This window comes from Streptomyces sp. NPDC026377 (assembly GCF_055567715.1).
In genome coordinates this window covers 113,321-163,814 of sequence record NZ_JBVHPV010000017.1, presented here as the reverse complement: position 1 = coordinate 163,814, position 50,494 = coordinate 113,321, and the positions used below count along the sequence as shown (strand labels likewise).

General features: G+C 73.3%; 47 protein-coding genes (1 of these 47 only partly in view). 22 read left to right on the top strand and 25 right to left on the bottom strand.

The features are described 5' to 3' along the window. Window positions 1-138: 138 nt before the first annotated feature. Window positions 139-903 (bottom strand): MerR family transcriptional regulator, encoded by a 765-nt coding sequence (locus ACZ4MU_RS28895; RefSeq protein ID WP_467882107.1) that lies wholly within the window; start codon window positions 901-903, stop codon window positions 139-141. Between the two features lie 365 nt (window positions 904-1,268). Here ACZ4MU_RS28895 and ACZ4MU_RS28890 point away from each other — a divergent pair, with 365 nt between their 5' ends. Continuing rightward, window positions 1,269-2,630 (top strand): cytochrome P450, encoded by a 1,362-nt coding sequence (locus tag ACZ4MU_RS28890; RefSeq protein WP_467882105.1) that lies wholly within the window; start codon window positions 1,269-1,271, stop codon window positions 2,628-2,630. Here the strand turns inward: ACZ4MU_RS28890 and ACZ4MU_RS28885 are convergent. Further along, window positions 2,622-3,272 carry a TetR/AcrR family transcriptional regulator gene (locus tag ACZ4MU_RS28885; RefSeq protein WP_467882103.1) on the bottom strand — a complete coding sequence of 217 codons (651 nt, stop codon included), beginning with the start codon at window positions 3,270-3,272 and terminating at the stop codon, window positions 2,622-2,624. The two genes, ACZ4MU_RS28890 and ACZ4MU_RS28885, sit on opposite strands and share 9 nt — an antisense overlap. A gap of 135 nt (window positions 3,273-3,407) precedes the next feature. On the opposite strand from ACZ4MU_RS28885, the gene ACZ4MU_RS28880 reads away from it, so the two are divergent. From ACZ4MU_RS28880 to ACZ4MU_RS28870, 3 genes are all read left to right on the top strand, one after another. Then, a complete protein-coding gene (locus tag ACZ4MU_RS28880) occupies window positions 3,408-4,847 on the top strand; it encodes an amidase (RefSeq protein ID WP_467882119.1) in 1,440 nt (479 codons plus the stop codon). 239 nt (window positions 4,848-5,086) lie between these two features. Further along, a complete protein-coding gene (locus tag ACZ4MU_RS28875; protein WP_467882101.1) occupies window positions 5,087-5,629 on the top strand; it encodes a heme-binding beta-barrel domain-containing protein in 543 nt (180 codons plus the stop codon). Window positions 5,630-5,663: 34 nt separating this feature from the next. Next, entirely contained in the window at window positions 5,664-5,795 is a 132-nt protein-coding gene (locus ACZ4MU_RS28870; protein WP_467882099.1) for a hypothetical protein, read from the top strand. 40 nt (window positions 5,796-5,835) lie between these two features. On the opposite strand, the gene ACZ4MU_RS28865 is transcribed toward ACZ4MU_RS28870, so the two are convergent. Further along, window positions 5,836-6,006, bottom strand: coding sequence for a hypothetical protein (locus ACZ4MU_RS28865; RefSeq protein WP_467882097.1), 171 nt, complete (start codon window positions 6,004-6,006; stop codon window positions 5,836-5,838). A gap of 532 nt (window positions 6,007-6,538) precedes the next feature. Between ACZ4MU_RS28865 and ACZ4MU_RS28860 the strand changes: the two genes are divergently transcribed. Genes ACZ4MU_RS28860 through ACZ4MU_RS28850 form a run of 3 tightly spaced genes read left to right on the top strand, consistent with a single transcriptional unit; the run spans window position 6,539 to window position 10,327 of the window. Beyond that, entirely contained in the window at window positions 6,539-8,320 is a 1,782-nt protein-coding gene (locus ACZ4MU_RS28860; protein WP_467882095.1) for an AMP-binding protein, read from the top strand. Beyond that, on the top strand, window positions 8,301-8,741 hold the full coding sequence (locus ACZ4MU_RS28855; RefSeq protein WP_467882094.1) for an acyl-CoA thioesterase: 441 nt from the start codon (window positions 8,301-8,303) through the stop codon (window positions 8,739-8,741). The genes ACZ4MU_RS28860 and ACZ4MU_RS28855 overlap by 20 nt, the downstream gene beginning before the upstream one ends. Then, window positions 8,738-10,327 carry a class I adenylate-forming enzyme family protein gene (locus tag ACZ4MU_RS28850; RefSeq protein ID WP_467882092.1) on the top strand — a complete coding sequence of 530 codons (1,590 nt, stop codon included), beginning with the start codon at window positions 8,738-8,740 and terminating at the stop codon, window positions 10,325-10,327. Before ACZ4MU_RS28855 ends, ACZ4MU_RS28850 begins: the two co-directional genes overlap by 4 nt. Before the next feature lie 79 nt (window positions 10,328-10,406). On the opposite strand, the gene ACZ4MU_RS28845 is transcribed toward ACZ4MU_RS28850, so the two are convergent. Next, window positions 10,407-11,276 (bottom strand): carboxymuconolactone decarboxylase family protein, encoded by an 870-nt coding sequence (locus ACZ4MU_RS28845; protein WP_467882090.1) that lies wholly within the window; start codon window positions 11,274-11,276, stop codon window positions 10,407-10,409. A 126-nt stretch (window positions 11,277-11,402) separates the two neighbouring features. Here ACZ4MU_RS28845 and ACZ4MU_RS28840 point away from each other — a divergent pair, with 126 nt between their 5' ends. From ACZ4MU_RS28840 to ACZ4MU_RS28825, 4 genes are all read left to right on the top strand, one after another. Then, window positions 11,403-11,969 (top strand): thiol:disulfide interchange protein DsbA/DsbL, encoded by a 567-nt coding sequence (locus ACZ4MU_RS28840; protein WP_467882089.1) that lies wholly within the window; start codon window positions 11,403-11,405, stop codon window positions 11,967-11,969. A gap of 200 nt (window positions 11,970-12,169) precedes the next feature. After that, window positions 12,170-12,793, top strand: coding sequence for a DUF4956 domain-containing protein (locus tag ACZ4MU_RS28835; RefSeq protein ID WP_467882087.1), 624 nt, complete (start codon window positions 12,170-12,172; stop codon window positions 12,791-12,793). Continuing rightward, window positions 12,790-13,614 carry a polyphosphate polymerase domain-containing protein gene (locus ACZ4MU_RS28830; protein WP_467882086.1) on the top strand — a complete coding sequence of 275 codons (825 nt, stop codon included), beginning with the start codon at window positions 12,790-12,792 and terminating at the stop codon, window positions 13,612-13,614. Before ACZ4MU_RS28835 ends, ACZ4MU_RS28830 begins: the two co-directional genes overlap by 4 nt. Window positions 13,615-13,763: 149 nt before the next feature. Next, the gene (locus ACZ4MU_RS28825; protein WP_467882084.1) at window positions 13,764-14,987 is read left to right on the top strand and encodes an ATP-binding protein; all 1,224 of its coding nucleotides are present in this window, start codon (window positions 13,764-13,766) and stop codon (window positions 14,985-14,987) included. 96 nt (window positions 14,988-15,083) lie between these two features. Here ACZ4MU_RS28825 and ACZ4MU_RS28820 read toward each other — a convergent pair whose 3' ends face one another. Further along, entirely contained in the window at window positions 15,084-15,272 is a 189-nt protein-coding gene (locus ACZ4MU_RS28820; RefSeq protein WP_467882082.1) for a DUF6381 family protein, read from the bottom strand. Window positions 15,273-15,497: 225 nt separating this feature from the next. Here ACZ4MU_RS28820 and ACZ4MU_RS28815 point away from each other — a divergent pair, with 225 nt between their 5' ends. Further along, window positions 15,498-15,785 carry a hypothetical protein gene (locus tag ACZ4MU_RS28815; RefSeq protein WP_467882081.1) on the top strand — a complete coding sequence of 96 codons (288 nt, stop codon included), beginning with the start codon at window positions 15,498-15,500 and terminating at the stop codon, window positions 15,783-15,785. Between the two features lie 31 nt (window positions 15,786-15,816). Here ACZ4MU_RS28815 and ACZ4MU_RS28810 read toward each other — a convergent pair whose 3' ends face one another. The 4 genes from ACZ4MU_RS28810 to ACZ4MU_RS28795 form a co-directional block, all read right to left on the bottom strand. Further along, window positions 15,817-16,746 carry an ATP-grasp domain-containing protein gene (locus tag ACZ4MU_RS28810; RefSeq protein WP_467882079.1) on the bottom strand — a complete coding sequence of 310 codons (930 nt, stop codon included), beginning with the start codon at window positions 16,744-16,746 and terminating at the stop codon, window positions 15,817-15,819. Window positions 16,747-16,892: 146 nt separating this feature from the next. After that, the gene (locus tag ACZ4MU_RS28805; protein ID WP_467882078.1) at window positions 16,893-18,125 is read right to left on the bottom strand and encodes a 4-hydroxybenzoate 3-monooxygenase; all 1,233 of its coding nucleotides are present in this window, start codon (window positions 18,123-18,125) and stop codon (window positions 16,893-16,895) included. Window positions 18,126-18,226: 101 nt separating this feature from the next. Next, entirely contained in the window at window positions 18,227-18,778 is a 552-nt protein-coding gene (locus ACZ4MU_RS28800) for an AAA family ATPase (RefSeq protein ID WP_467882076.1), read from the bottom strand. Window positions 18,779-18,881: 103 nt separating this feature from the next. Next, a complete protein-coding gene (locus ACZ4MU_RS28795) occupies window positions 18,882-19,670 on the bottom strand; it encodes an MIP/aquaporin family protein (protein WP_467882074.1) in 789 nt (262 codons plus the stop codon). A 346-nt stretch (window positions 19,671-20,016) separates the two neighbouring features. On the opposite strand from ACZ4MU_RS28795, the gene ACZ4MU_RS28790 reads away from it, so the two are divergent. From ACZ4MU_RS28790 to ACZ4MU_RS28780, 3 genes are read left to right on the top strand one after another with little or no spacing between them, the layout of a single operon-like run. Beyond that, the gene (locus tag ACZ4MU_RS28790) at window positions 20,017-20,808 is read left to right on the top strand and encodes a polysaccharide lyase family 7 protein (protein ID WP_467882072.1); all 792 of its coding nucleotides are present in this window, start codon (window positions 20,017-20,019) and stop codon (window positions 20,806-20,808) included. A 36-nt stretch (window positions 20,809-20,844) separates the two neighbouring features. Then, on the top strand, window positions 20,845-21,768 hold the full coding sequence (locus tag ACZ4MU_RS28785) for a serine/threonine-protein kinase (protein ID WP_467882070.1): 924 nt from the start codon (window positions 20,845-20,847) through the stop codon (window positions 21,766-21,768). After that, window positions 21,687-23,189 (top strand): ABC transporter substrate-binding protein, encoded by a 1,503-nt coding sequence (locus ACZ4MU_RS28780; protein ID WP_467882069.1) that lies wholly within the window; start codon window positions 21,687-21,689, stop codon window positions 23,187-23,189. The genes ACZ4MU_RS28785 and ACZ4MU_RS28780 overlap by 82 nt, the downstream gene beginning before the upstream one ends. Window positions 23,190-23,191: 2 nt before the next feature. Here the strand turns inward: ACZ4MU_RS28780 and ACZ4MU_RS28775 are convergent, their stop codons facing one another. The 6 genes from ACZ4MU_RS28775 to ACZ4MU_RS28750 all read right to left on the bottom strand — a co-directional run bounded on the left by ACZ4MU_RS28775 (window position 23,192) and on the right by ACZ4MU_RS28750 (window position 32,346). Beyond that, window positions 23,192-24,181 carry a hypothetical protein gene (locus ACZ4MU_RS28775; RefSeq protein WP_467882068.1) on the bottom strand — a complete coding sequence of 330 codons (990 nt, stop codon included), beginning with the start codon at window positions 24,179-24,181 and terminating at the stop codon, window positions 23,192-23,194. Beyond that, window positions 24,178-25,413 (bottom strand): MFS transporter, encoded by a 1,236-nt coding sequence (locus ACZ4MU_RS28770; protein WP_467882066.1) that lies wholly within the window; start codon window positions 25,411-25,413, stop codon window positions 24,178-24,180. The genes ACZ4MU_RS28775 and ACZ4MU_RS28770 overlap by 4 nt, the downstream gene beginning before the upstream one ends. Continuing rightward, the gene (locus ACZ4MU_RS28765; RefSeq protein ID WP_467882064.1) at window positions 25,413-26,756 is read right to left on the bottom strand and encodes a discoidin domain-containing protein; all 1,344 of its coding nucleotides are present in this window, start codon (window positions 26,754-26,756) and stop codon (window positions 25,413-25,415) included. The genes ACZ4MU_RS28770 and ACZ4MU_RS28765 overlap by 1 nt, the downstream gene beginning before the upstream one ends. Window positions 26,757-27,010: 254 nt before the next feature. Next, window positions 27,011-28,897 carry an ABC transporter ATP-binding protein gene (locus tag ACZ4MU_RS28760; protein WP_467882062.1) on the bottom strand — a complete coding sequence of 629 codons (1,887 nt, stop codon included), beginning with the start codon at window positions 28,895-28,897 and terminating at the stop codon, window positions 27,011-27,013. A gap of 73 nt (window positions 28,898-28,970) precedes the next feature. Beyond that, on the bottom strand, window positions 28,971-31,436 hold the full coding sequence (locus ACZ4MU_RS28755) for an RICIN domain-containing protein (RefSeq protein ID WP_467882060.1): 2,466 nt from the start codon (window positions 31,434-31,436) through the stop codon (window positions 28,971-28,973). Between the two features lie 298 nt (window positions 31,437-31,734). Beyond that, window positions 31,735-32,346, bottom strand: a complete 612-nt coding sequence (locus ACZ4MU_RS28750; RefSeq protein ID WP_467882058.1) for a GNAT family N-acetyltransferase — start codon at window positions 32,344-32,346, stop codon at window positions 31,735-31,737. A gap of 165 nt (window positions 32,347-32,511) precedes the next feature. Between ACZ4MU_RS28750 and ACZ4MU_RS28745 the strand changes: the two genes are divergently transcribed. The 6 genes from ACZ4MU_RS28745 (at window position 32,512) to ACZ4MU_RS28720 (ending at window position 37,615) form a co-directional block, all read left to right on the top strand. Continuing rightward, entirely contained in the window at window positions 32,512-33,393 is an 882-nt protein-coding gene (locus ACZ4MU_RS28745) for a GNAT family N-acetyltransferase (protein ID WP_467882056.1), read from the top strand. A gap of 329 nt (window positions 33,394-33,722) precedes the next feature. Next, window positions 33,723-34,562: an alpha/beta fold hydrolase gene (locus ACZ4MU_RS28740; protein WP_467882054.1), complete on the top strand. Its 840-nt coding sequence runs from the start codon at window positions 33,723-33,725 to the stop codon at window positions 34,560-34,562. A 445-nt stretch (window positions 34,563-35,007) separates the two neighbouring features. After that, on the top strand, window positions 35,008-35,274 hold the full coding sequence (locus ACZ4MU_RS28735; RefSeq protein WP_467882052.1) for a hypothetical protein: 267 nt from the start codon (window positions 35,008-35,010) through the stop codon (window positions 35,272-35,274). A 180-nt stretch (window positions 35,275-35,454) separates the two neighbouring features. Then, complete coding sequence (locus ACZ4MU_RS28730; protein WP_467882051.1) at window positions 35,455-35,997, top strand: GNAT family N-acetyltransferase; 543 nt, start codon at window positions 35,455-35,457, stop codon at window positions 35,995-35,997. Between the two features lie 255 nt (window positions 35,998-36,252). After that, entirely contained in the window at window positions 36,253-37,446 is a 1,194-nt protein-coding gene (locus tag ACZ4MU_RS28725) for an alcohol dehydrogenase catalytic domain-containing protein (RefSeq protein WP_467882049.1), read from the top strand. A gap of 46 nt (window positions 37,447-37,492) precedes the next feature. Then, on the top strand, window positions 37,493-37,615 hold the full coding sequence (locus tag ACZ4MU_RS28720) for a hypothetical protein (protein ID WP_467882048.1): 123 nt from the start codon (window positions 37,493-37,495) through the stop codon (window positions 37,613-37,615). Window positions 37,616-37,771: 156 nt separating this feature from the next. Here the strand turns inward: ACZ4MU_RS28720 and ACZ4MU_RS28715 are convergent, their stop codons facing one another. From ACZ4MU_RS28715 to ACZ4MU_RS28695, 5 genes are all read right to left on the bottom strand, one after another. Then, entirely contained in the window at window positions 37,772-38,131 is a 360-nt protein-coding gene (locus ACZ4MU_RS28715; RefSeq protein WP_467882046.1) for a hypothetical protein, read from the bottom strand. Between the two features lie 123 nt (window positions 38,132-38,254). Further along, window positions 38,255-41,194: a TspO/MBR family protein gene (locus tag ACZ4MU_RS28710; RefSeq protein ID WP_467882045.1), complete on the bottom strand. Its 2,940-nt coding sequence runs from the start codon at window positions 41,192-41,194 to the stop codon at window positions 38,255-38,257. Between the two features lie 85 nt (window positions 41,195-41,279). Further along, complete coding sequence (locus ACZ4MU_RS28705) at window positions 41,280-41,513, bottom strand: hypothetical protein (RefSeq protein ID WP_467882043.1); 234 nt, start codon at window positions 41,511-41,513, stop codon at window positions 41,280-41,282. Next, a complete protein-coding gene (locus ACZ4MU_RS28700) occupies window positions 41,506-41,667 on the bottom strand; it encodes a hypothetical protein (protein ID WP_467882041.1) in 162 nt (53 codons plus the stop codon). Before ACZ4MU_RS28700 ends, ACZ4MU_RS28705 begins: the two co-directional genes overlap by 8 nt. Before the next feature lie 31 nt (window positions 41,668-41,698). Further along, complete coding sequence (locus ACZ4MU_RS28695) at window positions 41,699-43,330, bottom strand: amidohydrolase family protein (RefSeq protein ID WP_467882040.1); 1,632 nt, start codon at window positions 43,328-43,330, stop codon at window positions 41,699-41,701. 421 nt (window positions 43,331-43,751) lie between these two features. On the opposite strand from ACZ4MU_RS28695, the gene ACZ4MU_RS28690 reads away from it, so the two are divergent. Then, complete coding sequence (locus tag ACZ4MU_RS28690; RefSeq protein ID WP_467882038.1) at window positions 43,752-44,099, top strand: VOC family protein; 348 nt, start codon at window positions 43,752-43,754, stop codon at window positions 44,097-44,099. Window positions 44,100-44,150: 51 nt separating this feature from the next. Here ACZ4MU_RS28690 and ACZ4MU_RS28685 read toward each other — a convergent pair whose 3' ends face one another. The 5 genes in view from ACZ4MU_RS28685 to ACZ4MU_RS28665 are tightly spaced (each overlapping or abutting the next) and all read right to left on the bottom strand, a layout consistent with a single transcriptional unit that may run on beyond the window. Continuing rightward, window positions 44,151-46,700 (bottom strand): acyl-CoA reductase, encoded by a 2,550-nt coding sequence (locus tag ACZ4MU_RS28685; protein ID WP_467882036.1) that lies wholly within the window; start codon window positions 46,698-46,700, stop codon window positions 44,151-44,153. Continuing rightward, window positions 46,697-47,845: a LuxE/PaaK family acyltransferase gene (locus tag ACZ4MU_RS28680; protein ID WP_467882034.1), complete on the bottom strand. Its 1,149-nt coding sequence runs from the start codon at window positions 47,843-47,845 to the stop codon at window positions 46,697-46,699. The genes ACZ4MU_RS28685 and ACZ4MU_RS28680 overlap by 4 nt, the downstream gene beginning before the upstream one ends. After that, a complete protein-coding gene (locus ACZ4MU_RS28675; protein WP_467882032.1) occupies window positions 47,842-48,978 on the bottom strand; it encodes a GNAT family N-acetyltransferase in 1,137 nt (378 codons plus the stop codon). The genes ACZ4MU_RS28680 and ACZ4MU_RS28675 overlap by 4 nt, the downstream gene beginning before the upstream one ends. Next, complete coding sequence (locus ACZ4MU_RS28670; RefSeq protein ID WP_467882031.1) at window positions 48,975-50,273, bottom strand: MFS transporter; 1,299 nt, start codon at window positions 50,271-50,273, stop codon at window positions 48,975-48,977. The genes ACZ4MU_RS28675 and ACZ4MU_RS28670 overlap by 4 nt, the downstream gene beginning before the upstream one ends. Beyond that, on the bottom strand, window positions 50,270-50,494 hold the 3' end of the coding sequence (locus ACZ4MU_RS28665; RefSeq protein ID WP_467882029.1) for a phenylacetate--CoA ligase family protein. The gene runs 1,047 nt beyond the window's last position; 225 of the gene's 1,272 nt are visible here — the last part of the coding sequence; its start codon lies beyond the right edge, outside the window; its stop codon occupies window positions 50,270-50,272. Before ACZ4MU_RS28665 ends, ACZ4MU_RS28670 begins: the two co-directional genes overlap by 4 nt.

Genomic DNA, 50,494 nt, shown 5'->3' with positions numbered 1-50,494 from the left:
GCTCCCCGTCCCCCCCCCCCCCCCCCCCGCCGGGGGGGGGGCGGGGGGCTGGGGGGGGGGGGGGGGGGGGGGGGGGGGGGGGGGCCCCCCCCCCCCCCCCCCCCCCCCGCCGGGGGCGGCACCCCCGGCACCGGTCGGTCAGCCGAGCCGGGTGTCGGCGTAGACGGCCATCGCGTCGCGCTGGTAGAGCGCGAGCCCGTCCGCGATCCTGTCGAAGTTCTCCCGGAACCGGGGGTCCTCGACGTAGGTCTGGCCCAGCCCCTTGTACGCGGCGGCGTTCGGCGTCCAGAAGCGGCACACGCCCTCGTAGTGGCGGTGCGTCTCGGCCTGCACCGCGGGGTCGGTGACCGGCGTCCCGGCCGCCATGAACTCCGCGAAGCGGATCATCTGCGCCGTCACCTCGCGCTGCCAGCGCTCGGTGTCGTCGGGGGTCATGGTCTCGACGGCCCGCCGGGACTGCTCCCAGGCCTCCGGCCACTTCTCCCGCACCTCCGCCTCGGCCTCGGTGCCGGTGGGCTCGAAACCCTCGAACAGGTTCTCCGGGCGGTTGATCTTCACCATGGTGGTGTCCTCGTTCTCCTCCAGTTCGGCGATGGTGCGGCCGACCGTGCGGGCCAGCGTCTCCAGCCGGTCGCGCTCGGCTAGCAGGCGCCGGTGGTGCTCGCGGAGCACCGCCACCCGGTCGGCCTGGCTTTCCAGGACGGCCTGGATCTCGCGCAGCCCCAGGCCCAGCTCCCGCATGAGCAGGATCTGCTGGAGCCGCAGCAGGTCGGCCTCTTCGTAGTGGCGGTGCCCGTTGGCGCCGATGCACGCGGGCGGCAGCAGGCCGATCTCGTCGTAGTGCCGCAGCGTCCGGGACGTCACCCCGGACATCCGGGCCACGTCCGCGATCGACCAGGTCATGGCCGTGCCTCCCATCGCCGGGCCGGTCTTTCCGGCCCCGTCGAGGACACTAGAAGTTGACGTTACGGCAACCGCAAGCCGGAACGCGGACGCGAAAACCACCCGCCGCGCCGGGCGCCTCGGGGCGGACCGGCGACCACCGACCCGCGACGCCGCGACCCCGCGACCGCCGTTCGGTGTCCAGGAGGACGCCTCGCCCCCCTCCTCGTACGCCGCGTACGGGCAGGGGGGTGCTGTCCGTCCCCGCCGCGCCCTCGCGGGCTGCTTCGCGCCGGGTTCCCGTACGGGGGCGCGGGGAGGATAGTCGGAAGCCGACGGCCTGCCGCGCACTGGGCCCGGCATGTCTCCCCTGGAGGTGTCCCGCTGTGACCACCACCCCCTCACCGGCGCGCGCCGGTGTGGCTCCCGGCGGGCTGCCGCTGCTCGGCCACGCGTGGCAACTCCACGCCCGGCCGCTGGAGTTCCTTTCCTCGCTGCCGGCCCACGGGGACCTCGTACGGATCGGGATGGGGCCCTGGCCGGCCTATGTCGTCTGCCGCCCGGACGCGGCGCACCAGATGCTCACCGACTCGCGGACCTTCGACAAGGGCGGCCCGTTCTTCGACAAGGCGCGGGTGCTGTTCGGCAGCAGTCTGCCGATGGCGGGCTGGCGTGAACACCGCTGGCAGCGCCGCCAGATGCAGCCCGCCTTCCAGCCCGGCCGTATCGAGGGGTACGCGGTGGTGATGGGCGAGGAGGTGGACCGTATGACCACCACCTGGCGGCCCGGTCAGCGGCTGGACGTCACCGCCGCGCTGACCACCCTGACCCTGCGCATCGTCACCCGCAGCGTGCTGGCGGCGGAGGCGGAGGACTCCGCGGTGGCCGAGGTGCTGGAGAGTCTGCACACCGTCATCGACGGCATCTACCAGAGGGTGATGCTGCCGCTCGGCCCGCTCTACCGGTTGCCCACCCGTGGCAACCGCCGCTACCGGCAGGCCTGCCGGCGGCTGCACCGCGCCATCGACGACATCATCGCCACCCGGCGGGCGGCGCCCGGGGAACACGACCTGGTCTCGATGCTGCTGCGCGCCCACGACGACGACACGGGCGAGCCGATGTCCGACACGGACATCCGCGACCAGCTGATGGTGATGATCGGCGCCGGTTTCGAGACCACCGCCAACACCCTCGCCTTCGCCCTGTGGTTGATCAGCCAGGACGCGAAGGTACGGGAGCGGTTGCACGCGGAGGTGGACGCCACCCTGGCGGGGCGCACCGCCACACCGGCCGACCTCGACGGTCTGGCCCACACCCGGCGCATCATCCACGAGGTGATGCGCATGTATCCGGCGGGGTGGTTCTTCACCCGTGTCACCACGTCCGACACCACCCTCGCCGGTCATCCCCTGCCCAAGGGCACCGCGCTCCTCTACAGCGCCTACCTCCTGCACCACCAGCCCGACCTCTTCCCCGACCCGGAGCGTTTCGACCCCGACCGCTGGGCCGCCGGCGAGGAGACACTTCCCCGGGGCGCGCACGTGCCCTTCGGCGGTGGCAACCGCAAGTGCATCGGCGACCAGTTCGCGCTCACCGAGATGACGTTGGCGCTGGCCACGGTGTGCACCCGCTGGGAGCTGACGCCCGACCCCGGGGCGACCCTGCGCGTACGGGTGCGGGGCACGCTCGGTCCTGGTCCGCTCCCCATGACGTGCACGCCGCGCGACACACCGCCCGGTTCAGCCTGAGTGAGCAGGACCGGCCGGTCGCTGCCACAGCCGGGACACATGGGTGTGCAGGACCTCCTGGGCCTGGCGCGCGGTGAGGTGGCCGACGAGGACGTGAGCGGTGAGCCCGTCGGCCAGGGCCAGCAGGGCGCGGGCCTCGTGCCGCGGGTCGGGACGCCGGCCGGTTGGAGGCCGGATGTCGAGGGGCTCCCTGGGCGCGCCGCTCTCGTCGGCCTCCTCGATGAGCCGGACGAACACCTCGTGCAGGGAGGCGTAGTTGGCCTTCAGCGTGCCGGCCAGGGCCTCGTTCACCGCCGCCTGGGCGACGAAGGCGAGCCACACCCGGGCCTCGGCGCGGTGTTCCGGCGCCAGCAGGGAGATCTCGCTCGCCGCGTGGCCCAGCGCGGTCGCGGCCGACTGGGCCGGGCTCGCGACGAGGCGGGCCCGTACGCGCGCGTTGATGCGCTCACCGACCGCGCCCAGGGCGAAGACCAGCATCTCCTCCTTGGTGCGGAAGCAGCGCTGGACCGCACCCATCGACACCTCCGCGCGGGCGGCCACATCGCGCAGGGTCACCCCCTCCAGCCCGCGTTCGTCGGCGAGCCGGCACACCGCGTCGGCGATGAGACGGCGCCGCTCCTCGTGGTCCACCTGCCGGGGCATGCGCACTCGCCTCCATGTGCCGTGTTCACCGCGATCCTCACGCTGCGGCCACTTTATTCGATGCATCCGCATCGGTACCCGGGTTATTGTTCCGATGCAAGCGCATCGGAACAAGGAAACGGGAGAGTGCGCACCATGCGGGACGCGTTGTGGAGCAGGCCGGCGACGGCACAGGCGGCGGCCGTACGGAACGGGGAGGTGACGGCCGCCGAGCTGGTCGAGAGCCATCTGGAGCGCATCGGCGCGGTCAATCCGCGGGTGAACGCCGTGACCCAGCTCCTGGCGGAGCGCGCCCGCGAGAGCGCGGAGCACACCGACCGCCGACGGGCCGCGGGGCAGCCTCTCGGGCCGCTCGCGGGCGTGCCGTTCACGGTGAAGGAGTCCACCCCCATCGAGGGCGTACCGACGACGTTCGGCGTGAAACGCTTCCGCGATCTGGTCGCCCCGGCCGACGCGCCCCCGGTGGCCCGGCTGCGCGCCGCCGGCGCCGTTCCGATCGGGCACAGCAACATGCCCACCCTGATCCTGGCGGGCATGCACACCCGCAGCGAGCTGTTCGGGGACACCCTCAACCCGTGGGACCACGAGCGGACACCCGGCGGTACCAGCGGAGGCGACGCGGTGGCCGTCGCCACGGGCATGGCGGCGCTCGGACTCGGCAACGACTCCGGCGGGTCCATCCGCGTCCCCGCCCAGTTCTGCGGAGTGGCGGGGCTCAAGCCGACCCCCGGGCGCTTCCCCGCCGACCATCGCGTCCTGGGGCCCGACGACCCCGGCCCGGCCTCCCAGATGCTGGTCACCGACGGCCCGCTGGCCCGGACCGTCGCCGATCTGCGGCTGGCCTACGAGGTGCTGGCCGGCACCGACCCCCGCGACCCGCGCGCGGTGGCGGTGCCCGCGTACGGCGAACCGCTGCCCGGCGCGACGAGGGTGGCGGTCGTCGCGGACCCGGGCGGACGCGGCGTCCACCCCACGGTCGCGGCGGCGATCCGGCGGGCGGCCGACGCCCTCCGCGACGCGGGGTACGACGTGCGCGAAGTGGCGGACGTGCCGCGGCTGGCCGAGACGCTCGAAGCGTACGACCGGATCACGATGACCGAGTTCGCCCCCAGCTGGCCGGTGGTGCGCACCCTTCTGGGCGAGGGCGGCCACCGCTACATCGAGATGGCGATGGAGCGGACCCCGCCCGCCACCGGGGCGGACGAGGTCATGCGGCTCATGGGCACATGGCTGAACATCCGCCGCTCGTGGGCGGAGTTCCTGGATACGTATCCGCTCGTGCTCGGTCCGTCGTTCACCGAGCCGCCGGTCGAGCCGGGTTTGGAGTCGCGTGACAGGGCCGGCCGGGACCGGGTCGCCTCGGCGATGCGCCTGTGTACGGCGACGAGCTTCGTGGGCGTACCGGCGGTGGCCGTGCCGACCGGGGTGGCCGACGGGCTTCCCTGCGGGGTGCAGATCATCGGGCGGCCCTTCCGCGAGGACCTGTGCCTGGAGGCGGCCCAGGCGGTCGAGGACCGGCTGGGGGTGCTGACGCCGGTGGATCCGGCCGGCCCGGTACGGGCGTCGGCGAACTGACGGGCGGCGCCGGTCCGCAAACGCGGAAGGACGGACGGCCGGACCACCGGACGCGGCCGGGAGCCGCCGTCCGGCCGGGCGGCCGTGGGAGTGGGGCCCGCAACCGGGCGATCACCTGCCGGTATACGACCACCACCTGCCGATGTCGGGGCGGTGGGCCCGCCACCCGGGGGTACCCGTTCTAGGCTTCACCCACCCGGTGCCGGCCCGGCCGCCGCCCCGACCCCAGGAGTGCCCCCGTGTTCGATCCCGTGCTGGACAACCCGTACCCCGACAGCGGGCGCATCGACGACGTGCCCGCGCCGCACGAGCTGCTGGGGCCGGTGCTGGGCTTCATCGGCACCTGGCACGGCCGGGGCCAGGGGGCGTACCCGACCATCGACGGGGAGTTCTCCTACGCGCAGGAAGTCGTCCTCAGCCATGACGGGCGCCCCTTCCTGCGGTACGAGGCGCGGGCCTGGCTGCTCGGCGTCGATGACGCGCCGCTGCGCCCCTCCGCGCGGGAGAGCGGCTGGTGGCGGCTCCAGGCCGACGGCCGGGTGGAGGCGCTGATCACCCAGCCCACTGGTATCGCGGAGATCGCGGTCGGCCACGCGGGCGAGAACACGGTAGACCTCTCCGCCGACCAGGTGGCCCTCACCCCGACCGCCAAGGAGGTGACCGCGACCCGGCGCCGCTACACCCTCACCGGCGACGACACCCTCACCTTCGTCCACGACCTGGCGGCGGTCGGCCGACCGCTCCAGCACCACCTCTCGGCACGCCTGCGACGCACGGCATAGCCCCGCCCGGCCGTCCGCTCATAAGCTGGCCCTCATGGACAAAGAGACGCGGGACGTCCGCGAATGGCCCCAGGGGCGCAACCCGCACCGCCGCAGGATTGGCGTACTCGGCTGGTCGCTCCTGCTCCTGCTGCTGCTCGTGCTCTTCATCGTCGGGCCGCGCTGAGGCCCCGTCGAAAACGCGGATCGAACGACCTCGGCGACGGTCAGTTGTGCCCGAACTTCCGCGACTGCTTGTGGGAGGTCTCCTGCGGGACCGGGCGCATCGCCTCCCGCGCCGCGGGCGACTGGGTCGACCCCTTCGTCTCCACCGCCGCGGCGCGCTCGTGTCCGCCGGTGCGGGCGCCACGGTTCTGCCGGGTCTGCTTCTTACCCACGACGTTGCCTCCTTCAAGGGACCTCGGAGGGTGAACCCCACCAGGCTCGCACACACGTACGAAGATCGCATCACGGGCAGATCGGGTGGAATGCACCCGCGCGCCAGGCCTCGCCCAGCGGCGGCGTCCACCTGGCGGGGGGCGTCGGGTACCGGGGCCGTTCGGTGCGGCCAGTCGGGCCCCGTCCGGTTCCGGCCAGTCGGCCGACGTCACCAACTGCCCGTTTGAGACACGCATTTCGGCCAGTGAACCCTCCCCAAGGCCTCACGCTCCGCGTCATTGCGCAATCCCTAAACTGCGGGATTACGCACCGCCGGGAAGCGCCCTAGCGTGGCGGGGACGGCATTCGCCCCCCTCTCCCGACCACCTGCCCCCCACTCCCCCGTAGCGGCACCTCCACGCCACGGGGGACGGTACGCACGGTCCGCGCACGAACAGGCCACCACCGTGCACGCATCGTCAACGCATTCCCCCGCCGTCGCCCCTTGAATGAGGCGTCAGCCGACTGGAAGTCATCCCGAAGGGAAGGCAGTTGAGTACCCCATCCCCCTTTCGCGCCCCGTCACCGCCCCCGTCCTCCGCCGCCCCCGGCGGGCCACCCGGACCACCCGGGCCGGCCACCGGGCACCTCGACACCTTCGTGCAGGACCACTTACCACCGCCCTCCCTCCAGCCGGACACCCTGCTCGACCTGCCCACCCTGCGCTTCCCGGCCCGGCTCAACTGCGCGACCGAGCTCCTCGACGGCCCCCGCGACGCGGCCGACCGCTCGGGGCGTCTGGCGGTACTGTCGCCGCACGGGGTGCGCTGGACGTACGCCGAACTCCTCGCGACCGTCTCCCGCATCGCGCACGTACTCACCGAGGACATGGGCCTGGTGCCCGGCAACCGGGTGCTGCTGCGGGGCACCAACACTCCCATGCTGGTGGCGATCTGGCTGGCCGTGGTCCGGGCCGGCGGGGTGGTCGTGGCCACGATGCCGCTGCTGCGCGCCAAGGAACTCGCGTACGTCATCGACAAGGCGCGCATCACCCACGCGCTGTGCGAGTCCGCCCTCGGCGCCGAACTGGAGGCGGCCCGCACGGACGGAAACGCCCCGCGGACGATGTACTACCCCGGCGCGACGCGGGACGGCACGCATCCGGGTGCGGACACCGACCTGGAACAGGCGATGGCCCAGCACCCGGACCGCTTCGCACCCGTCGACACCGCCGCCACCGATCCCTGCCTGATCGCCTTCACCTCCGGCACCACGGGGATGCCGAAGGCGACCGTGCACTCCCACCGCGACGTGATGGCGGTGTGCCGCTCCTTCCCCCAGCACGTGCTGCGGGCCACCAGTGACGACCGCTTCATCGGCACCCCCTCCCTGGCGTTCACCTACGGCCTCGGCGGACTGCTGCTCTTCCCCCTGTACATCGGCGCCTCCGTCGTCCTGCTCGACCGCGTCTCACCGCGCCAACTCGCCCAGGCCATCGACGAGTTCCGCGCCACCGTCTGCTTCAGCGGCCCCACCGCGTACCGGGCGATGTGCATGGACCCGGCTCCGTACGGACTGTCCTCGCTGCGCGTGTGCGTCTCGGCGGGGGAGCCGCTGCCCCCCGTCACCCGCAAGATGTGGAAGCAGCGCACCGGCCACGAGCTGATCGACGGGCTGGGCTCCACCGAGATGCTGCACATCTTCATCGCGATGCGCGGGGACGAGGCGGCCACCAGGCCCGGCGCGCTCGGGCGCCCGGTGCCCGGCTACCTCGCCGCGGTCGTCGACGACGCCGGGCGCCCGCTGCCGTACGGCGAGGTCGGCGCGCTGGCCGTCAAGGGGCCCACGGGCTGCCGCTACCTGGACGACGCGCGCCAGGCGGACTACGTACGCAACGGCTGGAACCTCACCGGTGACGCCTGCTGGGCCGACAAGGACGGCTATCTGCACTACCACGCCCGGCTCGACGACATGATCGTGTCGGCCGGATACAACATCTCACCCGTCGAGGTCGAAGCCACCCTTCTGACCCATCCGGCCGTCAGGGAGTGCGCGGCGGTCGCCGCGCCCGACGACGAGCGCGGCGCGGTGGTGCGGGCCCATGTCGTGCTCGCGGAGGGGCACACCCCCTCGCCCGAACTCGTCCTGGAGCTCCAGCGGTTCGCCAAGGCCGAGATGGCACCCTACAAGTATCCGCGCCTCGTCTCCTTCTGCGCCGAACTCCCCCGGGCCGGCACCGGCAAGATCCAGCGTTTCCGTCTGCGCGGCGCCGACAGCGGCCCCGCCCCCTCGGCCGGACCGGAAGGAGCCAGCGGTGACCCCGCCTCCGCATGACGCCGCCCCGACCGGCTTCACCCAGCGCAAGCGCGTCTTCTTCCACCACTGCGATCCGGCGGGCATCGTCTTCTACCCGCAGTATCTGCTGCTCATCAACGAGGTGCTCCAGGACTGGTTCGAGACGGGTCTCGAGGTCGGCTACGCGGGGCTGTTCGCCGAGCGACGGATCGGCATTCCCACCGTCCGCCTCGAATGCGACTTCCTCGCGCCGAGCCGGCTCGGCGACGCGCTGGACATCACGCTCACCGTCGAACGCATCGGGAAGTCGTCGTTCGAGCTGCGGTACGCGTGCGCCGGGTCGCCGGGCGGGGACGTGCGCGCCCGCATCCGCGCGGTGCTGGTGACCACGTCACTCGAAGGGCACGGCCCGATCCCCATCCCCCAGGACATCCGTACAGCGATGGAGCGATACACATGACGACCGACCGCAGGGACTGTGCCGCCGACCTCACCGGCCTGATCGAGACCGACGGCCTCGGGGCCGGCAACTTCTTCCGACTGGCGGCCGCGAGCGACACGTCCGAGACCGTGATCGAGCTCGATCAGCCCTATCGCTCTCCCACCGGCGCCACCCACCACAGACTCACCCTGGCGGCGCTCGACGAGCTCACCGACCGGGTGGCCGCCGGGTACTACGCCGACGGCATCCGTCCCAAGGACCCCGTGGCGGTCTATGTGACGGAGAGCGTGCGCTATCTCGTCCACTACGTCGCACTGACGAAGATCGGTGCCATTCCGGTGTTCGTGAACAGTTCGCTCCCCTCGGAGACCGCGGCGCGGTTCGTCGAGCACGTCGGGGCGGCGGCCGTGGTGAGCGATCCCGAACGGCTCGCCGAGGACCGGTTACCGCTCACGTACTACACCGAGGAGCCCTACGGCGAGGGCGCCTTCAAACTCTTCACCCACGAGGACGACGATCCGGTGCTGATCGCCCACACCTCGGGGACCACCGGCATCCCCAAGGCCGTGCAGTTCAACCACAAGGGGTTCTTCTTCGGGGTCCGGCAGCAGATCCGGGCCGACCTCGGTACCCGTATCCTCTCGGCGCTGCCGCAGAGCCACGCGTCCGCGATCTCGGTGCTGATGTCGGCGGTCGCCCGGCGTGCCACCACGCTGCTCGCGACCCGCCGCGGCCCGCGCGAGATCGCCGGCGCCATCCAGGAGTTCCGCCCGCACCTGGTGGCGGGCTTCCCCAAGACCTTCGTCGACCTGTGCCGCGTCGATCTGGACGCCTACGACCTGTCCTCGGTCGCGCGGTGGATGTCCACCGGCGACGCCAACCACGAACGGCACATACGCAAGCTGGTGGCGCGCGGCAACCACGTCGACCGGGAGGGGAACCCGCTTCCCGGTTCCCTGTTCATCGACAACTTCGGCTCGTCCGAGTTCGGCTTCGCCATGTTCCGTACGGTGCACACGCCCACCAGCGACCGCTACCAGCGGTGCATCGGCCGCCCCTTCGCCTGGGTGGAGGTCGAGATCTTCGACGCGGACGACGAGCCGGTGGCGGACGGGACGGTGGGCCGCCTCGCCCTCAAGTCGCCCACGATCACCGGGGGTTACTGGAACAACAGCCTGCTCAGCGAGAAGAACCGGATCCAGGGCTACTGGCTCACCGGCGACCTCGCCTACCGCGGCGAGGACGGACTCTATTACCACGTCGACCGGACCACGGACCGGATCAGCACCGCCAACGGCGTCCTCTACAGCGCCCAGACCGAGGAGCTGATACTGCGCCACTTCCCCGGCCTCGTCGACTGCTCGGTCGTCGGTGTCGACAGCGGTGCCGGCGACGGCCGCCAGGTGCCCGTGCTGAGCATCGACGTGCCGTCCTCCACCGACGAACCGGCCGACCTGCGCTCGCGGGTGAACGCCCTGCTCGCGGAGCGCGGCTGGCCGCTCGTCGCGAAGGTCCTGGTCAAGGGCGCGGAGGAACACGTGGGCGTCACGGGAAAGGCGTTGAAGCGCAGTATGCGCGTGGCGTTCGCGGACACCGAAGGCTGAAGGGCCCGGATCACCGCGACGGAAACGGAATCCGCCGGCCTCTCCCCCGCACACGGGCGGGCCGCCCCGTGGGGCGAGGTCAGCGGTCCCGCTCCGCGAACACCTCACGGGCGGCGGCGATCCCGTTCAGCGCCGCGGGGAACCCCGCGTACCCGGCCATCTGCGTGATGACCTCGACGACCTCCTCGCGGCTGCCGCCGACGTTGAGGAAGCCGTGGATGTGCACGCGCAGCTGCGGGGCAGCCGTGCCGAGGGCCGTGCACATGGCGATGGTGGCCAGCTCACGCTCCTTGAGGCCGAGGCCGGGGCGGGAGTAGACATCGCCGAACGCGAACTCGATGATGTACCGCCCGAGGTCGGGGGCAATGTCCTGGAGCGAGGCGACGACGGCCTCCCCCGCGTGCCCGTCGACCTCAGCGAGCTTGGCGAGACCGCGCTCGTAGCGCTGCTCGCCCTCGCCCGTGCCGACCGGCTCGTGGACGAGTCCGGGCCGCTCGCGGAACGCCTCCCGGGCCACCGCGATGCCGTTGAGGGCCGCGGGCACCCCCGCGTACACGGCGGTGTGGATGAGCACCTCCACCACCTCGGCGGGGGTGACGCCCACGTTCAGCGCGCCGTCGATGTGGAAGCGCAGCTGGGGAGCGGCCGTGCCCATCGCGGACAGCGCGGCGACGGTGGCGAGCTCGCGCTGCTCCAGGGTGAGACGGTCGTTCGCCAGGAGCTCCCCGTATCCGAAGGAGACGGTCATCCGGCCCAGGTCGGGGGCGATGTCCGCGAGGCTGTCGAGCACGGCGGGCCGCTCCTGGCCGCTCACCTCGCGCAGCAGCGCCAGACCGCGCTCGAAGCGCTCGTCGGCGGGCCCGGCGCCCGGGGTGGAAGCCGCGGTGGGGGAAGGGGCAGCGGTCGAGGGGGCGGGGGACGCGGCTTCGGAGTTCTGCGCACTGTTCATATGCACGAAACTAGAGCTTGGAGCGCACTCCAACGCAAGCGGACCGTCCCCGGCCCGGAAACCCGCCACGGCCGGACCACGGCGCGCCGGGGGCGGCGCCGGTTCACAGGTGAGGAAGAGCGGCACATGGCAGACGAGATTCCGACCGGCGGAGGGTATGTGGAGCTGTCCCCACCCGCCCCGAGGACCACGGCCGGCACGGTCGAGGTGTGGGAGTTCTTCTGGTACGGCGACCCGCACTCCTACGCCATCGAGCCCTCCGTGCGCCGCTGGGCGGGGCGGCAGAGCGGAGTGACGTTCGTCCGCGTGCCCGCGCCCTTCGGCGGCCCCTGGGACGCGCACGCGCGGATGCACTTCGCGCTGGAGGCCCTGGGGCACGCCGACACGGCCACGATGCGGGCCGTGCACGAGGCCGTCCAGCGTGACGGGCAGCGGCTGACCGGGCCCGGTGAGCAGGCGGACTTCGTCGCCCGGCTCGGCGTCGACCGCGCCCGCTACCTCGCGGTCCTCGAATCCTTCGGCCTCAAGGGGCAGTTGGCCGCCGCCAAGGCGCAGGCGCGCTGGGCAGGCGTCCAGAACGTCCCCGCCTTCCTCGTCAACGGCAGGTACCGGGCCGATCTCAGGACGGCGGGCGGCCCCGCGGAGCTGGTGCGGGTGGTCGAAGGGCTCGTGGGGATGGTGCGGGCCCGGTAGCCGGGGGCTTCCGGCCTCCCCGCCTGCCGGCAGGACCTGCCCGGCAAGGGCGCGGAACACGACAGCAGCCGTGCGGTATCGGACAAATACCTTCCGCCCCCGTCAACGATCCGTGTTGTTCATCGGGAAGTTGCCAACCGGTCACCCTGCGTACTCCTAGAGTCTGGGGGTCTCACCCCGTACGCACAGGGAGCGGAGCCTTGGACTCGTTGCGTCACCTCACCGCCCACCTCGGTCTCGACCTCACGGCGATATGCCTGCTGACCTTCGCCATCTACTACCCGAGACACCGGCGGCGCGACCTCGTGCCCGCGTATCTGGCTCTGAACGTCTCCCTGTTCACCATCGTCGCGGCCCTCGCCGAAGTGGGCGGCAGCGGCGGCATGGCGCTGGGGTTCGGCCTCTTCGGCGTCCTGTCGATCATCAGGCTGCGCTCCGACGCCGTCCAGCACGAGGAGGTGGCGTACTACTTCACCACGCTCGTCCTCGGGCTCCTGTGCGGGCTGCCGCACCTGGGGTTCTGGCTCGCGGCCACGCTGAGCGCCGTCCTCCTGCTGGTCGTCTACACGGCGGACCACCCCATGCTGCTGTCGGGAGTACGCCGCTCGGTGGTGACCCTCGACGCGGTGCACGGCGATCCCGCCGCGCTCCGCGCGGACCTCGCGCGGCGGCTGGGCGAGCCGCTGCACTGGACGGTCATGGAGATCGACTACGTACGCGACCTGATGGTCGTCGACGTCCGCTACCGGGAGCCGGGCCCCGGCGCCGCCCATCGGGGCGCCGGGACCGCGCACCGCCCCGAAACCCTCCTGGACACCGTATGAGCACCGACACCTTCACGCCGGCGCCCTCGGCGGCCGTCCGGGCCATCGAGGACGCGGCCCACCGGGCCGACCCCGTATCGCTGGCCGAGCTCAACGAGCGGTCCGCCCTGCTCGCCCGCTTCGACCGCAGCTACCTCGTGCCCACCGCGACCTTCCTCCGGGTGGTCGGCCACCTCACCCGGCCCTCCTTCCGCGGTGAGCCGTTCCGGGCCCTCACCATCGACGGCCGCCGCGCCTTCCGCTACCACTCCGTCTACTACGACACCCCCGAGCTGCGCTCCTTCCACGACCACCGCCAGGGCCGCCGCCTCCGCTTCAAGGTCCGCGAGCGCCTCTACGCGGACAGCGGGGAGCGGCAGTTCGAGATCAAGCTCAAGGGCGGCCGCGGCGACACCGTCAAACACCGCGTCCCCCTGACCGGCGCCCAGACCCCGCTGGACACCACACCCCGGGCCTTCCTCGCGGACACCCTGCACCGCGCCTACGGCATCGCCCCGCCGCCGGTGCTGCGGTCCTCGCTCAGCACGGACTACCTGCGCTCGACGTTCGTGGCCGACGGGCAGCGCGTCACCTGCGACGCCGGGCTGGTCTGCGTCGACCTGGGCACCGGCAGGCAGGTGCGGTGCGAGGGCGGCCTCGTCCTGGTCGAGACGAAGTCGGCCGAACACCTCACCGAGGCGGACCGCCTGCTCCATGCCCACCGGGTGCGGCCCGCCGTCTTCACCAAGTACTGCGGCGCCCTCGCCGTGCTGCGCCCCACCCTGCCCGCCAACCGCTGGCGCCGCGCGGCCCACCGGGCCTTCACCACCGACGGGCCCTAGAGGACGACCGGCGGCAGCGGCCGCGAAGGGGCCCGGGACGAGCTCTTCCGGGCCCCGGCCGCGGCGCCCCCGGGCTGCCCCTCGGCCCTCACAGCGGGTTCCGTAGGCTCTGACCCGGACTACCGCACCACGGGGAACAGGGCCGGGCCATGGGACTGCGTATCAAGATAGGCGTCACGATCACCGTGACCGCCACCCTCGCGGCGCTGGTCACCGCGAGCCAGGTACCGGTCCTGCTCACCGACCGCGAGCGCGAGGTGCAGGCCGAGCGCCTGCTCTTCGCGGCGCGGACCACCCAGCAGAGCGGCAGACCCGCCATGGGCGTGGAGGTCGACCCGCCCGACCTGCCCGGGCCGCTGCGCTCGGCGATCCAGGGTGGCCGCAGCGGCACCTACGTGCAGAGCACCGACCACGGCACCATGATCTGGGCCGCCCAGATGTCACGGACCGGAACCGTTCTCGCCCTGCGCTCCGCCTCCAACGGGCTCAGCGACCAGGTGGAGCGCGTGATGTGGCAGTCAGGCGCCGTCGGCACCGGTGTGGCCACAGTGATCGGGCTCGCTCTGGCCACCCGGTTCGCCACCCGGCTGAGACGGTCGGCCCACAGCGCCGAGCAGATCGCGGACGGCGACCTGAGCGCACGGCTGCCGGAGACCGGCCGGGACGAGATCACCAACCTCGCCCACGCCGTCAACGCGATGGCCGACGCGCTCGCCGCACGGCTCACGGCCGAACGCGAGGTCACCGCGAACATCGCCCACGAACTGCGCACCCCGGTCGCCGGGCTGATCGCGGCCGCCGGGCTGCTGCCGGACGGCCGCGCCGAGAACATGGTCAAGGAACGGGCGGGCCGGCTGCGGGACTTGATGGAGGACGTCCTCGAAGTGGCCCGGCTCGACAGCGGCACGGAGGCCGTCGAGTCACGCTGGGTGGAGCTGAGCGGCGTGGCCCGGCGGGCGGTGCGGGCGGCGGCCGAGGGGCGTACCGCGACGGGCGGGGCTGCCCCGGACGTACGCGTCGACGTCATCGCCGACGCCGGAGCGCGGACCGATCCGCGCCGGGTGGAGCGCGTCCTGACCAACCTGGTGACCAACGCCCTGCGCCACGGCGCCGAGCCCGTTCTGGTGGAGGTCGACGGCCCGGCCGTACGGGTACGGGACCACGGCCCGGGCTTCCCCGACCACCTCATCACGCAGGGCCCGCAGCGCTTCCGTACCGGCGCCAAGGGGACCGGGCTCGGTCTGGGGCTCACCATCGCGGCGGGCCAGGCCGCGCTGCTCGGCGCGGACCTCGCCTTCGACAACCCCGCCACCGGGGGCGCTCGGGCGACGCTCACCCTTCCCGTCCCCGCAACGCCGGAAGCCGGCCGGTGACACCTGCTCCCGCTCCATTGCGGGGGTGTCACCGGCCGGCCCGGTACGCGGGAGGTCACGCGCCCAAGGCGCGCGAAAGGCTCCCGAGCGGGGGTGTCACATGGGGTCGATGCCGCCACTGCCCATCTCGGTGGTCTGCCTGCTCTCCTCCTGCAGCCGGCGCGCCTTCTCCTTCAGCCGGTCACGCTCGGCCGGGTCGCTGGCGCGCTCGGCGGCCTGCTCCAGCTGCTCCGCCTTCTGGCGCATCTGCCGGGCACGGCCGCCGGTCTCGTCTGCAATGCTCATGATCACTCCTGACGTCTGGGGGGGGGAGCGGACGCCATCAGAGAACCAGCGCCGCGGGCCGCGCGCATCCGGAACCGTCACACACCGCTATCACCGCAGGACAAGACACTCGTCCGGCGCCGAACGGAATGCCAGGCGGGGCCGGGCGTGCTCTGCTGTCCGTGGGTACGGGCCGTCACCGTGGCGGCGGGGAGGGGCGGGAACCCGTTCGTGGAGGAGAACCCCATGACGATTCTGATGCAGGTCGAGCTGCCCGGTGTGACGACGGACCAGTACGACACCCTCCACGCCAGGATGCGGGCTCTTCCCGGCAACCCCTTCGAAGGCTGTCTGGCCCACATCTGCGTGCCCACGGACGGGGGCGTGCAGATCACCGACCTGTGGGTGGACGAGGAGGCCATGCGGAAGTTCATGACGGTCGTGTCGCCGCTCGCGGCCGAGACCGGCCTGCCCCAGGGCCCCGAGCCGAAGGTCTCACGGGTGCACAACCACTGGCTGGCGGCCGGGGCCTGAGGCAACCGGCTCCGCGCCGAGGTTCACCCCTTCACAGCATGGCCAGGTGTGCCTCCACATACGGGACCGCCACCGACTCCTTCGGGTGAGCGGCGCCGAGCATCGGATGGACGTTGACCTCGAACACCGCTCCGCCGTTCTCGACGGCGAGGTCGACGCCGCCGAAGCGCAGCCCCACGGCCTTGGTGGCGGCGACCGCCAGCTCGCAGAGGTCCACCGGCAGGTCGTCCACCGGCATCGGGGTGCAGGCCGCGCCCTGGGCCTCGTTGCAGGGCTCGTCGGGGCGGGCCTGGACGTGTTCACAGGCCTGCACCGCCCGCCCGTCGAGCACGGACACGCGGAACTGGTGGCGCTGTCCAGCGGCGTTGAAGTTCCGTGCGTCCCGCGAGATCAGCCACGTCTGACCGGTGTCGGCGAAGTGGGCGAGCGCCTGGAAGAGCTGCGCGAACGTGGTGATGTGCCGGACGTCGTCTCCACAGGTGCCGAGGGCGGGCCGGGCCCAGACATCCCGGCCCAGCCGGTCGAACGCCGCCGCGGCGGTGTCCAGGCTCGGCCGCGTCAGGGTGACGGTCTCCATGTGCGGAATGCCGTGCAGGGCGAACCGCTCCGTCGTGCGGTCCTTGTCGGTGGCCGCCCGCCACGCGTCGGCGTCCGTCCCCAGGGAGACCGTTCCGTAGCGCGCCATCAGCCGCTGGAACGGCTCGAAGCGGTGGCGCTCGGGCGGCTGGACCTCGTAGACGAGCAGAACCGACGGCGTGACCACCAGGTCCTCGGACGGCACCTCCAGACGTACGGCACGGTCCACGACGTGCGTCCGGCCCGATCCGCCGGTCAGGAAGTGCCGCGCGTCGACCGGCACCGGCGGCCGTCCCGTCAGGAACTCGACCGCCGCGGCGAGCGCGGCGCGGCTGCCTTCCGTCGAGCGGTGGTCGGTCATCAGAACGATCTCGCGGTCACTCATCCCGGCTTGGTCCCCTTGCCCCTCCGCACCCGGCCGGGCCGGGGGCCCGCGGCCGGTGCGAAGGATGAAGAACCTGCTGCGGTACTCGGACAGAAGCGTTCCCCGAATGTACGGAACGGCCCGCCCGGGCCACAGTAGGCTTTCCGTCAACCTGGGAGCGGCGCGACCCGCCGCGGCCCGCGCGACGGCGGGCGTTCGCTCCACCCCGTGTACGCCTCCGCGAGGTACGTGGAACCGGCCGTGGAGCCGACCACAGCGGCCAGTTCCGCCAGCTGGCGGCGGACGTCGAAGTCGGTGGCGCCGGGAGCGCGGTGCAGCATCGTCGTCATCCAGTACGAGAAGTGCTGAGCGCGCCAGACGCGGTGCAGGGCACGCGGCCCGTACGTGTCGAGGGCGGCGCGGTCGCCCTTGACCAGGGCCGTCTCCAGGGCCTCGGCGAGCAGCCGGACGTCGGCGAGCGCCAGGTTGAGGCCCTTGGCTCCGGTGGGCGGGACGGTGTGGGCGGCATCGCCGGCCAGGAGCATGTTGCCGTACCGCATGGGCTCGCACACGAAGCTGCGGAAGCGCAGGACCGAGCGGTCGGTGACGGGGCCCTCCTTGAGGGTGAAGCCGTCCGCGCCACGCACCCGTTCCTGGAGCTCGGCCCAGATCCGGTCGTCCGTCCAGGCCGCCGGGTCCTCGTCGGGGTCGCACTGGAAGTACATGCGCTGCACGGACTCCGTACGCTGGCTGATCAGGGCGAAGCCGCGGTCGGAGTGGGTGTAGACGAGTTCGGGGGCGCTCGGCGGGGCCTCGACGAGGACGCCGAACCAGGCGTAGGGGTACGCGCGGGCGTAGTGGGTGCGCGCCGCCTCCGGCACCGCCGAGCGGCACACCCCGCGCGAGCCGTCGGCGCCCACCAGGATGTCGCAGCGTACCTCCCGCGCCACGCCGTCGGCGTCCGTGAAGAGGATGCCGGGGTGCTCGGAGGTCAGATCGGCCACCCGGGTGCCGAAGACGCCGAAGCGCACGTCTCCTCCGTCGCGGGCGCGGGCGTCGGCGAGGTCGGTGAACACATCGGTCTGCGGGTAGAGCCACACGCCCTCCCCGACCAGGGCCCGGAAGTCCACGCGGTGGCCCTCGCCGCCGAAGCGCAACTCGATGCCGTCGTGCGGGCGCCCTTCGCGCCGCACCCGGTCGGACACGCCGGAGTCGGTCAGCAGCCGGACGTTGTCGGCCTCCAGGATGCCCGCGCGGCTGGTGCCCTCGATCTCGGCGCGGGTGCGGTGGTCGACCACCACCGAGTCGATCCCGGCGCGGGCGAGCAGGTGCGAGAGCATGAGTCCGGCCGGACCGGCGCCGACTATGCCGACCGCGGTCCGGGTGAGGGTGTCCGCCATGGCTCGTGCGTCCTTTCGGGTCGAGGGGGGCGTGGGGGCAGCGGTCCGGACGGCCCGGTCCTGTCCACCAGGTGGCTGGGCCGCCCCCGTACACCTGCCGCTCAGCTCTTGGCCAGGACCGCGTCGACCGTCTCCTCCAGGGTCTGGCCGGAGGTGTCGAACCACGTTCCGCGACCGGCGAGTTCAGCGCGCAGCGCCGCGTCCAGGAACGCCCAGTCGTCCGCCAGCACCTTGTCCCGCTCGGCGACCCGGCGCGAGACGACGTCGGCCGCCGGAGCCAGGACGACCAGCCGCAGCGGGAGGTCCTTCAACTGCTCCAGGTAGTAGTCCAGATGGGCCCGTCGGACCACCACGTCGTCGATGACCGGGACGACCCCCGCGGCATGGAAACTGCGCGCCAGGACCGACGCGTTACGGGCCCTCAGCAGCAACTGGCGGTCCGCCTCCGGGTCCTGCCGCGGCGAGGGCAGGTGTCCGCCCGCGACGACGAGGTCCTGGAGACGGTCGCCCTCGATGTGCGCGCCGAGGGGGAACCGGCGGGCCAGCGCCGCCGACACCGAACTCTTCCCGGACCCCGGGATGCCGATGACGAGAAAAACGTCGGAGGCGGGGGCGGTGTCGACGAGCTGCCCCTGGAAGAACGTTCCCGGCATGCTTTCCCCGCTCCTCTGCTCTTCTTCGCGTCTGCTCGCTTGCTGTTGCGCCGTGCTGCCGGCTCAGGGCCCGTACGACGGTCCGCATGGTACGCGGAGCCGGTCAACCTCGCCCGTACGCGCCCGCCTTGGCGCGGGTCACGACATATCCGCGATGCACCAGCGCCCCGAGGGCGGCGCCCAGCAGCGGTGCCGTGAGGTAGGCCCACAGGGCTGTGGTGGTGCCCGAGACGGCGGCCGGGCCGAGCTGGCGGGCCGGGTTGGCCGCCCCGCCGCTCACCGGGCCCAGCAGCGCGATGATCAGGCCGACCGCCGGTCCCACGGCGTACGGCATGGGCCGGGCGAGTTCGGGGTGGGCGACGAAGAAGCCGATCAGCAGGGCCAGCGCCGCGAAGCTCGCCGCCTCCAGGACGAAGACCGCCAGACAGGAACGGCCGGGGGCCGGACGGGCCAGCCCGTCGCTGAGAGCCGGCGACTGGAGCACCGGCCCCCACACCAGCCGGGCCAGCGCGGTCCCGGCCAGCCCTCCCGCCAACTGCCCGGCGGCGTACGGGAACACCGCGCGCCCCGGGAACACGCGCATCAGCCACAGGGTCACACTCACGGCCGGGTTGAGGTGCGCGCCCGAGCGGCGCCCCGCCGGGCTCAGGATCAGCCCCGTCAGCAGCACCGCGACCAGGCCGCCGACCACTGTCAGCGCGAGCCGCAGGTCGGCGACGAAGACGGGCGAGCCCGGATCGAGGAGCCATCGCACCATCGTCACCACGGCGAACATCATGACCGCGGTGAGCGCGCACTCCACCGCGGCCCCCCGCCACGGCTCGCTCCCCGGTCCGAGCCGTGGGCCGCCCACCGCCACGCCCCGCCCCGCTCCCGCTCCCGCGTCGGACACCGGTCCGTCCCCCCCGTCTCGGCCGACCGCCCCGCCGCCCCCGGCGGACGGACCCGAACAGGCGCAGGGTAGGGCCACCGGCCCGCTGGTGAGCGTCGAAGCGCCCAACCGGCCGTGGAATGACCGGGATCAGCGCCTTGCGCCGGGGAGCGGGGGTTGCCTCGGATGCCGGTGAGTGGAAATCCCATCACTTCACGGCCATTGACGGGGACATCCCGGAGTTCTACGGTTCTCCGAGTTCACATCACCACACAACGTTCACTCATATGAACCCGCTCTAAGCGAGCCCTTGTCCCTCTCCGAGCAACTTCCCCCCTGCCGTCCCCCCACATGACAGGACACCCCCATGCGCATCCGCTCCCTGCTCATCTATGCGACCGCCGCGACGGCGGCCTGCGGCCTCGCCCTGCTCTCCCCCACGGCCTCGGCCACCAGCACCGGCGCCCTCGCCGACCCGTCGGTCGCGCCCGGCGGCAACTTCGACCTCTCCGTGTGGCAGCTCCAGGAACCCGTGGGCTCCCCCGGCTCGCCGACCACGATCCCCTCGTCCCGGCTCCAGGGGGCCAACGGCTTCCAGGACGCGTACTTCTACACGGACACACGCGACGGCGCGATGACCTTCTGGGCGCCGGAGAAGGGCGTCACCACCCCCAACTCGCACTACGCCCGCTCCGAGCTGCGCGAGATGAACCGCGACGGCAGCGCCGCCAACTGGCCGCTGAGCGGCACCCATCGGCTCAGCGCGACGCTGCGCGTGGTGTCCGTGACGTCGAACGTCTGCGTGGGGCAGATCCACCTCGGCACCGGCGGCCCGTCCACCAAACCGCTGCTGGAGCTGTACTACCGCTCCGGCGGAGACATCGTCCTGGGTACGGAGAACTCCCCGTCGGGCGGCCAGACCCTCCACACCGTGGGTCATGTGGCGGTCGGCAGGACGTGGAGCTACACGATCGGCGTGTCGGGCGGTCACACGATCGACCTCACCGTCAACGGCACGACCACGCACTACGCCATCCCGTCCTCGTTCAACGGCTACAAGCAGTACTTCAAGGCCGGTTCGTACAACCAGTCGTCCTCCGACAGCACCACGAAGGGCGCCCGGGTCGGCTTCTACAAGCTCACGGTCTTCCACGGCTGAGCACGCGCGGCCCGTCCGCTTCGCTATGTTGTCCTGGTGCGGCGGATCGGGGAGTTCACCCTGGAACGGCGGCTCGGAGCCGGCGGGATGGGCGTGGTGTACCTTGCGCGCAGCCCGTCCGGGCGCCGGGTCGCGCTGAAGGTGATCCGGCCCGAGTACGCCGACGACCCGCACTTCCGGGCCCGCTTCCGGCGCGAGGTGGCGGCCGCCCGCAAGGTCAGCGGCGCGTTCACCGCCTCGGTGGTGGACGCGGCCCCGGACGGCGACCCACCCTGGCTGGCCACCCAGTACGTACCCGCCGAGTCACTGGCCGCGAGCGTCGGCTCGCACGGTCCGCTGCCGGTGGCGGACATCGCCCGGCTCGCGGGTCAACTGGCCGAGGCGCTGCGCGACATCCACCGCCAGGGCATCGTCCACCGGGACCTGAAGCCCGGCAACGTCCTGCTCGCCGAGGACGGCGCCCGGGTGATCGACTTCGGCATCGCCAAGGCGGCGTCGGAGAGCCGCGCGCTGACCCGCACCGGCGCGATGGTCGGCACTCCGGCGTTCATGGCACCCGAGCAGCTGTGCGGACCGCACCGCGTCTCCGGCGCCACGGACGTGTTCGCACTGGGCTCCGTGCTGGCTTTCGCGGCCCTCGGGCGCAGCCCGTTCGAGGACGCCGAGGCGGCGGGTGCCGAGCCGATCGCCGCCGCCTTCGCCGTGGTGCACAAGGAGCCCGATCTGGCCGGCATGCCCCGCCCGCTGCGGGCGCTCGTCGCCCGCTGCCTGGACAAGGAGCCCGCCCGGCGGCCTCCTCTGGACGAGGTGCTGGGCCTGGCCGCCCGGGCCGGGGAGGCGACGGGCGACGAGGGGCCGCCGCGCCCGGTGCGCGGCCGGTGGCGCGGTCCGGCGCCGGCCGCCCTCACCGCACTCGCCGTCCTGGCCGCCCTGCTGGTGGGGCCGACGCGCCGTCCTTAGCCGTCCTGTCGGGCGAACCCGGCTGCGCCACCGGGCAACGCGCAGTCGGCGAGGGCGCCAAGCGCACCTGCGTCGGCCTGCTCACCGGCGCCTTCGCCCGCCCCGGGCCCGCGCACTCCTCCGAGAGCGACCTAGCGCCGGTCCTGAAGCTGATCCACGCCGAGAACCGCCGGGTCGTCGAGGTCTCCAGCGGGCGGGGCACCCGGCCGTACGCCTCCGTCGTCTACCTCACGCCCATCACCGCCGAGTTCGACGGCACCAGCATGATGGCGAGCGTCCGGCACGACCTGGAAGGCGCCTATCTCGCGCAGCGCGAGGCCAACCGGGACCCCGCCGCCGGGCCGGGGATCAGAGTGCTGGTCGCCCAGACCGGTGGCAGCGCCGAGCAGCGGGCGTACGCGGTGGGACAGGTGCTCCATCGGCGGCGTGCCGAGCACATCGTGGCCGCCGTGGGACTGGGCGGCAGCACCGCCTCCAGCCAGGACATGGTCGGGGAGCTGACCGCCGCGGGGCTGCCCGCGTTCGGCTCGGTGCTCACCGCCGACTCCTGGGCGGGCACGCCCGGCCTTCTCCGGGTCGCGCCCGTCAACGCCGACCAGGCCGCGGCCGCCGTACGGTTCCTGTCGACGGGGGCCCGCGCCCGTGCCCGGTTCCTGCTCGTCGAGGACGTCGCCGCGGGCGACCAGTACACCAGCACGCTCGCCACGCAGTTCCGCGCCCGGATGCCCGTCGGCCGTCTGGCGGGCGCCCTGCTGTTCGACTCCGCCGCGCCCGATCCCGCCGGCACCTTCCGCCGCCAGAGCGGCGAGCTGTGTGCCGCCCGGCCGGACGTCGTCTACTTCGCGGGCCGCGGCACCTCGCTGCCCGCGTTCCTGACCGCGCTCGCCGAACGGCCGTGCCGGGACAGCCCGTTGACCGTCCTCTCCGGCGACGACACCACCCAGGTGGTCCGCACGGACGGCTTCGGCCCGCGGGAGCTGGCCGCCGCGCTGCGCACGGGCCGGGTCGACCTCGTCCACACCGGGCTCGCGCACCCCGGGGCGTGGGACGTGGCGCCGCGCGCGTTCGCCGCGCGGGCCGTGGCGCCGTTCCGCGACGGCACGTTCGCCGCCGCGTTCCCCGGCTCCGGTCTCGACGACGGGCGGGCGATCATGATGTACGACACGGTGCTGCTCGCCGCCCGGGCGGTGCGCACGAACCCGGCGGTCTCCGACCCGACGGCCACCGATGTGCACCGGACGCTGACCGCGCTGCGCGGCGGTCCGCCGGTGGCGGGCGCCAGCGGCTGGATCGCCGTCAACGGCGACGGCGGCCCCCGGAACAAGGCCATCCCGGTCATCCGCATCGAACCGGGCGGTCGCACCACCACGATCGCCGTCACCTCCGCCGACGGCGCCCCGTACACGCCCGCCCGGCCGTGACGTCACCGGACGGCCACCGGGGAGGAGCCGCCGGGCACCACCGCACGGGGTTCGCCCGTGCCGTCCGCCGGGACCGACCAGATGTCACTGGCGCGCCCGCCGCGCCCCGGCAGGCCGTAGGCCACGGTCGCCCCGTCCAGCCACACGGCCTGGTCGTCGACGCTGTGCCGCTCGGTCAGGGGGTGTTCGCGCATGCTCGCGAGGTCAAGGACGTACAGCCGCCACGGCGCCCGGGGGTTCCCGGAGACCTTCTTCTTGAAGGCGACGCGGGTCCCGTCGGGCGACAGCGAGGGGCATTCGACGTTCTCGCGCAGCGCCTTCGCCGACCAGTTCCGCAGGTCGCCCTCGACCAGACGGGTGCGGCCCCGGCTGGAGACGGTGGCGTAGAAGCGGTTGTCGTCGCGGGCGAAGGTGACGCCCCAGTAGTTGACGTCCGGCGCGTGGTAGCGGGCGCCGTCGACGGTCAGCGGGATGTCCTCGATCGACTTGATGAGGTAGCCGGTGCGCAGATCCAGGATCGAGGTCCGGGTGGAGAAGCCGGAGGCGGCGTAGGAGTCGCCGACGGCGAACGCGGTCCAGGACAGCAGCTGCCCCGAGGCGGAGACACGGGCCCGGTTGGGGATGCCGGGCACGGTCACCCGCCGCACCTCGCGCAACCGCCGGTCCAGCACCAGTGCCTGGGTACGCGCGGGCAGGCCGGGCAGCCTGCGCAGACACAGGGCGTGCTCGCCCGCCGCATGGAAACGTTCGCAGGACGGGCCCCCGCCGACGCGTCCGGCCCCTCCCCCCGGCAGGCGGGCGACCCGTCCGGTGGCCGAGTCCCGGAAGTACAGGCCGGGCACGTCGAGGCCGAACGAGTTGTCGGCCGCGCTCTGTCGGGACGGATGGTCGCGGTGCCGGGCGTGCAGGACGTAGCCGAGGGAGCCGCCCGCCAGCAGGAGCACGGCGGCGACGACGAGGGCGAGCCTGAGATGGCGGTGGACGGGCCTCACGACGCCTCCCGGGCGGGTACGGCAGCGGGCAGAACACGCCAGGCGGCCGGCAGCGCGGCCGCGAGCGCCGCCACCGCCAGCCACAGCGCGGGGCGCTGCCCCCACAGGGTCCAGGCGGCCCCGAACCCGGCCGCGCCGAGGAGCCGGGCCAGCGCCTGACCGGTCTGGAGCACCGCGAGGCCGCCCGCACGGCCCCGCGCGGGCAGCAGCGGCCCGGCCAGCGCCATCAGCACCCCGTCGGTGGCGGCGTAGAAGACGCCGAGCAGGGCGAGGACCGCCACGGCGGTGGGCCGGGCGAGCGGGGCGAGCAGCAGGGCGTACGCGCCGAGCAGGGCGGCGTGCCCGAGCAGGAACGGCAGTCGCCGCCCGGTCCGGTCGGCGATCCGGCCCACCGGGACGGCCAGCAGCAGATAGCCCGCGGCCGGGCCCAGGGGCAGCAGCGGGAACAGGGCGGTCGGCAGGTCGAGGCCGCGCTGGAGCAGCAGGTAGACGAAGGAGTCCCCGATGGTGGCGGCGCCGAGCAGGGCGGTCGCGTACAGCACGCGGCGGAAGGCCGGGTCGCGAAGTGCCGTGCGCGGGCGGGGGGTCACGGGGGCGGGCGCCGTGCGGGAGGCGCCCGGCACGTACACCGCGAGCAGGACCACGCCCAGCAGTCCGGTGCAGAAGCTGACGACGAACACCGCGTCGTAGGCGTCGGTGGTCGCCTGGAGCACCGCGAAGGCGGCGAGCGGCCCGAGGAGCGCGCCCGTGGTGTCCATGGCGCGGTGCACCCCGAAGGACCGGCCGAGCGTCTGCGGCGGCCCGCTCAGGGAGATGAGGGCGTCGCGCGGGGCGGTGCGGACGCCCTTGCCGAGCCGGTCGGCGGCGAGGGCCGCGGCGATGCCGCCGGTGGCGCCGCCGGCGAGGAGCAGTCCCAGCCGGGAGAGCGCGGAGAGCAGATAGCCCGCGCCCGCGACCCGCTTGTGCCGGCCGCCGCGGTCGGCGAGCCGCCCGCCGAGCAGCCGTACGAGCGCGGTGGCGCCGTTGAACATGCCGTCCAGGAAGCCGAACTGGAGCGGGGAGAGGCCGAGGCCCAGGACCAGGTAGAGCGGCAGCACCGCCGTGACCATCTCGGAGGAGACGTCGGTGACGAGACTGACCGCGCCGAGCGCGAGAACGGTGCCGGGGACGCGCCGCCCCGCACCCGAGGTGCGGGGCGCCGCGTCCGGGCGGCCGGTGGTGGCCAGGTACATCAGTGGCAGCCGTACTTCGGGCCGGTGTCCTTGACCTGCCCGTCGGTGCCGACATAGGTCCATCCGTAACCGGAGTCGGTGAACTCCAGCTTCAGCACGCCGTACTGGCCGCTGATCCGCTTCTGGCTGTGGGGCTGGACCTGCTCGATGGGATACGGCTCGGCGCCGCCCATGCCGCCGACGATCTCCACGATGCCGTCGGCCGTCGCCCTGCCGTCGGGGTCCTGGGGGGCGAACCGCTCGTAGTGGTGGTCGTGTCCGTTGAGGACGAGGTCGGCCTTGGCCCCGTAGAGGAGCTTCCAGACCGGCTTGGAGACCGGGTCGTTGCCGTGGCCGCCGGAGGAGTACAGCGGGTGGTGCCAGTAGGCCGCCACGCACTGCTTGCTGTTGGCGGCGAGGTCGGCCCTGAGCCAGTCGATCTGGGCGGACTGGTCGAAGGAGTTGGAGTCGAGGGCGATGAAGTGCCAGTTGCCCTCGTCGAAGCTGTAATAGCTCCTGCCCTGCGGATAGGCGATGCTGCCGAAGTACGCCTTGTAGCCGGCCAGCGACCCGGCCGGGTCGTAGGTCTCGTGGTTGCCCGGGATGGGACGGGTCTTGGCCTTGAAGGCTCCCCACGTCTTGTCGTAGTAGGCGCGGTAGTCGGCCAGGCGGGCGTCGTCGTACTGGTTGTCGCCCATCGTGAGGTAGAACTTCGGGTCGATCCGCCGGGCGAGAGCGGCGGTCCTGGGGTGGGCGCAGCCGCTGTCGGAGGCCGTGCACTGGGCGGCTATGTCACCGGCCGCGACCACGGTGAAGGCGCCGCCGGGCGGCGGGCCGCCATCGACGGTGCCGTACACCTCGGCCTCGTAGAGCGAGTAGCCGTACGAGGTGGCGCGTGCCGTGCCGTGGACGCGCAGATACCTGCCCCTGCCGGACAGTCCGGTCCAGTCGTCGGTGCCGCCGTTGCCCGCCTTCTCCTCGGCGAGCGGGGTCCAGGACGCGCCGTCGTCGGACACCTCGACGCGGTAGGCCTTGGCGTAGGCGGCCTCCCAGCTGAGTGTGACGCGGCTGATGGCGGCGGTGGCGCCGAGGTCGACGCGGATCCACTGCGGGTCCTTGCCCTCGGCGCTGGCCCAGCGGGTGGCGGTGTCGCCGTCGAAGGCGTTCTTGGCGGTGAGGGAGGAGGTTTCGGTGGAGGAGGCGGTGGCGGGCTTCCCGCGCGAGATGAGGGGATCCGCGGCGGCTCCGGCCCGTCCGGGCCAGGCGAGCAGCAGCCCTGCGAGGAGGACGAGCACGGCGGCGAGTGCGAGGGTGAGGGCCGCGCCGCGTGGGAGGCGGAGTGGGGCGGGGGTCTTCAGGCGCATACCTGGACTCCGTGGCTGGGTGAACGGCGAGAGCTGGACACCGGTACGCGGCCCCGCCCCCCGCCCGCACGGGCAGGGGGCAGCGCCACGGCAGCCGGGTCAGAGCTCTCGCTGAGCGCGTCATGCCCACGGGGGACGGGCACCGCGCCAAGCCGCCGCCGGGGAGCGTAGCGGATCGGAAGGTTTCCTACCAGTGGTCCGGCACCACGGCCGGACAGCGCCGCGACGGCGGTACGGGACCCGTCTCCCGCCCGTCAGCCGAGCTCGGCGGGCGCACCCCCCGGGCGGGCGAACTGAGTGCGGTAGAGCTCCTGGTAGCGGCCGCCGCGCGCGAGGAGTTCGTCGTGGGTGCCGCGCTCCACGATGCGGCCGTCCTCCACCACGAGGATGAGGTCGGCGGACCGGATCGTGGACAGGCGGTGGGCGATCACGACCGCCGTGCGGCCCTCCAGCGCCTCACCGAGGGCCTCCTGCACGGCCGCCTCGGAGGTGTTGTCCAGATGAGCGGTCGCCTCGTCGAGGATGACGACGCGCTGGCGGGCCAGGAGCAGCCGGGCGATGGTCAGCCGCTGGCGCTCGCCGCCGGAGAGCCGGTAGCCGCGTTCGCCGACGACGGTGTCGAGCCCGTCGGGCAGGGAGGCGACCAGGCCGTCGAGGCGGGCCCGGCGCAGGGCGTCCCAGAGGTCCTCCTCGGCCGCGTCCGGGCGGGCGAGCAGCAGGTTGGCGCGGACCGACTCGTGGAAGAGGTGGCCATCCTGGGTGACCATGCCGATGGTGTCGCGGATCGAGTCGGCGCTCAGGTCCCGTACGTCGACGCCGCCCAGGCGCACCGCGCCGGAGTCGGCGTCGTACAGCCGCGGCAGCAGTTGGGCGACCGTCGACTTGCCGGCGCCGGAGGAGCCGACCAGGGCGACCATCTGGCCGGGCTCGGCGCGGAAGGAGATGCCGTGCAGCACCTCGGCGCCCCCGCGGGTGTCGAGGCTCGCGACCTCTTCGAGGGAGGCGAGGGAGACCTTGTCGGCGGAGGGGTAGCCGAACCGCACGTCGTCGAACTCGACGGAGACCGGCCCCTCGGGCACCGCGCGGGCCTGCGGCTTCTCGGCGATGAGGGGCTTGAGGTCCAGGATCTCGAAGACCCGCTCGAAGCTGACGAGCGCGCTCATGACCTCCACCCGGGCCCCGGCGAGCGCGGTGAGGGGCGCGTACAGGCGGGTGAGGAGCAGGGCGAGGGAGACGACCGCGCCCGCTTCGAGCTTGTCGTGCAGCGCGTAGTAGCCGCCGAGGCCGTAGACCAGGGCGAGCGCGAGGGCGGAGACGAGGGTGAGGGCGGTGATGAAGGCGGACTGCGCCATCGCCGTACGGACGCCGATGTCGCGGACCCGTCCGGCGCGGGCGGCGAACTCCGCCGACTCGTCGCCGGGCCGCCCGAACAGCTTGACCAGGGTCGCGCCAGGAGCCGAGAACCGCTCGGTCATCCGGGTGCCCATCGCCGCGTTGTGTTCGGCGGCCTCGCGCTGGAGCCGGGCCATCCGGGTGCCCATGCGGCGCGCGGGCAGCACGAAGACGGGCAGCAGGACCAGCGCGAGCAGGGTGATCTGCCAGGAGATGCCGAGCATCACGGCGAGGGTGAGCAGCAGCGTCACCAGGTTGCTGACCACCCCGGAGAGGGTATTGCTGAAGGCGCGCTGGGCGCCGATGACGTCGTTGTTGAGGCGGCTGACCAGGGCGCCGGTGCGGGTGCGGGTGAAGAAGGCAACCGGCATGCGCTGGACGTGGTCGAAGACGGCCGTGCGCAGGTCGAGGATGAGGCCTTCGCCGAGGGTCGCGGACAGCCACCGCCCGATCAGGCCCAGGGCCGCCTCGGCGAGCGCGATCACGGCGATCAGCAGGGCCAGCCGGGTGACGGTCCCCGTCTCCTCGCCGCCGACGATCGCGTTGACGACGCGCCCGGCGAGGAGCGGGGTGGCCACCGCCAGGAGCGCCGTGGCGATGCTCAGCAGGAGGAACAGGGCGATACGGCGGCGGTGGGGCCGCGCGAACACAGCGATGCGCCGCAGGGTGGCACGGTTGAACGGACGTCGTTCCTGCTGCGCGGTGATGACGTTGTGGAGCTGTGTCCACGCGGTGGTTTCCATACTCATACGAGGAACGTACGACCTCTAGTTAAGTTGAGGTCAACCCTTTCCCGAATCGTCCCGCCGCCGGGCCCGCCGGTCAGCCCACCGCGACCAGCTTCCAGCACTGGTTGGCGGCCCCGTTCGCGGGCCACTGGATCACCTGGGCGCCCAGGGCCGCCGAGCCGCCGCTGACGTCGGCGAGATGGCCGTCGAGGCGGGATTCCAGGGTGTGGCAGCCGTGTGCGCCCGGGGTGACGCGCCACTGCTGGTTGGGGCCGCCATTGGCGGTCCACAGGGTGAGCTGGGCTCCGGGCACCACACTCCGGTCGGGCACGTCGAGGCGTTTGCCGCTGGCCACGCCGGTGACGGTGTAGTAGCCGTCGCCCGTCGCGGCGATCCGCCACCGCTGGTTGGTGCCTCCGTTGTCCGACCACTGGATGACCGGGGTGCCGTCGGCGGTGCCCTGACCGGAGGCGTCCAGGAGCTGGCCGCTGTTGGCGTTGACGAGCTGGTACGTGCCGTCGAGCGGCGCGGTCGTGCCGGGGGTGATGCTCAGGTTGGCGAACTGGGCGCCGTAGTAGCCCGCGGTACCGAGGCCCACCTGGCCCGCGCCGTACGCGGTGTCGGTGACCGTGGCGAGGGTGGCCGCGTCGAGCTTGGCGGTGACGGTGGCACCCTGGAAGGTGAGGGCCAGGGTGTGCCAGGTCCTCAGACCGGGGGCCGTGACCGTGCCGCTCGCCAGGGTGGTGGCGGACCAGGCGGTGTCGGTGCGCAGCAGCGACCAGGCGCCGGTGTCCGCGACGCGCAGGTGGTAGGCGTTGAGGCCGTTGTTGTTGCGGCCCTGGGTGCCCACCCGGCCGAGCAGTTCGACCGCCCCCGACTGCTCCAGCAGCGCGTCCGAACGGACGGTGTAGTCGGTCCAGTTCACGTCGCCCAGCAGGGCGTAGGGCTGCGGCCTCGACTCGTTCGTCCAGCGGATGGGAGTCGTCGGGGCCTGCTGGCGCAGACAGCGGCCGGTGCGTCCGCCCGCGCACGGCGCCGTCTCGAAGGCGCCGTTCATCGCGGCGAGGTACCGCGCCTCCTGTCCGGTGGCGGTCCCGGCCAGCGTGTCCGCGTACGGCAGGGCGAGCGGGGCGCGCCGCGGCGAGGTCACCGTGCCGGCGCCCTGCCCGGTCGTGGTGGTGACGGTGTAGAGGCGGCCGGGCCGGAGCGTGAGCCGGTACGTGCCCGAGGTGGGGTTGAGGTCGGGTTCGGGCACCAGGTGGGCGGTGGCGCTGTTGGTGGAGAAGTCGGTGGACCACACGTGCGGGGTGCCGCCGGGCAGCCCGCCGGACACCTTCAGCGTGACGGTCTGCTCGGCGGTCGCGTCCATCGTCTCGAAGACGGTGGACCAGGCGGACCTGCCCGGTGCGGCGTAGCTGACGTAACTGCCGTTGGCGCGGTTGCCGCCGAGGTAGCCGGAGGCGGTGTCGAGGTACTGCCAGCCCGGCGCGGTGAACTGGGTGGTGTGCGCGGTCGCCCAGGCGCTGCGGTCCACGCTGTACGCCCCCGACCAGGGCTGATTGGCCGTCACCAGGCCCATGCTGTTGAAGGAGAGGTTGGGGTAGAGCGCGGCCACCACCGGCCAGTTGATGAAGGCGGTCATCCGGGCGTCCAGATAGCCGCGGTTGATGGCGCGGGCCATCGGGACCGCGCCGGTGGCCGCGTCCTCGGAGCCGTTCTCGCTCGCCCAGAGCTGTTTGCCGGTGGCCAGCGCGTCGGGAGTGGTCGAGCAGCTGGTCATGGCGGACATGTAGCCGCAGGGGTAGTGGGCGCCCACGATGTCGACGGCGTCGCTCAGGGCGCTGTCGCCGCGCATGGCGGTGGCGATCTGCCAGCCGTCGTCGGCGCCGACGACCTTGGTGGCGTAGCCCTGGGCGGCGAGGGTCGCGTGGAGGTTCTTGTACCAGCCGGCGTTGTAGCCGCGCTCGTTCCAGCCGCCGAGGTAGTCGATGGTGAGGTGGTGCTGTTTGGCGCAGCCGAGCCAGGCCATCAGGTAGTCGATCATGTCCTGGGACCAGAAGGTGCCGTTGCCCACCCAGCCGGGTGCCCCCCAGGAGAGCGCCGCGAGTCTGATGCCCGGGTTGCGGGCCTTGGCCTGCTCCATCAGCCACCACTCGTACCCGTTGGAGCAGTTGACGCCGCCCCGGGTGTGCTCGATGGAGGACTCGGCGCCGTCCGTGGAGTTGGTGTCGCCACCGATCTCGACCTTGAGGATCTGCAGGGCGGCGCCGTAGTCGGGTTTGAAGAGGTAGTCGAGGATCTGGCCGCGCTGCGGCTCGGGGTAGTCCAGGAGCAGCCGGGTGTTGCCGCCGCCCCCGCTGATCGCCCCGACACCGTCGAAGACGCGGCCGGGGGAAGCGCCGTCGACGGTGACGTCGGTGGTGACCGCGGCGGCTTCGGGCGCGGCGGCTTGGGACGCGACGCGTCCCGCTCCGGCCGCCTGCGGGACGGCGGCCAGGGACAGGCACAGGGGCAGACACAGCAGCAGGACCGCGAGCAGGGCGCGGGGAAGGGATCTCATCGTGGTGCGACCCTCTCTGACAGGGGGGACACGTCATGCACGCACATTTTCGATCACAAGCGAACTCAACTGAGCAGTAGCAAACACTAGGAAGGGCGGCGGGGGGCGTCAAGTGCGCGTGCAGCGCGGGTACTTGTTGGATTTCCTTCGGCGAGTCCTGGTCGGGCAGCCCCATCGGAGAGTTCCGCATCGGCCAGCTCCCGTTCGGCAGGTGCCGCAGGTCTGCTCCTGGAGCGCGGTACGTGAAAGGGGCCCGCCGGTTGGCGGGCCCCTTCCGGGGTGCGGCGGCGCGGCCCGTTCAGGCCTCGGGGTCGCGCAGGCCCACGCAGTCGAACGCCCAGAAGATGTCCGAGTAGACGAACGTGCCCGTCATCCACGGCTCGTGCGCGGACAGCCGGGCGACCTGGAAGGCGGGGTCGGGGATGCGCAGGGACGGCGAGCGGAAGCCCAGCGGGCTCGCCGCCTCGAAGCCGCGCGTGCGGTAGTACACCGGCGACCCCTCCAGGAAGACCAACGGCACCCCCCGCTCGTCGGCCGCCGCGAGGGCGTGCTCGATGAGGCGGGCGCCGATGCCCCGGCGCTGGGCGTCGGGGTGCACACCGAGCGGCGAGAGCGTCAGGACGTCAACGAGTTGGCGCGGAGCGTCCAGCCGCGACGCGCTCAGCATCACATGCCCGACCACGCGTCCGCCGAGCGCGGCCACGAAGGACAGCGGTGCCCGCGGCGCCGGTGCCGTGCGCAGCGCCTCCACCAGAGCGGGCACCGGCTCGGGCCCGAAAGCGCGCGCGTGCACCTCGCGCACCGCATCGTGGTCCGCGTCCGTCTCCTGACGGATCACCAACTCCCCTTCGCTGGAGGCGCTCCCGGTGGCCGAAACCGAGGAGCGTTCCTGCTGGTCGTGTGATGTCATGGCCGCGAGCGTAGGCCGCCGTACGTGTCGTGCGCACGGCGATTTCAACCGGTCGGGGCGGACCGGTTTCGCCCCGACCAACTCGGCCCCGGTCCTTGCCCGCAGCCGGGCAACACGCCCCCCGTCCGTTCCCCCCTCCCCACCCCTTCTCGCCCTGGAGCCACCTTGTCGCCGCGCATCACCGCTCTGACCGACCCCGCCGGGAACACCGCGAGCCGCCGGCTCGCGTGGCTGGCGTCCGATGCCGAGGGCGCTCCCGTCGGCTCCGCCTTCTTGCGGCTGTTCACCCGGGCCGGGCAGGACCACCTCGCGGAGCTGGGCATCCAGGTGCATCCCGTCGAGCGGCGCGCGGGCGTGGGTTCGCGGCTGCTCGAAGCGGCCGTCGAGGCCGGGCGACGGGAGGACCGCCGCAGCCTGATCGCCCAGGCTCGGGCGGGCTCCCCCGGCGACGCGTTCCTGCCCGCCCGCGGCTTCCGCAAGGTGCTGACCCTGACCTACACACGGCTGTCCCTCGCCGAAGCGGACCTCGCCTCCCTCGCGCGGGCCGTCGAGACGCCGCACCCCGGCTACCGGCTGACGTCCTGGGAGGGGACGGTGCCCGACGAGCTGGCCGACACCTTCGTGGCCTCCCGGCGGGCCATGGACGACATGCCGATGGGCGCCACCGACTTCGGCACCGTCGTCTGGGACCTCGACCGGGTCAGGGCGGCGGCAGCGGCAGTCGCCGGGCGCGGCGAGCTCCTGCACACCGTCGCGGCCGTCGACGAGTCCGACGGCTCGGTCGTCGGCTTCACCGAGCTCGTGGTCCCGGGCGACGGCACCGGCGACGCCCAGCACTACGGCACCGCCGTGTTGCCCGGACACCGCGGCCACGGCCTCGCCCACTGGATGAAGGCCGCCTCCATCCACCAGGCCCGCACTCGCCACCCCCGGCTCGCGGGACTGCTCACCGACACCGCCGACAACAACCCGCACATGCGGCGCGTCAACGACCTGCTCGGCTACCTCCCGACGCACAGCGCCCACGAGTACCAGCTCGACCTGTAGCCCGCGCCGTCCGCCCGGCGCCCACAGGCAGGGGTCGCACTCGGCCCCCGCCGCGGCGGGAAGACGATGGCGGTGGCGGTGGCGGTGGCGGTGGCGGTGGCGGTGGCGGTGGCGGTGGCGGTGGCGTCAAGTGAGGTGAGGCGGATGAGCGGGCCCCACCGGGGCCCGTTCGCGGCGTGAGCCACAGTGTGCGAAGCCGCGGCGATCGCCCGCACACGCGCCCTGGCCACGCATCACGGCCACGCGCCACGGCCACCCACCAAGGTCGCCCGCCGCCCGGGCAGCAATGCGTTTGCCCGGCGCCCCGCGTACCTGACAAGGTCACGGCCATGCCTTCCTTCTCCGCGTACGACGGAACCGAACTCGCCTACCACGTCCACGGGGACGGAACCCCACTGATCTGTCTGCCCGGCGGCCCCATGCAGGCCTCCGCCTACCTGGGGGACCTCGGCGGTCTCTCCGCCCACCGGCGGCTGATCGCTCTGGACCTCAGGGGCACCGGCGACTCGGGGACTCCCCGGGACACCATGTCGTACCGCTGCGACCGGCTCGTCGACGACGTCGAGGCGCTGCGCGAACACCTGGGCCTCGACCGCGTGGACGTGCTCGCGCATTCGGCCGGGGCGAATCTGGCCCTGCGGTACGCGGAGCGTCATCGGGAGCGCCTCGACAGGCTCGCCCTCATCACCCCGAGCGTCATCGCGGCGGGCATCACGGTCACGGGCGGGACGCGGCGGGAGACGGCGCTGCTGCGCCGGGACGAACCGTGGTTCCCGGAGGCGTTCGCGGCTCTGGAGGCAATCTTCGCGGGGAAGGCGACGGACGGCGCCTGGCGGGCCGTCGCCCCCTTCTGGTACGGGCGCTGGGACGCGACGGCCCGGGCACACCGGGCCGCGGAGGACGGGCAGAAGAACGGGGACGCGGCAGCGGCCTTCGGGAGCGAGGGCGCGTTCGATCCGCAGGCCACGCGGGCGGCGCTCGCCCAACTCGCCGCGCCCGTCCTGGTGCTGGCCGGGGAGGTCGACCTCAACTCGCCGCCGAGCGCGATGACCGAGCTGGCCGAGGTCTTCGCCCACGCCGAGCTCGCCGTCCAGGCGGGAGCCGGACATTTCCCGTGGCTCGACGACGCCGAACGGTTCGTGGCGACTGTGGGCACGTTCCTGGGCTGACGCCGCGGGAGCTGTCCCGGGCCTGCGGCGGGACCTTCCCGAGCTTGATGCAGGGGCTTCCCGGGCGCATGTGCCTCCCCGGGCTCGATGCGGGGGCTTCCCGGGCCTGATGGAGGGTCCCGCTGGGCAAGCCGTCGGTGCCCGCTCCGCTGCCGGCGGAGCGGGCACCGGGTGCCGGGGACGCAGTGGGAGGGGAGCCCTGCGTCCCGGCACGCGCACGGCCGTACCGACGGACAGGCGCGGCCGTTTCGAGGCCCTGCCGCCAGCATCCCAGGCCCCACGCCCCGCCACCAGTGAAGCCCCGGCCAGAATCACCGCCCCGAGGCCGCACAAAGGGGCGGAGAACGCTCTCGCGTCCGCCCCCGGCCCGTGCCCGGTGGCAACGATTTGATCGCGATACCGGACGCGGGCATTCCCCGGGACGCGCCGGGCCGTTGAACCGAACATGGACAGGGACGCTGCATACGGCCCGGAGACCGCGCACCGGGCCGAACTGACCGGGGCCTACTGGCTGTCCCCACCGGCCCGCCCCGGATTCGACTGCGAATGGTGCACCCGGCTGCGCGAGGCGGACCGGGGTGCCCTACAGCGCGCCGGCGCCTCCGGCACGGGGTGGGAGGGCGACCGTATGAGCCCCGCCCGGGCGGCCATGATGAGTCTGGCCCTGGTGACCATCGTCCTCGCGATGGCGATGACGGCGGCACATCTGTAACAGCGCCCCGGCCGACGGCGGTCCGCGTCGGCGGTCCGCGTCGGCGGTCCGCGTCGGCGGTCCGCGTCGGCGGTCCGCGTCGGCGGTCCGCGTCGGTGTACGTCCCGGGCGGACACCCGTCGACGGCCGCCGCGAAATACGTTTGCCGGTCCGAGCGTGGCACGGCTAGCGTCGCCGCTCGTGACTCCGACACCCGCCACCTCCCCGGCCCTGCGCACCGAACGGCTGCTCCTGGAGCGGTACACGCCCGCCGACGAGGAGGACTTCGTCGCGCTGTTCCAGGACACCCGGGTGTCCCGGTGGATGGGAGACGGGCCCTCTTCCGAGGCCGAGGACCGGGCCCTGTTCGGGAGGGTCTTCACCCTGGTCTACGCCGAGGAGCGGTTCGACGTGTGGGCCGTCCGCCGGGACGGGCGGCTGGTGGGGCACGCCGAGATCAAGCGGACCGACCAGGTGGGGGGACACGAGATCATCTACGCGCTGGCTCCCGAGGCGTGGGGGCGCGGTCTCGGTCTGGAGCTGGCGCGGGCGATCGTCTCGTACGGCTTCGACACCCTCGGGCTGTCCGAGGTGCACGCCACCGTGGCCGAACCGAACAAGGCGTCCCTGGCCGTCCTCGACCGCCTCGGCTTCGCGCACGTCCGCGACATCACCGAGGAGGACGGCAGCACGACGTGTGTGCTGAGCTGTGCTCGCAGGCCCACGGACATCGCCGCCGGGTAGGCCTCCGGCGTACGGGCGGCACACACGCCTCCCCCACGACGGCGCTGATGCGGCCGGGGAGGTCGCAGTGGCCCTGGAGGCGGCCGTGGCGACGGCGTGGACGGCTGCGGCGGGGTTCGGCCGGTTCCGGCGGGTTCGGGCGGTTCGGCGCGCGCTTTTGGCGTGAACCCGTCGAGTGTGACGGGTTCTCTCCGCGGGGCCCGGGTACCCGGCGGGTCCCGCTGCGCGGGCGCGACGACTGGGAGGGGACCGCCGATGAGGGCTGTGACGTGGCAGGGTGAGCGGAACGTCCGGGTGGAGAACGTGCCGGACCCGGTGATCCAGGAACGCACGGACGCGATCGTGCGCGTCACCTCGACGGCACTTAGCGACTTCGACCTCCGCCTGTACGAACGGCACTCCACGCTCGCCCCGTTCATGAAGCCGGGCGACGTCCTCGGCCACGAGGCCGTCGGGGTCGTCGAGGAGACCGGCGCGGACGTCACGGAGGTGAAGCCCGGCGACCGGGTCGTCGTACCGTCCCACATCGCCTGCGGACACTGCTGGATGTGCTCGGCCGGCCTGCCCGGACAGTGCGCGGCGACCCGCGACCCGGACGACGGCACCGGGGCGGCGCCGATCGGCCACGCCGGGCGGTACGGCTCGCTGCCGGGCGCGCAGGCGGAGTATCTGCGCGTCCCCCAGGCTCCGTTCGGGCTCCTTCCGGTGCCGGACGGCCCGCCGGACGACCGCTTCCTCTACCTCTCCGACCTGCTGCCGAGCGCCTGGCAGGCGGTCCAGTACGCCGACATACCGCCCGCCGGCACCGTCGCCGTGCTGGGCCTCGGCCCCCTGGGCGACATGGCCTGCCGGATCGCCCTGCAACGCGGCGCCGCGCACGCCATCGGCCTCGACGTGGTGCCCGAGCGGCTGGCACGGGCGCGCAAGCGCGGCGTGGAGGTGTTCGACCCGGGCGACTACCCGACCCAGGACGACCTGATCGCCGCGATCGGCACCCACACCTTCGGCCGGGGGCCCGATTCGGTGGTCCTGGCCGTCGGCACCGAGGCCGGTGACGGCCTCCTCGCCCGCCTGGCCGGGGCCCAGGGGCGCGGCCCACGGGACTGGGACGCCCGGCGCCCCCGCGCAGACACCGACCGGCTGTCCGCACTCCATCTCGCCCTCGCCCTGGTCCGCCGGGGCGGCACAGTCTCCCTCGCGGGCGACTACGGCGGCACGCGCGATCCGCTGCCGCTGATGACGCTCGCCGAGAAGCACATCCAGCTGCGGGCGGGCCGGACCAACGTCCACCGCTGGAGCGAGGACATCAGGTCGTTCCTCGCCGACGACGACCCGCTCGGCGTGGACGACTTCGCCACCCACCACCTCCCGCTGGAGCAGGCGCCGCACGCGTACGACCTCTTCCACCGGGGGGCCGACGGCGCCGTCAAGATCCTGCTGCGGCCCTGACTACGCTGTCCCCGTAGATCAGCGGTACGACGGGGGCGGGACGGGTATGAGTGTCACCGAGATGGAGCGGCCGGGTGCGCCCGCGCGGAGCGGTCGCAGGACGCTCAACTCCGCGCTGCGGGCGGTGCTCCTGCCCGGCGGAACGGCGCTGGGCGCCGGGATCGGCTGAAGCCCCGGTTGCCCGACGGTCCGGACCGGCGGAACACCACCGCGATCACGGTGGACATCACCGTGGGGCTGCTCCTGCTCACCGCCGCCACCACCTTCTGGGCGGGGCGGCACCGCCGCGCGGGTTAGCTCCCGACCGGGTCGGCCGGGCGGCGGATCACCAGAAGAACCAGCCCGGGGTCGCGCTGTAGTCCTGCGGTACGTAGTCGCATGTCCCGGCGGCGAATCCCGTCACCGCCTGCCGTGCGGCCAGCGCCTCGCCGTGCGCGTCCACCCCGTCCGCCGCGACCAGGAGGGCCACGACCACCACCAGCCACACCACGGGGAGCACCGGATGCGAGAGGCGCCGGGACTGCGCCGTGATGCCGCCGGCCAGCGCGGCCACCGCCGCCGCCAGGACCAGGCCGAGCGCCGTGAGGGTCAGCCGGTCGAGGGCCGGCGAGGCGTGGCACAACAGGTACTCGCGGGCCGGTACGAGCCGGGGGACGCGCTCGACCAGGGCCACTGCGCTCAGCAACGCACCCGCGCCCACCACGTGTTCCGCCCTCGGCCCGCGCCACGCGCTGACGCGCCGCCCGCTCCGCCCGGCCGTGCCCGCTCTCATCGTTCCCCCGTCGCCGAACCGAACCGCTCTCGTGGCTCAGGACGCTTCCATCCCGTCCAGCAGTTCCTGCACCCGCTCCCCCAGACAGCGCCCGAGGGTCTGATAGGCGTCGAACTGCTGGTGGTCGAACCACTGGTCACTGGTGCTGTCGTGCGGGAAGACCGGGTGGGCCGCCGCGTAGGAGAGCAGTTCGTACGGCAGGTCCTTGGTCAGGGTGGTGCGGGCCACGATCAGGGTGCCGTGGCGCTCCCGGCGGCCGTCGATGTCCAGGTCCTCGGGATAGGTGATGTCCCCGGTGACCACCGACGTACGCGACAGCCGGGCGTTGAGCTCGGAGAGGACGCCGGGCGGCGGGAGCGGGTCGCTGCCGCCGGGGACGAGATCGGTCGGCTCGTGGAGCGCGATGGTGATGCCCAGTTCCTCGCGGGCGAGCGCGATCGCCTGGGCGAGGGTGGCGGCGAAGGGCGGGATGTCGCCGCTGGCGTCGATGCACACCGCCGTCCGCACGCCCTGCCGCAGCAGTTCGACGAGACCGAGGTTCTCGTAGTGGCCGCCGTCGGTCACCAGCAGCAGACGGTCGTCCATCGGATAGCGGCCGGCCACCTCGCGCAGCAGATACGGCAGCCGCCGGATCAGCGGCGCCGGGGGCGAGGGCCAGGGCGGCGCGTTCCACTGTCGCGCCAGCGCCCCGGGGTTGGGCAGCCAGCTGCCCAACCGGGCGTTGGAGAGGGCGAACAGCGTCTGGAAGGCCCGCGCCTGGGACCCCATGGCGGAGGCGAAGGCCGCACCCGAGACCGCGACGGCCGACTGGACGGTCAGGTCCCGGGCGATGTGCCGTTTGGAGCGCTGCTCCAGACAGGCCGTACAGGCGTAGCCGACGTCGGGCCCGCCGACGTAGTCGTGGGAGAGGGTGTAGGAGACCGCCCTGCGGCCCGGCGGTGTGCGGTCGCTGCCCGAGAGGTTGGCCGCACCGGCGAAGATGACCTGCGGGAATCCCTCCTTGCGCGCCCCGTACACACTCAGCGCGGTGGTCTCGCTCGCGAAGTCGTACGGCCGGGCCACCTGCGTTCCTTCCGTTCCGGCCAGCACCTCCCGGCGTACGGCGAACGCGGAGGCGAGCCGGCGACGGTAGAAGGGGTGCAGGCTCATCCACGTCTGGTCCAGGAGCGAGCCGATGAAGAGCAGCACTGCGGGGACGCAGATCTGCAGCCACAGCGGCCAGGCCCAGCCGCTCGCCGTGGCCCACCCGAGGACGATCAGGAAGGCGGCCGCGAGCACCACCAGCACGAGCCACACCGCCACGTACTGCACCAGGCCGTTGGGGACGGCCCGGCTCAGGCCCGAGCGGCCCCGCACCACGTCCATCACCCGGGACAGGCCGGTGCGCACGGTCTGGCGCCGCCGCCACAACGTGCCCACCAGGGCGGCGGCATAGGTGACCAGGACGGTCAGGCCCGCGCCCACCGTGGCCTCGGGGCGGCTGACCTGGTGCCGGGTCTGGAGGTGGACCGCCGCCCAGGCGAGCAGCGGGAGCGCGAAGACCACGACGGTCAGGGCCAGCGTCAGCACCACGAACGCCTGGAAGGCCCGGGCGAGTCGGCGCGCCAGGTGGTCGGCGCGGTCCCAGACGTACGCGCCCAGCCACAACAGCCAGAGCCCGGCGGTGGCGACCAGGGTGTACGCGACCGTCCACACCGCCGGATCGCGGAACGCGGGGCGCGGCGGCGTGGCGGTGCACTCCGCGCAGAAGCGGACGCCCGGTTGGGCGAGATGGTCCAGATCGGTCACCGGTACGGCGTGGTACGCCCAGCTCAGCGCCAGGCCGATGGTGGCGGTCGCGACGGCCAGCAGCAGCAGGGACGCGAGCAGGCCGCGCAGCAGCACCCCGAGGGCGACCATCCACTGGCCGGTGCCGTCGGCGAGGTACTTGGAGTGCCGCCGCAGATGGTCCTCCTCGGGCGAGCCGGGCGCGAAGACCTGCTCGGAGGTGAGGCTGCCGTTGAGGGCCAGTTGCATCGCGCCGACGGTGTAACCGCCGCCGGAGACGGAGACCAGGTACCGGGCCCGCCGCAGCGACCGGCGCAGGGCCTGGAGGGCCCCGAGGGTGACGGTGGCCGAGCGGATACCGCCCCCGGAGACGCAGAAGCCCAGCTCCGCGTGGTCCCGGCCGGGAGCCGTGGTGCTGTGGTAGCGCCAGTGCGCCGAGACGACCCCGGGTTCGGTGTGCGGATGGGCGACGCCCGTCGGCCAGAACCGGCCGTCCGCCTCCATGACGGGCCAGGGCGGGACCAGGTCGGGGGTGGAGGGGGCATGGTCGTGGTGGAGCGACGGCGGTCCGGGCGGGACGGGCGTCCCGGGGTCCGCGCCCGGCTCCTCGTCCTGCTCGTCGGTGGGTTCGGGGGCGGTGGTGACCGCCGGTCGTGCCGCCATGCCTCGGCCCGCCCGGGTGACCGTGGTGGCCCACACCACCGCCCCGACGACCGTGGCGGCGCCCAGCAGCAGCCATCTGACGGTCTCCAGGGCCGTGGCCGTCGCGAACGGCCAGTCACGTACGCGGCCGTGCGCCCGCAGCGCGGCGACGAGCAGGCCGTTCTCCACGAGGGCGAACACCGCCCCCGCGAACGTGGCGATCAGCGCCCAGTGGGAGACCTGCCGCCCGCGCAGCCCGGCGTACGTGTGGTGCCCGATCTGGAGGACGAGCAGCAGCGTCGCGGCGCCGCAGGCGACCCAGACCATCTGGGCCACCAACGCGTCCCGGAAGGCGGCGGCGTGCCCGTCGTACACCTCCTTGGCCGCCGTGGCCGAACCGGCGAGCTGGAGCCGGGGGAGGTCGACGTCCGGGGCGCGCCACAGGAAGTAGGCGAGGCCGAGCGCCGCCGGGACGAGCGCGGCCCAGGCCCGCAGGAAGCCCTGGCGGGCGGTGACGGGCCGGGCGGGCCGGACGGCGGTCGGGAGCGCGGGCGAGGAGTGAGGCATCGGCTCACCTCATGAGGTCGGCGGTCATGCGTACCGTCCTGGTGCACCGGCCCCTGCCGGGGCGTCACCGGACCGTACGCGCGGGTCAGTCCGGGGGTTCCTCCGGTTCCACGTCGTCGGCCGGTGCCTTGTCGTCGCCCGGGGCGGGTTTCTCGGCGCGGTCGTCAGCTTCGCGCGTACGGCGGTGCCGGGCCCCGGGCGGGCTCTCCCCGCCGGGCGGGGTAGGCGCCGTCCCGGCCTCGGGCTCCGGGGTCTCGGCGGTGGCGTCCTCGGGCTCTTCCTGCGGGCCGGGGGCGCCGGTGCGCGGCGGGCTACCCATGGGCGTGGCCGCCGACAGGGACGCGCGCGTTCGTCTTCGTACGGGCGTGGTCCGCGACCGTTGCGTGACGGCTCGGACAGCCGCCGTCGAGGGGCTTGCGCGGGTGCGAGGTGCTCCGGCCGGTCTCGGATCCGAGGGCGAGCTGGGTGACCATGGGGCTCCTTGTCGGTGAATCGGTGGCAGGGTCAGGTCAGCAGACGGGACAGCGCGTCGCCATACCCGGCGGGCAGGTTTCCCTCGCCGGCCAGGGTGGCGAGGAAGGCGGGGTCGCCGGATGCGGTCAGGGCGTCCAGCTCCACCGGTTCCAGCTGGGCCGGTGCGGCGGTGGGCGCGCCGATGCCGGGGCCGCTCGGGTGCGCCTCGCCGCTCGCGCCCAGCAGCGGCAGACGCGGGCGCAGTTCGGCGCCGGTGGGCTCGATCTCGTCCAGGGCCAACTGCCAGCGCACACCGTCGCCGGGGGACGAGGCGATCGTCGGGACGGGGGCGGCGGCGAGCGCGGGAAGGTCGGCCAGCGCGGCCGCCAGCCTCTCGGTGGCCTCGCCGAGACCCAGCCCGGCCACGATGGTGTCCGCCGTCCCGTCGTCCAGACGCAGTACGCGGTCGGCGGCCGTCCCGGGAACCGGCTCCAGGGGCTCTCCGGGGGCGAGGGCGCGCATCAGCCGCCCGGATCCGTAGCGGGCGACGCCGTCGACGGCGACCAGCCGGATGTCCTCGTCGCGGGCGTCGACGAGCGAGGTGTACGGGTCGCCGCCGGTGCCCGCGACGACGACGAGGTCCGCGCGCATCCCCGCGCCGAGCGACCCCAGGGCCGAGTCCCAGCGCAGGATGCGGGCCGCGTCCCGGGTGGCCATCGCGACCAGTTCCCGGTCACTGAAGACGGATCCGGCGGCGGTGGACGCCAGCCGGGCGGCCTTGAGTTCGCCGAGGAGCCCCTTGCTGCCCGACACCGACCAGTCCGAGCCGAGGCCCATGAGCACACCGGCCTCCTTGGCGGCGGCGATGTCGGCGGTCTTCCCGTACAGCAGGAGGTTGGAGAGGGGCGACCAGACCATGGAGCCGCCGTGCCCGGCGAGGACGCTGAAGTCGTCGGCGTGCAGGCCGGTGCAGTGGATGCCCACCAGGTTCTCGGTGATGGCCCACTTGCCGGGCTGGAACTGCAGGGCCTGGAAGTGCGCGCGGGCGGCCGCGTCGGTGCCCTCGGCCAGGTGCAGGAGCAGCCGGTGCGGCTGCTTGAGCCGGGCCAGGAACTTCTCGGCGTCCCCGGCCTCCACGTCGGCGATGCGCGAGGCGGCCTCGGGCAGGTCGGGGGTGTCGGTCTGTTCGACGTTGCGGACGACGCCCCGGTACATCCGGCGGGCGCCGGCGTTGCTGAACAGGGCGATGCCCTGGCTGGTGGTGGTGCCGTTGACGAGCGCCTTCGCCTCGACGTACCGCACGACGGCGGGCATCAGACGGGGGTCCTGGCCGAGCACCTTCATCGGACCGGTGACCAGGGTGCGGTAGGCGGGGTTGCCACTGCCGCCCCACTGCGAACGGTTGCCGTACCGTTTCGGCACCTGCCACAGCGGCAGCACGTCGTACGGGAGGTGGTTGTGCAGCTCGATCAGCCCCGGGTAGACCGAGCCCCGGGTGGCGACGGGCTCCACTCCGGCGAACCCGGGCGGGGCGGGGGCGGTGGCCGGGAGCACCGCCTCGATGAGGGCGCCGGACACATAGAGGACGCCGTCGTCGAGCACGGTGTCCGCCGGGTCGAGGGTGACGATACGGCCGCGCAGGGCGAACCGGCCGGTATCCGGGGCGTCTGCTCCAGGTGACATACGGGCGTCCCTTCTCGTCCTCGCGAGGAGGTAAGGATGAACACCGCATATCGGATGAACATCACTTAATAGACACCATGCCGTGATGTCATCCGCTGATCACCTTCTGTCATGACTGATCGCCCGCATGGAGTAGGAGCCCGCCTGCGGCCCTTCGCCCCGGCTGCGCCCAGGAGCCGTAGGCCACGCTCGTCCGCGACCACCCCGGCCCCGACGTCTGGCCGGCCACCGACTTCCGCGTGGAGTGGGGCCCGGTCTTCCACCGCGAGCGGCTCGACGGCACGGTCCTTCACCGGCCGAAGGTGAATCCGGCGTGCGGACGAACGCATCGGGATCATCACGGGATCCCACCCGTCGCGGGTACCGCTTCTGGTACTCCTGGAAATGACCGGGACCCGCCCGTGCCCCTCTGGAGACCGCCATGGCCGTGCGCCGCGTAGTGCCCAACATCCGGACACAAACCCTGCCGCGCAGCCGGGAGTTCTACGGACTGCTGGGGCTGGAGGAGGTGATGAACCACGGCTGGATCATGACGCTCGCCTCCCCGGACGCCGCGACGGCCCAGGTCAGCCTGATGACCGAGGACAGGACAGCGCCGGTGGTGCCCGACCTGAGCGTCGAGGTGGACGACGTGGACGCGGTGTACGCGGCCGTACGGGCGAGCGGCGCGGAGATCGTGCATCCGCTCCAGGACGAGGAGTGGGGCGTGCGCCGGTTTTTCGTACGCGACCCCGACGGCCGGGTGGTCAACGTGCTGACCCACCGCTGACGGGACCCGTGCCGGCCCGGGCCCGGCGCCCGAGCCGGCACGGGGCGGCGGTTATCCGCGCAGGTCCACCACCGCGCGCAGTTTGCCGCTGGTGGGGCTGCGGTCCAGCTCCGCGCCGTCGACCGCCTCCACCGTCAGGTCGAGCAGCCGCTCGGCGACGGCCGAGCGCAGCTCGGGATAGCCGGCCAGGAACGCCTCGCGCAGCCGCTCCGGATCGGCCACGCCGGCGCGCTCCACGCGGACGGTGAGCCGTTCGCGGGCGTCCTGGCGGGTGAGGACGGTCTGGAGTTCACCGCTGTAGCGGGCGCGCTCCTGCGCGATGGCCGCGAAACGGCGGTGGTTGAGGAAGTACGTGGCCACCCGCACCACGTCCCCGGTCCTGCCGCGCAGTTCGAAGCGGGGGGCGTGGCTGCCGCACGGGCAGCGGCCCTCGACCGCGCGGCCGAGGTCGCCGATCACATACCGCCCGAGGTGCTGGCCGCGCCGGGCGTGCGTGGTGAAGACCAGCCTGCCGGTCTCCCCCGGCGCCACCGGGCGGTCGGCTTCGAGGTCGAGTATCTCCATGGTGTGCAGATCGGCGTGCAGGTGGTGGACGCCGCCGGTGCTTTCGGCGCACTGGTAGCCGAGCGGGCCGAGGTCGGTGCTGCCGTACGTGATGGACCGGACGACCTCGATGCCGAAGGTGTCGCGCAGGGTGCGCTGCTGGGCGTCGGTGAAGTGCTCGCCGCCGTAGAACACCTTGCGGATGCCGCCGTAGGCGCGCAGCGCGTCCGCCTCCTCGTGCAGCAGTTGCCACAGATAGGAGGGCATACCGAAGAGGGTGTCCGCCCGGTGGTCGATGAGCGCCTGCGCCGTGGCCCGGTGGTCGGGGCCCGCCGCAAGCGGCAGTTGGACGCCGCCCAGGCGCTCCAGGATGGAGAAGAAACTGATGAAGCTGCCGTACATACCCCCGCAGTAGAAGAGGTTGGCGGTGCGGTCCGCCATCGGGTCGTAGCCCGCGGCGAGCAGGCCACGGGCGGCGGCGTGCATCTGGGTGTCGTAGTCGTCGTAGCTGAACAGCGAGAGCGCGGGGGCTCCGGTGCTGCCGCCGCTGCGGAAGTACAGTTCGGCGTCGGCCCTGGAGACGTGGCGGTTGAGCTCCTGGACCTCCTCCTTGCCGGTCAGCGGGCCGCTCGGGGGCGGCAGGAGGACGGGCCGGGCCAGGTCGTCCAGGCAGGCGGTGGTGGCGAACCGGGCGTCGGCCTGGACCGCGACCCGGCGGCTGTAGCGCTGGAGCGCGTACACCCCGTCGTGCGGCTCCCCCGAATAGCCGCCGAGCATGGCGCCGAGCGGGGTGACCCGGGTGACGCCCGCGGCGAAGGCGGCGCGGGCGAGTGCGGCGGTGTCGGTGGGGCTCGCCCCGATGCCGGCGGTCTGGAGGTAACGGCGCATCGGGCGCAGGGTGCCGATCAGTTTCGCGCGCGGCAGCGGCTTGACCCACACACTGCGGTGCAGCGGCGAGGCGGTGAGGGCGGGACGGGTGTCGGCCATGACCCGCCAGGAGCCGTCGGGGGCGGCGAACACCCGGGCCAGACCGAGGTGTTCCTCCAGGCGGGCGACGAGCTCGGTGGTGGTCAGCTCGGCCTGCTCGGCGACGCCGGGCGCCTCCGAGGCCGCCGGCCGGGCTGCCAGGACGGCCGCGAAGCGCTCGGCGAAGGCGAAGACGTCCTGTTCGTCGGCGGTGTCGAGGTAGACCACCTGCGGGCTGGAGCAGGCCTGCTGCTCGTAACGGCACACGTCGTCCGCCAGCGCCTGAAGCGTCGCGTCCTCGTCCCAGGCGTCGCGGGTGAGGTAGGCGAAGGAGATGCGGTGGCCCCACTCCACCAGGCGGCAGCCCGGCGGCACATGGGCGCTGACCCCTTCGACGGCGCTCTCCCCGCCCCACACGGCGACGGCGTCGGCGGGGGCGCACATCAGCGCCAGCCACTCCTGCCGGGAGGAGGAGAAGCGCAGCACGATGACGCGGGGGGCGAGCGCGCCGGTGGTGTCGAGCGCGGCGAGCTCGGCCAGCAGGTGCTGGGTGAACAGGGTGTCGTCGCCGCTGGTCTTGAGGATGTTGACGTTTCCGGCGAGCAGGCCCTCGACGATGCTGAGCGGGGCGACGGTGGCCGCGTTGCCCGGCGCGATGTGGGCGACCAGGCCGACCGGCGCCCAGGCCTCGTACACCGTCTCGCGGGCGTCGGGCCGGTTGAGCCGTCCCGGGGCGGTGCCGCCGAGTTCGCGGCGCAGCTTGCGGGTGAGTTCGCCGCGGCTGAGGTGGGCGCCGAGTTCGTCGAGGAGCCCGGCGTCCTCGCCTTCGGGCAGATGCGGTACGAGCCGGTCGCGTACCGGGTGCGCCGGGTCGCGCAGGGCCGTGGCGAGGGCGTCGCAGGCGGCCAGGACCGTCTCGGTCTCCAGCGGCCCGGCGAGGGCCTCCTCGACGAGGGCGGGCAGGGTGGCCAGGCGCCGCCCGGCCTCCTCGTCGCCGATGAAGGCGCCCTGCCAGTAGTGGTGTCCGCCGGTCCGGTCCATGGCCTCGGTCTCCATCGCCCTCTCGGTCTCCGTCTCCGTCCGCGCGGTCACGACATCCCCTTCATCAGTTCGGCGGCGGCCACCGCGCAGCTCTTGTTGCGGCTCACTCCGGCGCGCCCGTGGACGGTGAACCAGTCGGTGCCGAGGTCGCACCCGCACTCCGAGCCCGGGTGCAGCGAGGCGAGGTCGCCCATGACGACGCTCTGCGCCGGTACGGAGGTGATGTACGGGGAGACGAGGTGCAGATAGCCCCTCTCGCCGTACGGCAGCGGCTCCAGGGTGGCGGTGGAGAGGATGGCGACGCGCGACCAGACGGGGGCGTGCAGCCGGTGGTGGTCGCACTCGATGTAGGGGATGCAGTGCTCGACGGAACCGAAGGTGTCGCGGATGCGTTCGCCGGGGATGCCGAGTTGCTCGGTGACGCGGGCGTACAGCTCCTCCTTGCCGACGCTCCGGTCGGCGTGGCCCTTCCAGCCGCCACCGAGGACGACCAGGGAGCCCTCGGGCAGGCGCAGGGGCGGCAGCCCCATCGCGCGCATCCGCTCCAGGGTGAAGTAGAGGAAGGCGGGGAAGCCCAGGATGCGCACGGGGGCGTCGTCGCGCTCGAAGCGGCGCAGTGCGGCGACGCACCCGAAGGGGTCGAACTCATGGCCGTCGCCGGTGTTGCGCAGCGCGTACTCCACCGTCTGGGCGGGCGCGAAGTCGCAGAGGTAGTTGTCGGTGAAGGCGGTGCCGAGGTTGAGGGCGGGGGCCGGTTCGTAGCTGTAGAGGAGGTAGTTGACCTCCCTGTCGGGGGTGATCCAGCCGTTGCGCTCGAAGATGCGGGCGACCATGCGCTGGGCCGAGCGGATCGTCCAGCGGTCGAAGAACATCTGCGACTTCTGGCCGGTGGTCCCGGAGGAGGTCAGATGCAGGTCCACGTCCTCGCGCGGGATGGACAGCACTTCGTGGCGCTTGAAGAAGGTGGCGTGCACCAGCGGGGCCCGGTAGGGGTGCGCGGGTGGCGTCGCCTCGTACAGCGACCGGAAGAACGGGGAGCGTTCGGCGTGCCAGGCGTTGGTCTCCGCCATGGCCCGGGCGAACAGCTCGTCCACGGCGGGCCCGCAGGCGTACGGGTCGGTCAGGTCGCACAGCTCCTGCACATGCGGCAGGAGCGCGGGGTCGGGAACGCCGACCGGGGCGAGATGGGGGTTCATGAGGCAACCTCTAGGGTGGGCAGGTAGGTCGACGCCCAGGCCGACAGATAGCAGTCCAGATAGGGCTGGAGGGGCGGCTCGACGACGACGCCGCGGAAGTCGATCTGCTCGGTGGTGCGCGAGAGCACCACGTAGTCGTGGAAGCCTTCGCCGTCGGCGCGCATCGCCGGGTAGAGCGCGCCCGCGACGAAGCCCTGGGCGAGGAACGCGGCGAGCGCCTGGTGGTGCGCGAGCGGCACCAGCGCCTCCACATAGCCCGCCCCGGCCCGGGTCAGGGCCCTGGTCACGGGTTCGAGGTGGGCGGCTGCGGCGGCGGGGTCGGGGTGGGCGGTCAGGAGCGAGCAGTAGCCGCCGGTGCGGTTGAAGTACGCGTAGACCTCGAACCGGCCGTCCTCGGGGGTGAGCAGCACATTGGGCGTGTGCAGCGGATAGAACCAGTCGGCCGTGCCGGGGAAGCGCTCGCGGAAGCGGCGGCGTACGAAGGCGGGGGCCTCGATCATCTCCAGGCGCTCGGTGTCCCGGCGGTCCGGCGCCGGGAGCGGGCCGGTGGCGCGGACGTCGCCGTAGCTGACGCCCAGACAGCCCTCCACGGCGTTCAGGAGCGGGAGCAGCGGGGCGGGCACCTCGGTGACCGGGACGCGGCGCTCCAGCACCCCGGCCGAGTGACGTGCGTAGAGCGCCAGGCTCTCGCGGCTGCTGAGATCCACCGCGTTGGGCAGAACGCCCAGGGGGCGGAACCCGTTGCGGGCGACGACGCGCTGGGGTCCGGCGCTGACCGTGCGGACGGTGGCGTAGACGGAGTCCAGGCGCCCGCTGTCGAGCATGCGGGCGCAGAGCGCCTCGGTCAGCAGGGCGGCCAGACCGCCGGAGCGGTGCTCGGGGTGGACGGCGAGGCCTTCGAGGCGGCCGATCCGGCTGCCCGGCTCGCCGTGGATGGCGGCCGACGCGGCGAGCGCGCCGGTGACGGGGCAACGGGCCACCAGCCACAGGGAGTCGGGGTCCTGGATGAGCCGGGCCATCTCGGCGGGGTCGGTGCCGAGCCCGGCCGGGTAGTGGGGCCCGTAGACGGCGTAGTAGAGCTGGCGCAGCTCCGCGATGTCGGCGGCGGTGGCCGGGGCGACCAGGGCGTTCATCGCTCGCTCCCGGCGGTCTCGGGGGTACGGGCGGCGGGCTCGCCCTCACGCGCGCCGCTCGCGGGCGCGTCGGGGGACCCGAGCAGGGCCAGGGCCAGCGCGGCGGGGAGCAGACCGGCCGCCTGCACCAGGCACAGGGTCTGCGCGGACAGCTGGTCCCCGGCCAGGCCGAACAGCAGGGAGGCCACCGGGAAGGAGGCTCCGAGGACCGCCTGCATCACGGCGAAGAAGCCGGGCTTGTCGGCGGTGGGCACCAGGCGTTGGAACAGGGCCACGAAGCGGACTCCGATGACCCCGACGCACCAGCCGGCCACGACCAGGCACGCCGCGAAGACGAGCCGCCCCGCGAACAGGCCGGGCAGGGCGAGGGCGCCCGCCATCAGCGCCAGGCAGCAGGCGCCGGTGACGGTGGGCCGCCCCGGCACCCGGGCGCCGGTGAACGAGCCGATCAGCGTGCCGCACCCCAGGGACGCCTCCAGGAGGGCCACGGTGGAGCCGCCGTCGTCGAGGACGGTGCGGGTGTAGAGCGGGATGACGACGAAGACGGCCGTGGTGAAGAGGTTGGCGGCGGTGAAGCAGATGAGGATGCGGCGTACGTACGGCAGTGAGCCCAGGATGGCGCGGAGCGTGCGCCGCTCGGGCGCCTCGCCCGCCGCGCTCTCGCCGTCGGCGCCGGGTGCGGGCCGGAAGCGTACGCCGGCGACGAGCAGCGCGGCGGCGAGGTAGGCGGCCCCGCAGCCCGCCCCGAGCCCCGCGACGCCCGCGTGGTCGACGGTCACGGCGCCGAGCAGCGCCCCGCCGAGTCCGGCCAGGGACTGCGTCGACAGCTCGAAGCCGGTGGCCGCCTCGATGTCCTCGTCGTCGACGAGTTCGGGCACCGAGGTGGTCAGACAGGGGTCGAAGAAGGCCTGGCAGGTGGCGAGGGCGAGGGTCGCGGCATAGACGGCGGGCAGCGGAAGGCCGCTCGTCCACGCCCATCCGGCGAGCGCGACGGCGACGGCTCCGGCCACCGCGGCGGCCGTGCGCAGCACCGAGCGGTGGGCGCTGCGGGCGACGACACGGGCCACCACCGGGGCGAGCGCCACGGCGGGCAGGGTGCTGACGGCCATGAACAGGCCCGAGGCGAGGCCGCGTCCGCCCTCGACCGCGTAGGCCACCAGCCACCAGGAGACGCCGACCTGGAACATACGGACGGCCGCCTGGGTCAGGACCTGGCTCAGCCATACGGCGCCGAAGGCGCGGTTGCGCAGGACGAGCGGCCCGCGGCGGCCCTCTTCCACGAGCGGGGCGCTCATATCGTGGGCCTCTCGTCCAGGACGCGGACGAGCTTGCCGGTACGCGGGTTGACGGCGAGGTCGCGGTGGCGCGCCCACTCGACGGAGAGCGGGTGCACGAACCCGGCGCTCACGCTGTCCGGGTACAGCGGCCGGGCGCTCTCCAGCTCGGTGACGACGGCCTTGGTGAGCACGTCGAGCACGGCCGGGTCGTCGTCGCCCGGGGCGGTGGCGAGCCGCAG

Excerpts from the sequence above, each read along its gene's own strand:
- ACZ4MU_RS28895 (WP_467882107.1), bottom strand. The coding sequence starts at position 903 with ATGACCTGGTCGATCGCGGACGTGGCCCGGATGTCCGGGGTGACGTCC.
- ACZ4MU_RS28885 (WP_467882103.1), bottom strand. The coding sequence starts at position 3,272 with ATGCCCCGGCAGGTGGACCACGAGGAGCGGCGCCGTCTCATCGCCGAC.
- ACZ4MU_RS28880 (WP_467882119.1), top strand. The coding sequence starts at position 3,408 with ATGCGGGACGCGTTGTGGAGCAGGCCGGCGACGGCACAGGCGGCGGCC.
- ACZ4MU_RS28870 (WP_467882099.1), top strand. The coding sequence starts at position 5,664 with ATGGACAAAGAGACGCGGGACGTCCGCGAATGGCCCCAGGGGCGCAAC.
- ACZ4MU_RS28850 (WP_467882092.1), top strand. The coding sequence starts at position 8,738 with ATGACGACCGACCGCAGGGACTGTGCCGCCGACCTCACCGGCCTGATC.
- ACZ4MU_RS28845 (WP_467882090.1), bottom strand. The coding sequence starts at position 11,276 with ATGAACAGTGCGCAGAACTCCGAAGCCGCGTCCCCCGCCCCCTCGACC.
- ACZ4MU_RS28840 (WP_467882089.1), top strand. The coding sequence starts at position 11,403 with ATGGCAGACGAGATTCCGACCGGCGGAGGGTATGTGGAGCTGTCCCCA.
- ACZ4MU_RS28830 (WP_467882086.1), top strand. The coding sequence starts at position 12,790 with ATGAGCACCGACACCTTCACGCCGGCGCCCTCGGCGGCCGTCCGGGCC.
- ACZ4MU_RS28825 (WP_467882084.1), top strand. The coding sequence starts at position 13,764 with ATGGGACTGCGTATCAAGATAGGCGTCACGATCACCGTGACCGCCACC.
- ACZ4MU_RS28820 (WP_467882082.1), bottom strand. The coding sequence starts at position 15,272 with ATGAGCATTGCAGACGAGACCGGCGGCCGTGCCCGGCAGATGCGCCAG.
- ACZ4MU_RS28815 (WP_467882081.1), top strand. The coding sequence starts at position 15,498 with ATGACGATTCTGATGCAGGTCGAGCTGCCCGGTGTGACGACGGACCAG.
- ACZ4MU_RS28810 (WP_467882079.1), bottom strand. The coding sequence starts at position 16,746 with ATGAGTGACCGCGAGATCGTTCTGATGACCGACCACCGCTCGACGGAA.
- ACZ4MU_RS28805 (WP_467882078.1), bottom strand. The coding sequence starts at position 18,125 with ATGGCGGACACCCTCACCCGGACCGCGGTCGGCATAGTCGGCGCCGGT.
- ACZ4MU_RS28800 (WP_467882076.1), bottom strand. The coding sequence starts at position 18,778 with ATGCCGGGAACGTTCTTCCAGGGGCAGCTCGTCGACACCGCCCCCGCC.
- ACZ4MU_RS28790 (WP_467882072.1), top strand. The coding sequence starts at position 20,017 with ATGCGCATCCGCTCCCTGCTCATCTATGCGACCGCCGCGACGGCGGCC.
- ACZ4MU_RS28770 (WP_467882066.1), bottom strand. The coding sequence starts at position 25,413 with ATGTACCTGGCCACCACCGGCCGCCCGGACGCGGCGCCCCGCACCTCG.
- ACZ4MU_RS28765 (WP_467882064.1), bottom strand. The coding sequence starts at position 26,756 with ATGCGCCTGAAGACCCCCGCCCCACTCCGCCTCCCACGCGGCGCGGCC.
- ACZ4MU_RS28760 (WP_467882062.1), bottom strand. The coding sequence starts at position 28,897 with ATGAGTATGGAAACCACCGCGTGGACACAGCTCCACAACGTCATCACC.
- ACZ4MU_RS28755 (WP_467882060.1), bottom strand. The coding sequence starts at position 31,436 with ATGAGATCCCTTCCCCGCGCCCTGCTCGCGGTCCTGCTGCTGTGTCTG.
- ACZ4MU_RS28750 (WP_467882058.1), bottom strand. The coding sequence starts at position 32,346 with ATGACATCACACGACCAGCAGGAACGCTCCTCGGTTTCGGCCACCGGG.
- ACZ4MU_RS28740 (WP_467882054.1), top strand. The coding sequence starts at position 33,723 with ATGCCTTCCTTCTCCGCGTACGACGGAACCGAACTCGCCTACCACGTC.
- ACZ4MU_RS28735 (WP_467882052.1), top strand. The coding sequence starts at position 35,008 with ATGGACAGGGACGCTGCATACGGCCCGGAGACCGCGCACCGGGCCGAA.
- ACZ4MU_RS28725 (WP_467882049.1), top strand. The coding sequence starts at position 36,253 with ATGAGGGCTGTGACGTGGCAGGGTGAGCGGAACGTCCGGGTGGAGAAC.
- ACZ4MU_RS28720 (WP_467882048.1), top strand. The coding sequence starts at position 37,493 with ATGAGTGTCACCGAGATGGAGCGGCCGGGTGCGCCCGCGCGGAGCGGT.
- ACZ4MU_RS28710 (WP_467882045.1), bottom strand. The coding sequence starts at position 41,194 with ATGCCTCACTCCTCGCCCGCGCTCCCGACCGCCGTCCGGCCCGCCCGG.
- ACZ4MU_RS28705 (WP_467882043.1), bottom strand. The coding sequence starts at position 41,513 with ATGGGTAGCCCGCCGCGCACCGGCGCCCCCGGCCCGCAGGAAGAGCCC.
- ACZ4MU_RS28700 (WP_467882041.1), bottom strand. The coding sequence starts at position 41,667 with ATGGTCACCCAGCTCGCCCTCGGATCCGAGACCGGCCGGAGCACCTCG.
- ACZ4MU_RS28695 (WP_467882040.1), bottom strand. The coding sequence starts at position 43,330 with ATGTCACCTGGAGCAGACGCCCCGGATACCGGCCGGTTCGCCCTGCGC.
- ACZ4MU_RS28690 (WP_467882038.1), top strand. The coding sequence starts at position 43,752 with ATGGCCGTGCGCCGCGTAGTGCCCAACATCCGGACACAAACCCTGCCG.
- ACZ4MU_RS28680 (WP_467882034.1), bottom strand. The coding sequence starts at position 47,845 with ATGAACCCCCATCTCGCCCCGGTCGGCGTTCCCGACCCCGCGCTCCTG.
- ACZ4MU_RS28675 (WP_467882032.1), bottom strand. The coding sequence starts at position 48,978 with ATGAACGCCCTGGTCGCCCCGGCCACCGCCGCCGACATCGCGGAGCTG.
- ACZ4MU_RS28670 (WP_467882031.1), bottom strand. The coding sequence starts at position 50,273 with ATGAGCGCCCCGCTCGTGGAAGAGGGCCGCCGCGGGCCGCTCGTCCTG.